This window comes from Roseobacter weihaiensis (assembly GCF_020622345.1).
GTDB lineage: Bacteria > Pseudomonadota > Alphaproteobacteria > Rhodobacterales > Rhodobacteraceae > Roseobacter > Roseobacter weihaiensis.
Genome location: NZ_JACNMO010000007.1, coordinates 1 through 56514 on the forward strand (window position 1 = coordinate 1; position 56514 = coordinate 56514).

The window sequence follows — 56514 nt, forward strand, 5'->3', positions numbered from 1 at the left end:
CCCTCGAAGCTTGTGCCGCACTGACACCACGCTTCGTCACCAATTCCACCGCTTCCTGCTTGAACTCACTGCGGAACATGCTTCTCGTCATGTAAATGCTCCAGTTGCATAAACACCTTAGCTCGGTCCCCACAAAACCGGCAGCAGGCCATCACCAGGTGAAGGAGCCGTGGCTCCAGCGAGATTACGTCAGCCCCGGAGACGCTTTACAACGGCTGGACGCGATAGAGCGATAAGGGTGGCTTCGCCGATATTGCGGCTGGGCTTGCCTCCGAACATGGCGAAGCGAAGACACTCCTGATCGATGCGGCTTACCTCAAAGCATGCCAACAGCGATCAATCTAGGTGCTAAAGTGGTGGCATGCATCACTATGGATTGCTGCTACCATATCTCTGTTTCCCCCTCTTTTTGATTTCTTGTGCTGTTCATCGGTTTTTCCACATTGAACCACTGCCCGCCTTACGACGCTGGCCGGGGGCAAAGAGCCCGAGTTCATCGCGGTATTTGCTGACCGTCCGACGTGAAATCGACAATCCCGTTTCCCGGAGCCGCTCAACGATCTCTTGGTCCTTTAAGGGAAACCTCTTGTCCTCTTTCGTGATCCACTGCCGGATCTTATGCATCGCAGCGTGTTTTGTCTGCGGAGCGTCGCCATAGGGCACCGCGTTGCAGAACAATGCTCGCGCGGGAACGTACCTCTGGCCGCAAAATATCGTCAGCCCATTTAAAATCCGGCTTACCGTGGACTCGCTTACGCCGATATCATCCGCAATCTCATGCATCCGCATCGGGCGCAGCGCGGGAAAACCGGCCTCTAGGAACGCATGCTGGCGCATGAACATCGCCGACACCAAAGACAGTGTTGTGGTGTTTCTAAGCTCGCACGCCCTTTTCAGCGAGCGCGCTTCCTCTATCAGGTGCCGCAACTCTCGGTGATGGCGATCATGGCTCTGTTTGAGCGTGTCGAGGTGTAGCACTCTGATCTCCGGGAAGCTGGACGTGTTCAGCTCGACGGTCAGTTCTCCATCGACCATGGATACAGTCGCGTCATCGCTCTTGCTCGGCGCTTCGTGAAAGTCGAACCTTGCGCCGGGTTTTGGATCCATATGTCGAATGTATTGGACACGTTTGAGGAGGCCGGCTCTATCGCAGCCAACGCGCTGCGCCATCTGGTCCGGATCGAGGCGCCGCAAGGCATCGAGATGCAGGATGATGGTGCGCATGGTATCATCCAGCTGGCCCCGTTCAGCGGCCTGCAAGGTGATGCATTCCCTGAGGTTTCGTGCAAAAAGGCCTGCGGGGTCCAAGGTTTGCAGCCGACCCAGCATGTCCTCGCAGTCGCGCAAGTCGAAACCTGATGTGGCGGCGACCTCTTCCACCGACGCACCGAGCCAGCCGCTGAGTTCGAGTTCCTGCACGAAGGCCAGAGCAATGTCATAATCCCTTGCACAGTAGCAGATGTAAGGCAGCTGTTTGAAAACATGTCGGAAAATGCCGCGATCATCTGCCTCCGGCACGTCCGTCAAAAAGTCGGAACTGTTTTGGGGTATCGGACCGAGTGCTGCGCTTTCACCGTCTTTGAGTTCGACAAAGGGATTTCTCTCGAGAGCACCCGCCAGAAATTCCTGCATTTCCGCTCGGTTCATCCGCAGGATCGCCATTGTTTGGATCATCGCTTTGCTGACGACCTTGCCTTGGCGCTGGACCTGTGAAAAATTCACCGACATGGATTGCCCCTGATATGCCAGTATACCCTGCAAACTGCGCAGATGCAGCGATTTGCCGCTGCGGACCATTGCCCGGAGGGTGCGCTCTGATAGGCTGTCGATGACCGGGCTTGGATAACGGAACGATGCCGCAGCTTTCTGGACATAGCACGCCGGTGTCGCTGGAGCGATACTATGCGGGAATGTCGCCGCAGCTGCTGGCGCGCACCCGTCAGATGTGGTCTGCGCGCGGTCTGGATCTGGACGCGGCATGGCAAGAGACGATCTGCCGTCTGCGGGGATACTGTACGGTCGACCACTGCACCGATGAGATTGACAGCATCCCGATGGATGGCGTCTTCATGTTCGACCAGGCGGTGATCTGGATCGCATCGCTGCGCGAGAGTGCCGGAATTGCAATGCAGATGCAGGGGACGCGGTTGATCCGCCAGCAATGGGAGGCACTCCACGCGCTGACGTTTCGCATGATCGAACAGCTGGATGCGGTGCGGCTCTTGTCTCTGACACAATTGCCCTCGCCATCGATGCAGATTGCCCGGTCGATATCCGAAGATGTGGATATGGCCCTCGCATTTCTCTCCCGCCCTAAACTCGCGCGGCGCTTCGTGGCCTGTGCGACCGTTGACGAGGCAAACGAATTCTGGCGACGCCACATTGCCGGCGGCAGGGCGTTCAGAGCGGTGACCGAGCAGCTTTACAGGGCAGGTTTGGAATTCGACCAAAGCGGTGAATACGAAACCTGGCGCAAAAGCGTCAAAGCCACCCTGGGGACAGCAGTGCACACCTCGTTTCGCCCGCCATCTCAGCCAACGCTCAACGGCACGCCGGGCAGCTTTCGCGAGAGCAGTGATTGCCATTTTTTCGTGACATTCCGATTGCACGAGATGTGTGCCTATTCTCATGTGCTTCAAAAAGATCTGCGCGAAGATCTGGACTCCATCTCGGAGCATCTTGGCGCTGAGGACGGTCTGAATTTGGGGGCGTGGACCTCGCGCATCTCCGAGATCACGGTGGATCAGCTGCGGTGGAGCCTTGCCGGCGGGGCGACGGAAGATGCCGCGGCTGTTGCACGACACCCCTAGTGGCGTGGGTCTGTCTGCGGCGGACCGCTTTCACCCTTTGCAATCCACTGTGCGGCGAGGACGAGGGCCCCCATGGCAAAATCCTTGCCATGATCCTCGATCATCTCCTCTGAGAGTTCGGCAAGTTTTGCAAACAGCCTGTCCTTGTTGATTTCTTCTTTCGACAACTTCTCTTCCATTGGTGTCTCCAGTCTGGACTACGGTGTTATTTGAACAGTTGCGCGGGGAAGGTCACGATGGCCGCCTTGCCGGAGGCAAAGCCCATGGCGAGATGCTCGCCCGTTCTTGACCACCCCAAAGCGCTCACACTCGTCCCCGTTTCGTGATGCAGCATCATTTCCTCGGGCGTTCCCACACGCGCGATCGTTGCAAGACCGTTGGCATAGCCGGTCGCGATCAGATCGAAGGTGGGGTGGGCGGCAATGGTATCGATGACGACAAGCCCCGGCTTGCCGGTCGACAAAGGCGTCCCCGGCAGATCGTCATGCGGCAGATCCGTGCTGGACCAGCCGGCCAGACGATAGGCGCCGGAGGTGACCAGAGCGTTTCCCTTTTCACTGAAGGCGACGGTGCGCACAGGGGCGGGATACCCTTCGACACGTTGGACGTGCTGCGAGGCCAGATCGATGATGTGAAAATGCCTGTTGCTTGACCCGCAGGCGAGATGGCCGCTTGTGTCGTTCCAGACGATATCGGTCACCGGGCCGTCGCAACGGATGTGGCAGTCGGTGCCTGATGTGTCCTTCAGATTGATGAGGCTCAGCCGACCCTTGCCCCAGGCCGCGAGTTTCGTACCATCAGAGGAAATTGATTGGCAGGTCACGGGGTGACCCGGATCGACCTGGGCAAGTACTTCCATATCCGGCGGATTGTGCAGGGACAATGTCGCGCCCCGGGCAATAGATATCAGTTCCCCTGACGGGCTGCTGCATATCGAGGTAACGGTGGTATCGCCGGGCGTGGCTTTGGGGACCACCTGACCGCCCGCGGTGATTTGCACCAGGCTGCCCTGCGTGTCTACACCCGCAAAGCCCTGGCTGCCGAAGCGCGTGACCGGCAAGCTGCGATCCAAAAGCAGTTGAGGCGAGATGACGGGTGCAACGGGGTTCTCGCGCGGTCTGATCGTGGTTCGTCCGGTCTCGAGCTCCATACGTGTACGTATTTTCGGGCTCTCGGCGTCCTTCAGCGCAGCAAGCGAGATCTCTCCCGAAGCCAGCCTGAAAAGCACCGCGGTATCCTCGTGATTGAACGCCACCTGAACCACGGCCTCCTGCAAAGTCCACTGCCGTGCGAGCAGGTCAAACAGCTTCAATCCGGATGTGTCGTGTTCACCCATGCTCAGCCCTCTTCTTGTGCCGCTTGTTCGATCTTTCGGTCCAACTGCAATAGCTCCTCTTCGAGCGTGTCGATCCGTTTGCGACAGGCATCGACGTCGTCGTCTGTCTGGTCCTGTGCAGCAGCAGTCGAGGGACACGGGTATTCCATCATCAACAAAACGCTGTTGCCGCTCTGCATCTGCAGGGCGCGCAAACAGTCGGCATTGGCCTGGGATAGGGCGCTGATCAACGACATCCGCTTCTGGAACAGGCTGTCGAGGGTGTTGGATTGACCGGTCATTCAGCTGTCCTCTATGAAGTGGGAGGTGAGAGGTGAAAAATGTGGCAGGGGGAGGCCGCGCTGTGGAAAGGGACGCGACACTGCGGTTCTTCGTCGCGTTGGGCAAGGTCAGCACACGACTTGCCGGCGCAGAGAGTGGCATTGCACGAGCCGATGCGAATACTGTGGCCGATCCCCAGCCGGCAAAATTCGTCGCCGCACAAGATGAGCTTGCAGGTCTTGATGATGATCTGCGGGATCAGATATTGCACGAGGTCCACCAGCAGATGAGCCGCGATGTCTCTGCCATCTGGGACAATATGATGGCGGCAAAACCGGTCGGCCGGCCCAACTGAACTGACAGCGTTCAGGGCGCATCCCCCTAGAGTGAAACCTGTTTTTGCCGCCTGCGTCACGCCTGACCCTTTCGCAGATATCAAGACAGCGGAGCCGCGCGCTCAGGGCCCCCGGCATTGGCGTTGATGCGCCTTGTCCGATCAGTACGGATAGATCTGAATCGGGCGCCGCCTGGGCTTCTCCGCCGTCCGAAGGATAACACTTCGCGCGCCCGTGACGAAGAAGGCGCGGTGCAAGTAAGGTCGTTTATTGCGCGTTTTTTCGGCTCGGCGATTCAGGTTCGTATCGCTTCGTTACGCAGTGTAACGCCAATGGTTTCATAAGTTCACATTGCCCTTGATACGGTGCAATCGCCGCCCTGATTTGACCCGAATCACTTGGCCGAAACTGCGAGGCTTGTTGGGGCGGCGCATGGTCCAAATCTTGGTGGATTTGGTCCGAAGGTGCCGGGAGCAATCCGGACCGATCAAAGGCGGTCTCCTCGCCAAGTGTTCCTATGACAGCCCTCCGACCGCACCGGCCGCCAACTTGATGTGTAAAGCCGAGGATGAGGAGAACGCCCCTGCGGTGTAACGACCTGTAAAGTTTCAAAACACATCGGCGGTTTGCGAAGACCGAAGCGCAGAGTGTTGTTTCGCGCAGTTCAAAAAGAGCCAATTTTTAAAGCCCTTGAAAACAACGGGTTGAGCGGAATTTTAAAATTTTCTCAAATTTTTTGAAGCGCCATCCCAATTTTGGCACGGAACTTGCAGCTCCCCCTGCATAACGCCGCGTTTCCAGCACATGGAAGCCGTCAAGAACGAAGGAATGGGGAGAAGGTTCCAGACAGTGCGCGCATCCACCTCGCGAATGGGTGGCCGGGTCATTGCCGGGATACTGCTCCCTCCAACCTTTGCCGTGATGTGAATGACGAGCTCTTTCGGCCGCGCATGTTTGCGCCTCGCCGAGGAGCTGGTCAGGCAACCGGCAGCATTTGCTGCCTCCAAAAGACCGATCCTGTCGGTCAAACCACAAGGAGACTCATGGCATGGCGATAACGCTAAACAAGATCACCTCCCAACGGGGGATCTCGGTGGGGGAAGCCACCAAGAAGATTTCTGATCTGGGCTGGAACCCCACCTATGTTCAGGAAGCCAATACCTTCCCGACAGACTACAAGATCACCAAAGCTCCACGCGATCCGATGAAACAGGTGCTTCGGTCCTACTTCCCGATGGAAGAAGAAAAGGACAACCGGGTTTACGGTGCGCTGGATGCAGCATTGCGCGGTGACATGTTCAGCAATGTCGAGCCGCGCTGGATCGAATGGATGAAGCTGTTCCTCGCGATCATCCCCTTCCCGGAAATCTCTGCGGCCCGGTCTATGGCGATGGTCGCGCGTCTGGCACCGGGTGAAGACCTGCGGACGGGGTTCACCATGCAGATGGTCGATGAATTCCGGCACTCCACGATTCAGATGAACCTGAAGAAGTGGTACATGGAGAACTACATCGACCCTGCCGGGTTCGACATCACCGAAGAAGCCTTTGGTAAGTGCTATGCGACCACGATCGGTCGTCAGTTCGGCGAAGGCTTCATCACCGGTGACACGATGACCGCGGCCTGCATGTATCTGACGGTTGTGGCGGAAACGGCCTTTACCAACACTCTGTTTGTGGCCATGCCGTCGGAAGCCGCGCGCAACGGGGACTATGCGCTGCCAACTGTGTTCCTGTCGGTTCAGTCGGACGAAAGCCGCCATATCGGCAACGGCCACTCGCTGCTGATGGCTGCTCTAAAAGAGCCAGAGAACCATCTGCTCCTGGAGCGGGACCTGCGGTATGCCTTCTGGCAAAACCACGCCATCGTCGATGCGGCCATCGGCACGTTCATCGAATATGGCACCACGAACCGCGACAAGGAAAAGGAATCCTACGCGGAGATGTGGCATCGCTGGATCTTCGAAGACTACTACCGGACGTACATGCTGCCACTTGAGAAGTATGGCGTGAAGATCCACCACGACGATGTTCAGGAAGCCTGGAAGCGGATCACCGAAAAGAACTATGTCCATAAGGTCGCGCAGTTCTTCGCCGTGGGCTGGCCGGTCAACTTCTGGCGGATCGAGGCCCAGACCGACAAGGACTTCGAGTGGTTCGAGCACAAGTACCCGGGCTGGTACGCGGAGTTCGGCGACTTCTGGAAGTGGTACGAAAAACTCAGTGTGCCCGGCCAGAAGGTCCTGACCTTCAACGAAGAGGTGGGCTACGTCTACCCGCATCGCTGCTGGTCGTGCCTGGTGCCCTGCCTGATCCGCGAAGATACCGTTGTCGATGAAATCGACGGCAAGCTTCACACCTTCGCGCATGAACTGGACCGCTGGACGGCGGTGGAAGCCTTCGCGAATGAGTATCAAGGGCGTCCAACCCCGGCCATGGGCAAGTTCTCCGGCAAGCGGGAATGGGAAACCGTCTACGATGGCTGGGATCTGGCGGATGCGATCGTCGATCTCAACTTTGTCCGGGACGATGGCAAGACGCTGGTGCCGCAACCGCATCTGCGCTTTGACAACAAGGACATGTGGACGCTCGATGACGTGCGCGGACATACCCTGGCCTCACCGCTCAAAGCGCTGCGTGCCATGTCCGAAAGCGACCGCGAGGCCCATCTCGCGGAATATCGCGCGGGCTTCACCATCAACCCCTGCAACTGAAAACACCTGTCGAGGCCGTTCGCGGCCTCGACACCCCCAGCACTGAACCGAGATCCGGCACTCCGGTCCGGATCGCAGGAGACTTGAAAATGAGTGAGACCTACAACGTCCGACTTGAGCCGGTTGGTGTGGAATTCGAGGTCGAGGAAGACGAGACGATCCTGGACGCGGCGTTCCGTCAGGGCATCGCGCTGCCGCATGGGTGCAAGGAAGGGCAATGCTCGGCCTGCAAATGCGTCCAGAACGCGGGCGACACCGAAATGCTGAAATATTCGACCTTCGCCCTCAGCGATTACGAAAAGGAATCGGGGCATATCCTGATGTGCCGGACCGTTGCCTATAGCGACGTGGAAATCGACCTTCTGAATTACGACGAGGAGCTTCTGTCGAAATCCATCCCGGTAAAGAGCTTTGACGGGCGTATCGTTGATTTCCGGAAACTCACCCATGACATCCGCGGCGTGGACATCGAAATCGACGGGCCGCTCAAATTCTGGGCAGGCCAATATGTCGACATCACGGTCACCACCGAAGCGGGGGAGGCGATTACACGCTCGTTCTCCATGGCAAATCCGCCGAGCGAAGCCCAAAAACTCTCCTTCATCATCAAAAAATACCCCGAAGGGAAATTCTCGGGCGAGCTCGACGCCGGCGGCATCAAAAAAGGCGCCTCCGTCTCGATCAGCGGACCCTTCGGAATGTGCTTCCGACGCGAAGACCGAGAAGGACCGGTAATTCTTGTAGGCGCCGGGTCGGGCATGTCGCCGGTCTGGTCCATCCTGCACGATCATATGGCCAGCGGCGAAGACCGACCCGTGCTGTTCTTCTACGGTGCACGTACGCAGGATGATCTGTTCAAACTGGATGAGATCGCGGAACTGACCAAGACGCACCCGCAGGTCACCTTCATCCCCGTGTTGAGCCATGCCGAGGAGGATGAAACTTGGCAGGGGGAGCGCGGTTTTGTACATGAGTGTGTCGATCGTCGCCTGAAAGAGCTGGACGTCGATAGCGAAGGCGATGTCTACGCCTGTGGTCCTCCCCCGATGATCGACGCGCTCACCCCGGTGCTCTTCATGAACGGTTTCGAAACCGAACGGATTTTCTTCGACAAGTTTACGCCAACTTCCGGTTCATCGGCCCTGCACTGACATTTGGGCTGATCGCTAGTCGCGTAGATTTAACCAACCAAGGGAGGCTATCATGGTAGCAACATCAAGTTCCGTCGGCTCCGGCGCCGCAGGTTCGGCCACATTCGTGGGATCAACCAGCCGCAAGTACAATTACTTCGAACCCAGAGGCAAACGCGCCACACATTACGAAGACGTCACCGTCGACGTGCAGCCCGATCCGGAACGGTACCTGATCCAGGATTGGATCATCGACTTCGGCGGCGCCAAAGGGGGTGGGGCCTATCAGAAAGACTACACGGCGGCGTTAAGCTCGAACTGGCATGCTTTCCGAGCCCCTGATCAGGAGTGGGAACGCACCCATTACCAGCGCCAGTCCAAGATCTGCACCATGGTTCAGTCGGTGATCAGCAATGCGCGCAAGGCTGGCGCGCCGGCCGCTTTTGACAAGGCTTGGAACCGCATTCTGCAAGCGCATCTGGGCGCCTGGAAACACGCGGAATTCGGGCTGGGCACCTCGCTCATGCAGGCGCAGCGCTACGGCTACACGCAGATGATCAACAATGCGACGCTGACCAATTCTTCCTACAAGATGCGTCTGTCGCAGGACATCACGCTTTATCTTGCCGAGATCGGCATGGACATCGACGGCTGGGATGACGAGTTGGGCAAAAAGGCCTGGCTTGAAGATCCGATCTGGCAGCCCACCCGCGAAGCGGTCGAGACCATCATGGGCAGCGAGGATTACCTCGAGCAGTACTTCGCCATCAATCTGGTCTTCGAGCCTCTGGTTGGTGAATTGTTCCGCTCCGGGTTCCTGATGCAGGCGGCCGCTGCGAACAACGATTTCATTACGCCCCCGGTGATTTCGGCCGCCGAGGCCGATTATGAACGGAATTTGGCCAATGCCATCGACCTGATGTACCTGCTGGTCAACGACGAAGAACATGGGTCACACAACAGGGCGCTGTTGCAGTCCTGGGTGAAAAAGCACGGCGATCTGGCGGACAAGGCCGCCGCGGCCTTGCAGCCGATCTGGTCGCAGCCCCATTCCAAACCGGTCTCATTCGAAGATGTCAAAGCCGTGTCGCACGAGCGGCTTGGCCAGATCTTGAATGAACTCGGCCTGACCCGCTGATTGAAGGGAGACTTAGCAATGTCAACAACAGCTCGTGACGCAACAAAGCAGAACATCTTCAAATCCATGAAGGATATCACCTTTGATCAGACGATTTCGCATCAATGCGGGGTGACCATGAACGATTCCGTCGAGGCCCGTGCCATCGCGGAATTCATGGATGAAGATCCAAACGTCACCGTGACCCATAACCCCGCAACGATCCGTGTGGATGGTGAGGGAAAACTGGTCTTCAAGATGGATGAGATCGGCGAATACCTGGGCCGCGAAATGACGGCCGAGACATTCGAGGTCAACACATCGACCCACTACGGACGCATGGTGCGGGTGGACGATAACACCGTGGTTCTGCTCGGCAATATGGACGATGTGATGGAGTATATTGAATAGCGCGAAACACACCGCAAACCCGGTCTCGTGCCGGGTTTGTCGCCCAAATCTTCAAGATCACCATTCGAAAATTCCCAGGAGGTACAAATGTTTGTCACCAAGGACGGCAAGGAAATCTTCATTGTGGACGGCCACACCCATTTCTGGGACGGCAGCCCTGAAAACCAAAGCAATGTACACGGCAAACAGTTCATCGACTGTTTTTACGCCTATCATACCAACCTGAGCCCGCCCGAGGAGTTGTGGGAGAAGGAGCGGTTCGAAAAATACTCAGAGGATGACATTTACCGCGACCTCTTTATCGACGGCCCGGATGATGTCGCCATCATCCAGTCCACCTATCTGAAAGACTTCTACAAGAACGGTTTTTCCAGCATCGAGCGCAGCACCACGATGGCCGAGCGGCACCCCGAGCGGTTCATCATCAACGGATCGTTCGATCCGCGAGATGGGGAAAAGGCGCTAGAATATATTCACTACATGAAAGAGACCTTCGATATTCAGGGGGTGAAGATGTACACCGCCGAATGGAACGGCGAGAGCAAGGGCTGGGCGCTGAACGATCCCGCCGCTTACCGGTGTTTCGAGCTCTGCGACAAGCTCGGCATCAGGAATATCCATGTCCACAAGGGCCCGACAATCATCCCGCTGAGCAAGGATGCCTTCGATGTGCACGACGTGGACCATGCCGCAACAGATTTTCAAAACCTCAACTGGATCATTGAACACTGCGGATTGCCACGGCTGGATGATTTCTGCTGGATCGCGACACAGGAAACCAATGTCTACGCCGGTCTCGCGGTGGCCTTGCCCTTCATCCATTCCCGACCGCGTTATTTCGGCGAGGTGATCGCCGAGCTTTTGTGGTGGATCGGCGAGGACAAGATCCTCTTCGGATCGGACTACGCGATCTGGACGCCGAAGTGGCAGGTTGAAAAGCTCTGGGACTACCAGATCCCGGAGGATATTTCAGCTGAACGTGGCGGCGTGCAGCTGACCGATGAGATCAAGGAGAAGATCCTCGGTCTGAATGCGGCGAAGCTCTACGACATCGACGTATCTGCCAAGAAAAAGCAGCTGAGCGCCGCACCGGTGCAGATTGCGGCGGAGTAACGCGATGTTTTCCGAGATACACAGAACGGAGCTCGAAGCAGAGGTCTGGGACTGTCTGCACCGGGTGACCGACCCCGAGCTCGATGAACCCATCACCGATATGGGATTTGTCGAGCGGATCGGGGTGGATCAGGACAGCGGACGGGTGGAAGTCGATTTTCGGCTTCCCACCTATTGGTGCTCGCCCAATTTTGCCTTCCTGATGGGCTTCGATGTGCGCATCGCCGTCAGCAGGTTGCCCTGGGTCAAGACCACCCGCATCACGCTGAACGATCACTGTTTCGCTGATCGCGTCAATGAAGGCGTCAACGGTTCGAGGAGATTCGCGGAAGTCTTCGCGGAATACTGTGATGGCGGCGATCTGGAGAGCGTGCGCCTGACATTCCAGGAGAAGGCCTTTATTCGGCGTCAGGAAGTGGTGCTGCTTGGGCTTGAGGCACGTGGCTTCACGGGTGACGACATTGTTGGAATGACGTTGGAGATCTTCGATGGCGTCACATTCCAGGGACAGGAGGAAGCCCGGCAAAAGCCAAGGTATCGCGAACTGCTTGTCGCACGCGGATTGGCACTAAGGCCCGATGATCCGGCCTTTGTCACCTGGGAAGGTGCGCGTCTGGAGACCCAGGGGTTGCGCGATTATCTGGCGCGGTTGCGTGGCGTTCGGATCAATATGGAATTCAACGGCGCCCTCTGCCGTGGTCTGCAATCGACCCGCTACAAGGAAGTCAGGATCGGTGCGGACGGTCCGACGCTGGTCGATTTCATTCAGAACCGGGTGCCGCCCCGAGAATCCACTCCGGCAGAAGCCGGGGGCGCGCGCTGAGCCGCTTTCGGCTCGGCGGCGAACACTTAACACCAGAACATGACCGGAGGACCATGCTCCGGCAGGGAGAGACAGATGGCTAAGTTATTGACACATAATGGGGCCGCCCGGGCTGCACTGGCGCGCGGCGTTGGCAAACTGGCGGCAGCCGTGGAGCCGACGCTTGGCCCCAAGGGGCTGAACGCGATGATCGACCGCCCGGTCGGCACACCGCTGATCACCAGAGACGGCGTGACCATTGCCTCCGAGATCGAACTGCCGGACCGGTTCGAGAACATGGGCGCGCAGGTGGTGCGGGAGGTGTCGATGCAGACCAATGAGGTGGCCGGCGACGGCACCACGACGGCGATCGTTCTGGCCAACGCCCTGATCCAGGAAGGCGTGAAGATAACTGAGCAGGGGGTCAAGCCGGTCGATCTGTGCAAGGGCATAGAGCTGGCGGTGGAACGCATCATTGAAGGGCTGGATACCTCCTCGCGGTCCTGCGACGACCATCCTGAATATCTGAATGCGGTTGCACGCGTATCCGCCACCGATACGGAACTGGGGTCTCTGGTGGCCGAGGCCTTCAATCGCGTCGGCAAGGACGGTGTGATCACCGCGGATTTCTCTGTGACCATCGACACGACGCTGGAGGTTGTCGAAGGCATGTCCTTTGAGCGCGGCTATATCTCGCATCATATGGTGACCGATCAGGAAAACATGGAAGCGGTGCTCGACAACCCTCTGATCCTCTTGACCGACCAGAAAATCCTCAACCCCGACATCTTGAAGAATGCGAGGCGGATTGCGGAGGAAGAGGCCCGGCCCCTGCTTATTGTGGCCGAGGAGATCGCGCCGGAGGTGGTGATTTCACTGATGGATGGCGGCGGTGCCGGCAAGTATCTGATCGTTCACCCGCCGGAATACGGGCACTGGCGGGCGGCGATGATGGATGATCTGGCGATCCTGACAAATGGCGAGGTTCTGGCCCGCGACTTGGGCAAGAAAATCGAGAACGTCACGCTGGCCCAGCTGGGTGGCGCGCAGCAGGTCAAGGTAAGCGCTTCGTTTACCGCGATCATTCGCGGCGAAGGCAATGCGGATGCGATCCGGGCGCGGCGCGATCAGGTGCAGCGCCAGCATGACGTGGCCCCGCCGAATATCGAACAGGACAAGCTGCGCGAGCGGGTTTCGAAACTGTCGGGCGGCACGGCCGTGATCTATGCGGGCGGTTTCACACCGGTGGAGCAGAAACGCAAGATACAGCTCATCGAAGACTCGCTCTGTGCGGTCAAGGCCGCGGCGGAGGACGGCGTCGTGGCCGGCGGAGGCACGGCGCTGGCCCAAATCGGATCCACGCTGGAGGACCTCGTATCGGGCAACGAAGGCGACATCTGCGCGGGGGTCAATCTGGTGCGGTCGGTGCTGACGCGCCCCGCCGAACGGATTGCCAGCAACGCGGGTGCGGACCCCAATGCGGTGATCGCCTCGGTCGCCGATGGCCAGTCGGGGTACGGCTATGACGCCAACAGCGGCGCCTTTGTCGATATGTTCGAAACCGGCATCATCGACCCCGTCAGGGTCACCGCCAGCGCGCTGGTGAATGCAGCCTCCGTCGCCACGTTGATCCTGACCACCGAGACGCTGGTCGGTGATCTTGAGGAGGGGGAGGCCGACCCCACGGAGGGGCCGGCCCTGGGCGGCGGTGCCGAGCTACTGGGCCGTCCCTGACCTCACCTTGAGCGCAGCAAAGATGCTGCCGTCCAGTCCAGCGCAGAAAAGGAACACGATATGAGAGCTGCCAGGCTATACGACTACGACCCCGAGATGAACGTTCAGCTCAAGATCGAGGATGTCCCGGCCCCGACGGTCAACGGGCCGGATGACGTCATCGTCAAGGTGGGCGCGGCGGGGCTCTGCCGCACCGATCTGCACATCATCGAAGGGGTCTGGAAAGACGTGATGGACGCCGATGGTGGATTGCTGCCCTATGTCATGGGGCACGAGAACGCCGGTTGGATCGAGGATGTCGGATCCAACGTGACCTCGGTCAAACCGGGCGATGCGGTCATCTGTCATCCGCATCGCAGTTGCGGGATCTGCCTCAATTGCCGCTATGGCCACGACATGTACTGCGACCACGGGCTCTTTCCAGGGTTGGGGCTGGATGGCGGTTTTGCCGAGTATTTCGTGACCAACGAAAGCTCTGTCATCAAGCTGAACACCAACATCACGCCGCTTGAGGTGGCGCCGATGGCGGATGCGGGCATCACCGCCTACCGCGCCGCCAAAAGAGCGGCGGGGCTGGTCAATCCGGGAGGGTATGTGACGGTCCTGGGTGTCGGCGGTCTGGGTCATATCGCGATCCAATGCCTGAAGAACCTCTGCGGCGCGCGGGTCATCGCCATTGACCGGGAGCCAGGCGCCCAAGCCCTGGCCAAGGATTTGGGCGCGGATATCGTGCTGGACGGCGGGGCGGATCTGATCGAGCAGGTCAAGGAGGCAACCGGCGGCGGCAGTGATGTGGTCATCGACTTCGTCGGTGAATTGGGTGTTGAAAACATTTGCTGGAAACTGCTGCGCCAGGGCGGCGAGTTGATCGTCGTCGGCTATGGCGGCACGATTGAGGTGCCGACGTTGGAACTGGTCATTAACGAGATCAAGATCGGCGGCAGCCTGGTGGGCGATTACACCGAACTGGTCGAGTTGATGGAGCTGAATGCCGACGGTTTGGTCAAGATGCACTACACCGAATACAAGCTGGACGATATCAACAAGGGCATCGATGACTTCAAGAACCGTCGCTTCACCGGTCGGGGTGTCATCGTCCCCTAACGCGGGTTGCGACGCCCGTCGCGGTGGCTGGAGGACGTCTCCGGCCGAGCCGGGTGTGCACTAGGCGGGGTCTACTTGCATCGCTCCAACCCGTATTGCTTTATCTTCCGATAGAGGGTCGGGCGCGAGATACCCAAGGAGGCAGCGACTTTGGTCAGATTGCCATCGGACATCTTGATGGCGCGCTGGATCGCGTGCGATTCAATCTGATCGAGATCCATGTCGTCCGTGGTCACGTAGCTCTTGGACCCGGTCGCAAGAAGACTCGTATCCGGTTCGGTGATGTCTCTCGGCAGATCCGCCAGCGTGACGACCGTGTCATTGTGCAAAAGACAAATCCTTTCAATGACATTGCGCAATTCGCGCACATTTCCCGGCCACTGGTAATCGCGCAAGGCAGCGACAGCCTCCGGCTCAAAAACAAGGGGCGCGCGATCGAACTTTTTTGAAAGCTTCTGGTTGAAATGACTCAGCAGCAGATCGATATCCCGGCCGCGGTCGCGCAAGGGCGGGACGTCGATGATGATGGTGCCGATGCGGTAGAACAGATCGCGACGGAAGCGGCCTTCCTCGATGTCCTGCCGCAAGTCGCGGTTGGTGATGGCCACAAGCTGCACGTCGATCGCCCGACGCTTGTGGCAACCGACCCGGTAAACCGCACGCTGTTCCAGCGTGCGCAACAGATAGCTCTGAAGCTCCAGCGGCATGTCGCCAATTTCGTCAAGGCAAAGCACACCGCCGTCGGCCTGCTCAAATTTGCCCGGCTTGCCCTCGCGAAGGGCGCCGGTGAAAGCTCCGGCAACATGCCCGAAAAGCTCGCCCCCGATCAGCTCGCCGGAAATAGCGGCACAGTTCACCGCCACATAAGGCGCGTTTTGGCGGCTATGATGGCTGTGGATCAAACGCGCAAAGAGCTCTTTGCCGACCCCGGTTTCGCCCTGCACCAGAACCGTGACCTTGGCCTGAGCGGCACGGCGCGCAAACTCAAGTGTCTCCAGCATCTTGGGGCACTCGCCGATGATCTGTATCTCCTGTTCTTCCACACCTCGACGCGGCGAAATCTTGATGCCACCCGGGTTTGCGGGCATTTTGGCAGCAGAGGTTTTTCGCGGCAGGATCAGCGCTGCCCCCTGCACACCCGCGCCGGCCTTCAGGATATCGATGGCCTTGGTCGTCAGTCCCGCAGGTAAGGCTGCAGCGACTTCGCCGTCGGACATGCCAGGGTCAAGGCTCAGCAATTGTCGGCCCACAAGCAGATCGCCGCTGCGACCATTACCTGCAGCTTCCGTGTTCTTGCTGTAGACAATCCGGCCGGACTCGTTGAGCAGAATGATAGCGTCGTCCTTGTCGCGCGGGTTCGGCAGGTCGATAAACGCCTCCAGGAGCGAGGTGCGTTCGTCGCGTTGATGCTCCGCCAGTGCGATTTCGATCTCGCGCGCTGCGGCAACGACAAGCGCCACGTTGTGGCGGCGAAAGATATCGGGCGGCCCGGACAAATCCACGACCCCGATCACCGTCCTGTCGAGCGGGTCGAAAATGGGCACGCCGGCGCAGGTCCATGCCTTTATACCCTGGCAAAAATGTTCGGAGGCATGAACGTACGTGGGCATGCCGGTTCTGAGGGCCGTGCCGATCCCATTGGTGCCGATGACGGCTTCATCCCAGACCCCGCCGACTTCGAGGCCGATCTCTCGCCCAGTATCAAGCGTTTTGGAATCGCCGGTTGCCTCGATCACCGTTCCTTTCTGATCGGTCAGCAGAAGGATCGCCCGTGATTCATTCAGATGTGGCGCCAAGCGTTGGAACGCATACTTTGCAGCACGACACAAAGCGCGGTTTTTGCGCCGCAACTCCTGCACGCTGTCCTGAGACATTTTCTGAGGGGTCGAACGGCAAAGGGCATTGATACCATGATCCGTACAGCGTGCCCAGGATTCCAGGATTTCAGCTCTTACGGAATTTTCGATGTCCGCGCTTGCCACGCCGCGATCGACAAAGCTCTCCCAGGCGCGCATCGTATCGCGTTGTATGGTGTCACCGGCCCAGGGTGTCTGGGTGGATGTTTTGCGGCTTCTGGGACGGAAGTAGGTTGATCGCATCAAATCTCATCCACAAGGTTCAGCCATTGCATGGCATGCCTGCTCAGGAGAAAGCAGCGAACGATTAAGGTTGTTCTACAAACCCAGTCGATCTTTCATAACGTCGGAAAACTTATCCTCGATATCACGCGTCTCGATGATCACGCCGTCAAACTCTGTGAGGCGATCATGCGTTTCCTCATCCAGCGGCGAGAAAAAACCGTTCTTCTTGGTCGCAAGTGCAAAGTATTTCTGACCGTTCTTGCGGCGCATCTCACCCAGGAACACAAGTTGCTTTCCGGAATTTGCATCCATGATCACAACTCGGCCATTCAGACTGATCTTGAGAACGGGTTCGGGCTCCGCCGGTCTGCTGGTACGCTCAAGCAGATGGATGCTGAGCCCATCGGATTTGGGCGCCTCTTTCGCTTGCGTCATGGCCGCACGTGATCTGGAAAACCCTCCACCGCTGATCTGATCCGCGAGACGGTGAATTGTTTGCCTGTTTTCGCTTATGATGCGCTTGGCCACTACATCTTCACGTCGTGGGCCTTCTTTTTTGGAAAATATATCAACCATTTGTCTGTCTTCCTCCCCAGATGCCGCTCCGCAGCGTCGCGTGAACATAGGCCAATGTCATTGCTGGACGTCCAAGCCTCCTCCTCAAGAGCTCAGACAGCGAATGCGTTACTGTGACCAATTGCGACCGACTTCACAACTACATCTGTGCTGGTCAGCTTACGTGGATAGGCCGCAAAGATCAACAAAATAAGGCGAACCTGAAACCGTGAAGCAGGAATTTGCATTGCGTGGGCCGGTCTGTTCGTTCAGACTGGCGGCAGATTTTCACATTGCGCGTGGCGTTTTTTCGAATGGTTTTCGGTGCGGGCGTAGCTGGGGTCCAGACCAGTTCGGGCGCTGCCTCTAACGCCTGTCAAAGATAAGTCTGCAAATCGCCCCGCTTCGGTTTCAAAGGTGGTTTTTCTGTATGATCCGGGCCTTTGCATTCCAAGATACAGAGGCGATTGTATCTATCTGGCGTCTTGCAAGTCAGACATCTCACCCCTTTCTAAGCGGCGCCTATCTGGACAGCCTGCAGAATGTGATACGGAAGCGTTTCATAGATCTGGCCGAGACATGGGTCTGGCAGGACGAAGATTTGCCGGTCGGGTTCGTTTCGGTTTTGCAGGGCGAAATAGCTGGCCTTTATGTCCTGCCCGAACATCAGAGCCGCGGGATAGGGCGTGCGCTGTTGAGCCACGTCTTGTCTAGCCTGGGTACCGTCAAATTGGATGTTTTTGCCCGCAATCGAGCCGGTCACGCGTTCTATCGGAAAATTGGCTTTTTTGAAATTGGCAGGCGATTTGACGACACGTCGGGCCATGAAGTCATTCGCATGTGTTATGCACCATGACAGAAGGTCGCCACTTGATTTTTTAACCTGCATGATTGGATAAGTGAGGCTGACTCTTGGGGGGGGCGGTGTAAAGGCAAATACCCCGCGGAACTGATCGGTTTGTCGGAGCTTTTGTGAAAGATATTGACCATTTGATGCTGGCGATAGGCTCTTTTGCACAAATCGGGTTATGGGCGAGGTTACCCCTTCCCCGGACAGGCTTATCCTACAGCTTCCGTGACGGGAATGCCGAGAGCCGTATAGCCGTTTAGGACGGCGATGCGGACCTGAAGCTCCGCGACCTGGCGGTCGCAGTCCCTTGCCATGAGCCTCTGGCCCAGCAGTTTCACGCAATGCATTTTCGTCTCGACGCGGCTCCGGCGGTGACTGCCTTCCATGGCTTCGCATTCTTTCGGGGCGGGATGACAGCGTGGGCACCGTGGTCGGCAATGGCGTCGTGGCATTTGCGTGTGTCATAGGCACCATCGGCAGTGACGCTGCCGATCTGCTCGTCCTCTGGGGTCTGGCTGAGCAAGTCGGGTCGCACCGGTGCGTCACCGATATGGCTCCCTGTGATCTCGCCGGCGCGGACCTCCTGTTTCCTTGTCGATCCCGAGATGGATGTTGCGCCAGACCTGTCGTTTGGGGCCACCATGCTTGCGGGCGTGCCACTCGCCTTCGCCCTCGACCTTGATACCGGTGCTGTCCACTGCCCGGCAGTGGTTTGCTTGCAAACCATGAGAGGGGATCAGCAGGTGCAGCGGTCCCTTTGATCCGCGATACGGGATGTTGACGGCCAGGGTCTTTTGACGGCGGCTGAGTGTGCTGAAGTCAGGCACGGCCCAGTCAAGGCCGACCAGCCGCAAAAGGCTTTCTACAAAGCCCGTCGTCTGCCGCAAAGCCATGCCAAATAGGACCTTCATCGTCAAACACGTCTGGATCGCGGTATCACCGTAGGTCTGCTGACGCCCGCGCCTGCCTGTCGGCACGGCATCCCAGTTCACGGTGGGATCGAACCAGATCGTCAGCGAGCCCCGGCGCTTGAGCGCTTCGTTATAGGCTGGCCAGTTATTCGTCTTGTAGGTAGGGGGTGTGGGTCTGCTCATGCAAATCAGCTACCACGCTGGATTCACAACATGAATCCCTCATCCGATTTGTGCAACAAAGCCTGCTGACGGCATGAAGGTCGGGTATTGGCCATTGATCTCGATTCGAACGCTCCGCGACCGATGGAGGAATGGATCGATACTGCACCTGCACCAATATGTTACCAGTTTCTCTGCAAGCTACGTACAAACGAACAAGAGCGTTTTCTGATGCCTTTCCCAAAGTTTATCTCCGACTGGGTCGAGCGATAGAAGACGTGCCCAGAATGGAAACCTACCTAATTGCCGCCGTTGGCCTGTCGCCGCTCGCGAGGGGCTAGACCGGCCCAATCCGTGTGCGGTATGTGTGCAACATGGTCCCGAAAACCGGATCGCGGACCATAGGAGAACCAAGAATGCCCAACAACGCAGCCACTGCGGCAGCGAGATTGTCTTGTGCGCCTATGATGGATTGGACAGACCGTCACTGTCGTGTCTTGCATCGGCAACTCAGTCGCGAGGTGCTTCTTTACACCGAAATGGTTACCTCGGCGGCGCTCGTGCGGGGGGGGGCGGTGCACCTGCTCGCGTTCTCACCGCAAGAACATCCGGTCGCGTTGCAGCTCGGCGGGTCGGATCCGCGGGAACTGGCGGCAGCCGCCCGGTTGGGGCAGGAGGCGGGCTACGCGGAGATCAATCTGAACGTGGGCTGCCCGTCGGATCGGGTTCAGTCGGGCAGCTTCGGGGCTGTTTTGATGCAGGAACCGGCCCTTGTGGCCGATTGCGTGGCCGCCATGCGCGCCTCGGTTGACGTGCCAGTGACCGTGAAGTGCCGGATCGGTGTGGATGATCAGGTCCCTCAGGACGTGCTGCCGGATTTCCTGGCACGCATTGTTGCGGTTGGCTGCGAACGGGTTACCATACACGCCCGTATGGCGTGGTTGCAGGGGCTGAGCCCCAAGCAGAACCGCGAGGTCCCGCCGCTTGACTATCCGCTGGTGATGAAGATGAAGGAGTATTTCCCCAATCTGCATATCTCCCTCAACGGGGGTGTGACGACGCTGAAAGAGGCGGCAGGTTTTCTGGAGATGGGGCTTGACGGTGTGATGATCGGGCGCGCGGCCTATCACACTCCCGCAGATATCCTGTGTGACGCGGACCGGGTGATTTTTGGCAAAGACCAGGGCACGACCGCCGAAGAGGCCGCCCGCGCGATGCTGCCCTATATCGAGGCGCATGTCAGCGCGGGCGGTAAACTGGCGCAGGTCACGCGCCATATGCTGGGGCTGTTCACCGGCCGACCCGGGGCAAGGGCCTGGCGACGGCTGCTCTCGGAAGGGGCGCATCGGCCCGGGGCCGGACCCGATCTGGTAGAGCAGGCACTGGCACAGATCGTGCCGCAGGCGCGCCATGCAAGCTAGGCGGGCGTCAGGACGGCAAACGGAATGACGGCCACACCGCATGATCCGGCGCTGCTGATCGAGATGGCCGCGCTTCTGCTGGGCGTGGGCGCTTTCGCCGGGGTGCTGGCGGGTCTGCTGGGGGTGGGCGGTGGCATCGTGCTCGTGCCGGCTTTCTTCTTTGTCTTTTCGGCCCTTGGGTATGACAGCCCGCAACTGATGCAAATGTGTGTTGCGACCTCTCTGGCGACAATCATCGTGACCTCCGCGCGTTCCGTCGCCAGCCATCACCGTGCCGGGGCGGTGGATTGGGCGATCCTGCGCGGCTGGGCCACCGGCATTGTGCTGGGAGCCTGCATCGGGGTGCTGGTTGTGGCGCAGCTGCGGACCGCGACCTTGCAGATCATCTTTGGCGGGCTGGCCTTTGGTGTCGGGCTCTACATGGCCTTGGGCAAAGCGCATTGGCGTCTGGGCACTGAAATGCCTCGGGGGGTAAGCCGCGCCGCGCTGTCGCCGCTGATCGGGTGTCTGTCGGTGCTCATCGGTGTCGGGGGTGGCAGCTTTGGCGTGCCGCTGATGAGCCTGCATGGCCGACCTATGCATGTTGCGGTTGCCACGGCGGCGGGCTTTGGCTTTTTGATTGCGGTGCCGTCCGTGTTGGGCTTTCTGATGGTTCAGATGCCCCCGGCGGAGCGTCCGCCCTTGACCATCGGCGTGGTCAATTTCGCGGCCTTCGGGCTCACCGTTGCCATGACCCTTATCACGGCTCCGCTGGGGGCCAGGCTCGCCCATCGGCTGGATGCGGTGGTGCTGCGCCGCGTCTTTGCGGTGTTCTTGCTGTTGGTCGCGGCGAATATGATCCGAAAGGCTCTGGGGGGATGAGCGATTTCCTTGGCAAGGGCTGGGCGGTTTTCGCCCCGGAGCCTGCGGTCCGCGATTGGGCGACCCATGCGTTGGTCGGGGCGCGACGGGCATTGAAGGACCCCGATCTCGCCCGTTGGTATCAGTGCGAAGAGACGTGGTTTGTCGGTCTGGATGCGATGCAGAACGACGCCTGTGGCGCGGTTGCGGGTTCCGCACCGCTATCTGGGGCAGCGGTTGATTTTATCGCGGCCCATTGCGGCGGCTGGCCTGCCTTGCACAAAGGGCAGCTTTCCGGCGTCTTTCCGGGCTATCCACGCCCGCGCGCAGGCGAAACGGAGGCCGGCTTCCGCTACAGGCGCAACCGGGACGCGGCTCACGTGGATGGTGTCCTCGGCGTTGGCACGCCCAAGCGTCGTTTCGTGCAGGAACCGCATGCCTTTATTCTCGGCCTGCCCCTGACCCAGGCCGCCCCCGATGCCGCGCCCCTCGTGGTCTGGGAGGGGAGCCACCTGGTGATGCAACGCGCTTTTGCGCAAGCCTATTCGGGCTTGGATGCGGGTCATCTGGCCGAGGTCGATGTCACCGACGCCTATCAGGCCGCCCGGCGCGAGGTTTTTGAGACCTGCACACGGACTCAAGTGCATGGGCCTCCCGGTTCGGCCTATGTGGTGCACCGGCTGGCTCTGCACGGGGTTGCGCCCTGGTCCCGGACCGCCGAGGCCGCCCCCGAAGGCCGCCTGATTGTCTATTTCAGACCACCCATGCCGGGCGGGGTGCGGGCCTGGATCGACGCAGCCTAACGACCGGCGCGTTAGCCCCTTGGCAAGGCGCGTAACTGCAACTATACGCGCAGCCTGATCCATCAGAGGAACCGGGCATATGGTTGGCAGCGCAAATCTCAACATCATGATAAAAGCCGCGCGCCGGGCAGGCCGGTCGCTGGTCAAGGATTTCCGCGAGGTCGAGAACCTGCAGGTCTCTATGAAGGGGGCCGGTGATTTTGTCAGCCGCGCGGATCTGAATGCCGAAAAGATCCTCAAGGAGGACCTGATGGGCGCGCGTCCCACCTATGGCTGGCTGGCAGAGGAAGGCGGCGAGGAAGAGGGGCAGGACCCTACGCGTCGTTGGATCGTCGACCCGCTGGATGGCACCACCAACTACCTTCACGGGCTGCCGCATTGGGCGGTCTCCATCGCGCTTGAGCACAAGGGCCAGATCGTGGCCGGCGTCGTCTTTGACCCCGCCAAGGACGAGATGTTCTTTGCCGAAAAAGGCGCGGGCGCCTGGCTGAACGAGAGCCGTCTGCGGGTGTCGGGCCGCAACCAGATGATCGAAAGCGTCTTTGCCACCGGCCTGCCTTTTGGGGGCCGGGCCGATCTGCCGGATACCCTGCGCGAATTGGGCCGGGTGCTGCCGGGCTGTGCCGGGGTGCGCCGCTGGGGGGCGGCGGCGCTCGATCTGGCCTATGTGGCTGCGGGCCGCTACGATGGTTATTGGGAACGGCGGCTCAACGCCTGGGATGTCGCGGCGGGTGTCGTGATCGTGCGCGAGGCGGGCGGGTTGGCCGAACCGCTGGACCCAAGGGGCAACATTGTGGCTGACGGGACGGTTGTCTGCGCCAATGAGCCGCTTTTCACCTCCTTTGCAAAGCTCGTGCGGGGCTAGCTGCGCGTCGGACGGTCCTTGGGGTGATTGATCCCATCCGTGGTCGGCAGGGGCTCAAATTCCTGCGGCAGGACGCCGTCGAAACAGCCCAGGTTGATGCCGGTCTCCGCCGGGTCACTGCGGCGCTGGTGATGGGTATAAATCCCGCAGGTCTTGCAAAAATAGTGCTGCGCGGTGTTTGTACCCCAGGTGTAGAGCGTCAGGTTGTCCGCGCCCTGCATCACCCGCACGCGGGCTGTCAGGGCGGTGACCGCAGCAGCACCGCGCCGGCGGCAGAACGAGCAGTTGCACCGGCCTGCCGTGGCGAGCCCACCGGGCAGAAACGCCTCGAGCACCACCGCGCCGCAGTGGCATCTCGCGGTCCGGGTTTCGCCATCGCGGCTCATCTGCGGGGGACTTTCGGAATGCGGCTTTCAACCAGCCTGTAGCGGGCTTCGGGATGGGGCGGATGCCCGTGGGTGCGCCGCCAAAAGGCCGGCCCGCCGCGCCGCAACCAGAACGGCAGTGCCAGAACCAGCCCGGCCACAAACCCGCCTGCGTGGGCCCAATAGGCGACGCCGCCTTCATCCGCGCTGGCGCCGATGCCGCCAATGAATTGCATCCCGAACCAGACCGCCAGAATGATCCAGGCCGGGATCGGCAAAATCTTGAAGATCACCACAATGATGATGAGGATATCGACCTTTGCTTTTGGAAAGAGCAGCAGATAGGCCCCCATGACGCCTGCAATGGCCCCGGAGGCGCCAACCGTGGGGATCGTGGTCAACGGCTCGATCGCATATTGCGACAGGGCGGCGATGATCCCGCAGGCCAAATAGAACATCAGATATCGCCAGTGGCCAAAGGCGTCCTCGATGTTATCGCCGAAAATCCACAGAAACAGCATGTTACCGGCCAGGTGCAAGACACCGCCATGCAGAAACATCGATGTCACGAGCGTATAAAAGCCGTCACCGGCGGACAGGCGCGCAGGGATCATTGCCCAGTCGATCCAGAAGGTGTTCATTGCGCGCACATCGTTCATGATCCCCAGATAGCTGAGGAAGATGCCGATGTTGGCCGCCATCAGCATATAGGTCACATAGGGTGTGCGGCCCGAAGGATTGTGGTCACGGATCGGAAACATGGCGTCAAGCTGAGCGATTGACCGGGGCAGGTCAAGCCACCCCGGCGCGATATCCTCAGGCCGCTACCTTAAGACACAGCACCCAGCAACGCCGCGTTCCCGCCAGAGGCAGTGGTGTCGACGCAGAGGTGACGCTCGGCCAAGGCGCGCGCTGCGTCGGGACGGCCTGCCAGCAACGGGATGATTGGTCCCTGACGCTTTGCCAGTGCTGCTTCGATGGCTTGTCCGGTTTCGCGGTCCCCCCACCACAGGATGCCGCCATAGGCCGGGCCTTCGGTCAGGGCATCCGGGGAAATGCGCCCGTTGGCCTGTACCGCGATGCCACCCAGGGCCTCAATGGCTTTGGCTTGGGTGGCGGCGGTTGCCGGGCCCGGACCGAGGCACAACAGGGCGGGCCGCGCGAGGGTGCTGAGCCGGTTTGTCTCGCCGGTGGGGCCCGGCAGGCTCAGCGTGGTGCGCAGACGCTGACGCTCCTGGACCGGCAGCGTGGGCAGGTCGGTCTGATCCCGGTCCCAGCGCTCCTCGGAACGTTGCCGATCGGGGGTGCCGAAGCGGGGCAGGTAATGCGGCCCGCCCGCCTTGGGTCCGGTGCCTGAAAGACCCTCTCCGCCAAAGGGTTGGCTGCCGACGATGGCCCCGATCTGGTTGCGGTTGACATAGATGTTGCCCGCCTCGATCCGCTCCGCCACATGCTGGACGCGGTCGTCGATCCTTGTGTGCAGCCCAAAGGTGAGCCCGTAGCCGGTGGCGTTGATCTCCGCGATCACCCGGTCGAGGTCACGCGCCTTGAAGGTGGCCAGATGCAGCACCGGGCCAAAAATCTCGCGCTCAAGCTCCGCGATCCCCGAAACAGCGATGAGCGTCGGGGGGATGAAGGTGCCCTGCGACGGTGCTGACAGCTCCGCCAGCACCCGACCTTTCGAACGAGCGGCGTCGACATGGGCGGCGATGCCTGCGCGGGCGGTCTCGTCAATGACAGGTCCCACATCGGTCGACAGGTGCCAGGGATCGCCCAGCCGCAAGACCTGCATCGCGCCGATCAGCATTTCGGTGAAACCTTCCGCAATGTCTTCCTGCACGTAGAGACACCGCAGTGCCGAACAGCGTTGTCCGGCGGATTGAAACGCGCTTTCGATGATGGATTGCACGGCCTGTTCGGGCAGGGCGGTGCTGTCGACGATCATAGCGTTCAGACCGCCGGTTTCCGCAATCAGCGGCGTGCCGGGCGCGCAATGGGCCGCCATGGCGCTGCGAATGCGCCAGGCGGTTGCGGTCGACCCGGTGAAGGCCACACCATTCACACGCGCATCCGAGGTGAGCAGGGCGCCGACTGCGCCATCGCCGGGCAGAAGCTGCAAGGCGCTGCGCGGCACACCGGCCTCATGCAGCAGAGAGACCGCGCGATAGGCGATCAGCGGTGTCTGCTCGGCGGGTTTGGCCAAAACCGCGTTGCCGGCCGCCAGTGCTGCACTGATCTGGCCCGTAAAGATCGCCAGTGGAAAGTTCCAGGGCGAGATGCAGGTAAAGACCCCGGCGGGCGGCGTCTCGGTGGCTTGCATCGCATAATAGCGCAGGAAATCAACCGCTTCGCGCAGTTCCGCCACGCAATCCGGCAGGCTCTTTCCAGCTTCGCGGGCCAAGAGCGCAAAGAGCTCGCCGAACTGGGCTTCCATCAGCTCCGCCGCCCGCAACAGCGCTGTGCGGCGGGTACTGAGCGGGGCGCTCCAAGGCTCGGCGGCAGCAAAGGCGTGATCCACATCGCGCCGCGCCGCCGGTTGCACCGTGCCCGGTGAGCCCTCCGGATCCGAGGGGTTTCCAACCGGCACGGCAGCGGCAGACGGCGTGTCAGGGTCGCCGGCCAAGAGCGGTCGGGCATGCCAGCGATGTGCGGCAAAGACCGCGCGCGCGGCATAGACCTTGTCGAGCGTCTGGCTATGGGTCAGGTCAAACCCCACGGCGTTCGCGCGGGTGGGTTCAAAAAGGTCCGGGCCTTTCGCAATCGGGGGCGGGTTTTCGCGCTGCAGGGTCTCAAACGGATCAGCGGCAACGACCTCGGGCGGGACGGCCTGGTCCACGATCTGATTGACGAAACTGGAATTTGCCCCGTTTTCCAACAGCCGTCGCACCAGATAGGCCAGAAGATCACGATGGGCCCCCACAGGGGCATAGATCCGGCAGCGGGTCTGGTGCCGGTCGAGGACAAGCTTGTGCAAGGTCTCGCCCATGCCGTGCAGGCGTTGAAATTCAAAGGCCTCGGGGTCCTTGGCCATATGCAGAATGGCTGCGACCGTATGGGCGTTATGGGTGGCAAACTGGGGATAAATCCGGTCCGTCATCCCCAAAAGTTTTTTGGCGTTGCAGATGTAGGAGACATCAGTGGCCGCTTTCTGGGTAAACACCGGGAAGCCGTCGACCCCCTGGACCTGCGCGCGTTTGATCTCCGTGTCCCAATAGGCGCCCTTGACCAGCCGAACCATGATCTTGCGATCATAGCGCACCGCCATCTGGTAAAGCGTGTCGATCACGGTGCCCGCGCGCGGGCCGAAAGCCTGGACCACGATGCCAAACCCGTCCCATCCCGCCAGAGCAGGCTCGGCCATCACCCGGTCGATCACCTCCAGCGAGAGCGCCAGCCGGTCTGCTTCTTCAGCGTCGACATTCAGCCCCATGCCGGCGGATTTTGCCAGCAAAGCCAGCGACCGAAGGCGGGGCACAAGATCGGCCATTACTGCCTCTTCCTGGGCGATCTCATAGCGCGGGTGCAGGGCGGAAAGCTTTACCGAAATGCCCGGATTCTTGCGGATATCGCCCTGCGTGCAGGCCGCAGCAATGGCGGAAATCGCCCGGCTGTAACTGAGGTGGTAGCGCTTTGCGTCCGCCTGGGTGCGCGCGGCTTCGCCCAGCATGTCATAGGAGTATGTAAAGCGTTTTTTCTCCATCGCTTCAGCGCGTTCCATGGCGCTGCTGATGTTTTCCCCAAGAACGAACTGACGCCCCATCTCTTTCATGGCGCGGCTCACGGCGGTGCGGATCACCGGCTCGCCTAACCTCTTGATGGCGGCCCGCAGGTGACGCACCGGGCCGGGCTGCTCATCGTCCAGCACGCGGCCCGTCAGCATCAGCGCCCATGTGGAGGCATTCACAAGACTGGAGCTGGAATGACCCAGATGGCGGCCCCAGTCGGACGGGGCGATCTTGTCTTCGATCAGGGCATCGATGGTCTCGGCATCGGGCACCCGCAACAACGCTTCGGCCAGACACATCAGCGCGACGCCCTCGTCGGTCGAGAGACCATATTCCGCCAGAAAAACCTCCATCAGGCCGGGCGCTGTGGTGTTGCGGATATCGCGCACCATTTCGGCGGCGTTCTTGCCGATCACTCGCCTGTCGTCGGCGCTGAGGGCGGCCTCCCGCATCAGGCCTGCCAGGACATCCTCTGGCGCCGCATAGGTCTCGGCGTCGATCCTGTGTCGCAAAGAAGGTGTCATATTACATACCATGGTCAGCCCTGGACTTATTTTGACTGGTTTAACACGAAAATGTCAGTCATATTTCCTGATAGGCGGGGCAAGAAGGATAAAATGATGGATTTTATGAGGTTTGGCAGGTCAAGTGAGCAGCCTGATTTTGACCGCTTCGATCGCGCGATTCTGGCCGTCTTGGCCGAAGATGGCCGGATCAGTATCACGGATTTGTCCAAGCGCATCGGGTTGTCGAAATCACCGACGCAGGCGCGGTTGCGCCGTTTGGAGCAAAGCGGCGTTATCATCGGGTATCGTGCGCTGCTGGATCCGATCCAACTTGGTCTTGATCACGTGGCCTTTGTCGAAGTTCGGCTGAGCGACACCCGCGAGGCTGCGCTGACCGCCTTCAATCTTGCGGTGGCGCGTGTGCCTGAAATAGAACAGGCCCATATGATTGCTGGGAATTTCGACTATCTCTTGAAGGTACGCACGCGTGATATGTCCGACTACCGCCGCTTTCTGGGCGAAAAGATTTCGGAACTCCCCTACGTTGCAAATACATCCACCTATGTTGCCATGCAGGCGGTGAAAGAGACGATGTTGGCGGATACGGCTTGACGCATGGCCTCGCCGTGCCATCCTCTTGGGGATGAAATTGAAAGCTTTTGCATTTGTTGTACTGGCGTCTCCCGGTCTTGCCGATTGCCCGCCGGTGCCGGATATTTCAGGGCCGCTGACCAGCCTTATTGAGCAGGCGCGCGCGGCCCCCAATGATGCCGCAGGCCGGGCGCTTTCCGATGAGATGTGGAAATTGTGGTTACGGCCCCCGGATGAGGCGGCGCAGGCCGTTCTGGACAGGGGTCTGCGCGCGCGGGCAAGTTACGACTTTTTGGGGGCGATTGAGGCCTACACGGACCTGATCGAATATTGCCCGTTCTATGCGGAAGGGTTCAATCAACGGGCCTTTATCCATTTTCTGCGCGATGACTACGGCAAAGCGCTCGTTGATCTTGACAAGACACTGGCGCTTTTGCCCGACCACGTGGGGGCCCAGTCCGGTCGCGCGTTAACCTTGATGAACCTCGGCCGGTTGAGCGAAGCACGCGTGCAACTGCTTGAAGCGCTTGAAAATAATCCATGGCTGTCAGAGCGCTTTCTACTGAACGAAGGCGGCCCGCTGGCATCAGAGGGAAAAGATATCTGACACCGTTTACACTGCTTCACGCTCGTTTATGGTGCGCCTCGTGCCCGCGTGGTGGAATGGTAGACACAGGGGACTTAAAATCCCCAGGCAGGAATGCCGTGCCGGTTCGAGTCCGGCCGCGGGTACCACGGAAGAAAGAGCCGCTTGGCGGTTTGCGTTAAGGTGCCACGGGGCACGCCGCCGTCCGGAACACTCTGTTCTGCGCAGCCCTTGTATCAGGGAAACGGCGGTCTTTTTTGAAAATCCCGGCAGCCTCCTGCGCAAGACAGATGCCGTGAGATCCTACGCTGGATCTAGCTAAAAGTTTACATTGTCAGCCGGTCGGAAGGGAGCGTGGGCCGACCCTTGTTAAGCGCTCGGTAAGACCTGCGCCTTAGGTGTGAGGATGAAAAGACAGCTCTGCAAACCAGATGTGGGGCTGCAGTCGATCTACTTGCGCGTAAGGGAAACATGCAATGAGTTTACGGAAACGGTCCGCGGCGCGGGGCAACCCGCTCAATACGTTGTTTTTCAAATGTACCTTCATGGTAATGATCTGCGTTGTCGTGGTTGTGGCGGCCATTGCGATCAACGAACGCGGCAGTAAAGTAGAAATGACGGAAGCGGCGCTCGCTGAACGGGCAGCGGAAGTGACAGGCCTTCTTGCCATGCAATTGGGCGGTGCAATCAAATTTGGAAATTCTCAGGCGATCGACGAGATCGTCACCGATGTGATCGCTGGTGCGAAACCGGATGCTGCCGGGGCATATATCGTCGGCGCCAGTGGCGAAGTCTTGTATTCCTTGACAGGCGAAACCTTTGATCTGGCCACGGCCGAAGAGCTTGCCGCGAGAGCCATGGAAACAGGCGAACGTGTCACCTCGGAAAGTGGCCTTATTGCTGCTTTCCCAGCCATTTTCGGAGAGGGATCGGACGTTGCTGGGGTTGTGGTGACAGGGTGGGATGACACGAACCAACTGGCGCTGCTTCAGGCAGTGCAGAAACGCAACCTGATGCTCGGTGCTGGCGTGATGCTCGTGGGCTTGCTGTTGTCCGCCTTGTTCTTGCGCTCGCAGATGTCGCGCCCACTTGTGCGGCTAGAGGAGACGATGAGCCGTGTCGCACAGGCTGATTATGATCTGGAAGTGCCGTTCACAGGGCGGGGCGATGAAATTGGCAAAATGGCTCTGCGGCTGGACGATTTTCGCGTTTCCTTGGCCGAGGCAAAGGAGGCAGAAGTTGAAAGCGCGTTCAAGAGTGCCGCCTTCAACGGGTCAAGCGCGCCAATGATGATGGTAGATGAAGACTTGCGGATCATTTTCGTAAATCCGAGCTGTGAAGCGCTCTTGAAGTCTATGGGCGGCGATTTTGGAAGTAGCTGGCCCGGGTTGGATCCCCAAAAACCGCTGGGGGCGGATCTGGCCAGTTTCGTGCCACTGAAGTCTCAGACAGACAAGATGAAGACCGTGGGCCACGGTGCCTTCCCCTTGTCCGAGACAGTCAAGGTGGGTGAGTTTTTGATCGAAATCGCTATGAATGCTGCGGAAAATGATCAGGGCGACATGATTGGCGCAGTTATACAGTGGAGCGATAAAACACGGGCCAATCACAATGCGGCGTTGTTGGGCGCGCTTGATGAAAACCAGCTGCGCATCGAATTTGATGCAAGCGGGAAGGTTGTGGAGATCAACAAAAAGGCTTGCGAACTCGTTGCCGTATCGCCCGATGAAGCGCACTCCAAAACTCTGGTTGACCTTTTTGCCGGCACTGCGGATGAGAAAATGACGGCCTCGGACATGCAGACCTCGATCCTGAGTGGCGCTGCCATGTTTGGCCAGTTCAGAATGAAATCCGGTCAGCCTGATGAGATGAAATATGTTGATGGCAGTTTTGCAGCCGTTCTTGATCTGACCGGAAACGTGGAACGTGCCATCTTTCTGGGCGCAGATGTCACTGAAAATGCCATTGCGATCCGGACCGCGGAAACCGAGCGGCTGCGTGTGGCGCAAGAGCAGATGAATATCGTCGAGGCTTTGGGTGTTGCTCTGAAAAGCCTGTCTGGCGGCGATCTGACCAATGAAATCGCAGAGAAATTCCCGGATGATTACGAGAAACTTCGCGAGGATTTCAACGATGCGATCACATCATTGAGAGAGGCTGTCAGCGCCGTTGTGCATAATGCGGACTCCATCCGAAATGAGACCAAGGAGATTACGTCCGCGGCGGACGATCTGTCCCGGCGTACGGAAAAGCAGGCGGCCACGCTGGAGGAAACCGCTGCAGCGCTGGATGAGTTGACCAGTTCCGTCAGATCTGCCGCTGAGGGCGCTGATGAAGCATCCAGGATTTCGGCAGAAGCGCAGGCGAACGCCGAGCAAGGAGGCGATATCGCCAAACAGGCGGTTTTGGCGATGGATGGGATCAAGAATTCGTCACAGGAAATCTCCAAGATTACTTCGGTCATTGATGACATCGCCTTTCAAACCAATTTGCTGGCGTTGAACGCAGGTGTTGAGGCTGCAAGAGCTGGTGAGGCAGGACGTGGTTTTGCTGTCGTCGCGACCGAGGTGCGCGCCCTTGCGCAACGATCCTCAGACGCTGCAAGAGAGATCAACGGGCTGATTTCAAGTTCCGGTGAGCAAGTGAATCAGGGCGTTGAACTCGTAGATAAAACGGGCACGGCACTATCAGCCATTGTCACCTCTGTTTCGGAAATCTCCAAACGTGTTGCTGGTATTGCCGCCTCTGCGCGGGAGCAATCGGTCGGGCTGAACGAGATTAATTCCGCCGTCAATGATCTGGACCATGTCACGCAGCAAAACGCCGCGATGTTTGAAGAGACAACTGCTGCCAGTCACGCTCTTACTGCGGAAGCCGATGCGTTGGCTGCTGCCGTATCCCGCTTTGACTTAGGTGAGGGCAGAACACCTGCTGCTACAAAGCCGCGAACGGCAGCATCGGCCACCAGCCGGAACACTGTGGCGGCAACGGCTACACATGGCAATCTTGCCCTGAAGCCACAAGGAGAAGCTGAAGCTGGATGGGAAGAGTTTTGACACGGCAAACCTAAGGCCCGGCGAGCCCTGGAACTGCTCGCCGATTGAATAAGTCGGCGCGGCTTCAGCGTCAAGGTATCTGCCGGTGACAGTAAGAAATCAGGCCTTTGAGCAGGCAAAAAGATTGCTCCAGGATCTTTCTTAGGTCCCCGAAAAATCACTTTGCCATTTTTCTCGCTGTTCATCGGTGATTTTGGCGAATAGCACGTCCGGCACGGTAAAAGCGTGACCCGCCTTCAACTGATCTACCGCAGTATTGGCGCTCTCAGGCCAACCTGCTGCAGGCGTGCCAAAGCTTTCCAAAATGACTTCCGAGGCATCCGGTACGAAAGGGGAGGAAATCACACCGAAGAAATGCGCGAGGTTGAGCCCCAGTCTCGTTTGCATCGCGGCCTTCTCGGGGTCTGTCTTGAATGTGCTCCAAGGCGCAACGGTTTGAAGATACTCATTCCCACTTGCCCAGATCGCGCGCAATTCCTGAGCTGATTTCCGGACCTCTATCGCCTGCATCAATGCCTCATAGCGGCCGAGGCGCTCTTGAATCGCGTGCAGAAGATCCATTTCGTCAGGGCCAAATGCGCCACCATCAGGCACTCGCTCTCCGAATTTCGAGCGGCAAAACTTGGTGATACGGCTTACAAAATTCCCCAACACATCAGCGAGATCTTTATTCACCGATACTTGGAAATTCTCCCAAGTGAATTCAGCATCACTGCTTTCTGGTGCGTGGCTGAGCAGCCACCAACGCCAGTAGTCTGCCGGCAAAATCTCCAAAGCCTGATCCATAAAAATACCGCGGCCCTGCGAGGTTGAGAACTGACCACCATCATACGTCAGGTAGTTAAAGGATTTCAGATGATCCACCAGCTTCCAAGGCTCGGCGGATCCCAGAATCGTTGCCGGAAAGCTCAGGGTATGGAACGGAACGTTGTCCTTGCCCATGAATTGCGTGTACCGCACGTCATCGGCCCCCTTGTCTGTGCGCCACCACCGTTCCCAGGCGGATGCATCCAAACCCTGCGCTTCGCTCCATTCAGAGGCACAGGCAATGTATTCGATGGGGGCATCAAACCAGACATAAAACACCTTTCCTTCCATGCCGGGCCATTCCTCTTTGCCCCTGCGGACCGGAATGCCCCAATCCAGGTCACGGGTAATGCCGCGGTCTTTAAGGCCGTCCCCGTCATGCAGCCACTTTTTGGCAATTGACGTGGTCAAAACGGGCCAGTCGGTCTTGCTGTCGATCCAGGCGTCGAGCGTGTCTTTCAGCACGGACTGCCGCAAATAAAGGTGCTTGGTCTGACGCACTTCCAGATCATTCGAGCCGGAAATGGCCGAGCGCGGCGCGATCAGGTCCGTGGGGTCAAGCTGCTTGGTACAGTTTTCACATTGATCGCCCCGCGCCTTGTCATACCCGCAATTCGGGCATGTCCCCTCGATGTAACGGTCCGGTAAAAAGCGTTTGTCGGCGTTTGAATAGACCTGCTGTTCTTGAACCTCTTCGATCAGCCCGGCCGCGTCCAGCTTGCCGGCAAAGTGTTGGGTCAACGCGTGGTTCTGGCGACTGGAGGACCGGCCAAAATGATCAAAGGAAAGCCGGAAGCCTCTCGCGAGCTCTGCTTGCACCGCGTGCATTTCGGCGCAGTAGTCCGCGACCGGTTTGCCAGCTTTTGCGGCCGCGAGCTCCGCAGGAGTGCCATGTTCATCCGTGGCGCAGAGAAACAGGACCTCGTGCCCTCGCGCGCGGAGGTATCGGGCATATAGGTCGGCGGGCAGCTGGCTGCCGACGAGATTGCCAAGGTGCTTGATCCCATTGATGTAGGGAATTGCAGATGTGATAAGATGGCGTGCCATAACCGGGGCCCCGTGGTCAGAGAATTTCAGTCCCCTCTACCTCAGCTGGGCGGGGAGGGCCACGGCCAAAAAACTCACCGACATGCTCTGCGGGCGTGCTTTTGCCGCAGAACCACCCGTCTCGGAAAGCGCGGCGTGACGCAGAGGCAAAGCCTGCCTGACCTGGCGGTGACCGCCGGCGCAGGGCCAAAGTGGGACTTCTTCAGGTCTGCGCGCGCAATTCCGCCCTTATGTCGATTGCGACACTATCATCGGCCAGGCCCGCATAGCCGGTTGCCCCGTAGGCTGATCGGCTCAGCCTGCCATTGAGCTGGATATAGAGCACCGAAAGGTCATCCACAGCCGTGCCAGCCGGGCGGCTGAGCATCGCATCGAGCGTAACGGGTTGCGTCACACCGCGCAGGGTCAGCTGCCCATCGATCTGCGCCCCTTCAGAGATCCGCCCGCGCGCGCCAAGCCGGATGCGGGTTGATGTGAAGCGGACGATGGGGTGGTTTGCCGCATCCAGCAGGTCCGCGCTCTTGATCGCTTGGGTGATGAAGACCAGGTTTGAGCGCACCTTGCGAATGTCTGCTGATACCGCGGCACTGGATCTGGTGAGGTTTTGCGTATCGATCCGAATATCCGTCGTCTCGATCGGGACGGTGCCGGACTGTTCCGTGCCGTTCGACGTAAAGGTGAAGGAAACACGCGAGCCTTCAGGGATCAGCAGGTAGGGACGGCCCGCTGCCAGACCTGCACTGGCCCAGCTTGCCAACCCGCCGGCGATAAAGAAGCGGCGTGTCAGATGTCTTTGCATGATCCGGTTCTCCTAATCCTTTATTCATATAGAATGTTTTCGGTGACCGTCCTATCACATATCACACAGAACTGATCTTGATTGCGTCGGCTGGTCATCGCGGCGCTGCTCCAGCAGGCGACAGACCAAAGGGCGATGAGAAACAAATGTTTCCGACAGACTTCTGACGACGTTTTAATCTCAACTATTTCTTAACGATGTCTACAGAAAAGCCGAACGATTTCGAGGAGTTGTAAACCTGCTTGCAGTAGCCGCAGTGCGGACTAAGGTAAGCTGCGAAAAAAAGGATTATGCCATGAAGATGAAACCGCTCGGGCGAACGGGGATAGAGGTTTCGGAGCTTTGTCTTGGATCAATGACATGGGGTACGCAGAACACCGTGGAAGAGGCGCATGATCAGATCGACAGGGCGCTACAGGCGGGTATCAACTTTATCGACACGGCGGAGATGTATCCGGTCAACCCGGTCTCGGCTGAAACCATCGGACGCACAGAGCGCATCATCGGATTGTGGTTTGAGCGGGTCGAGCGGCGCGAGGATGTGATCCTCGCCACCAAGCATTCAGGCGAAGGGCTTGCGGTGGTGCGCGAGGGTGCCCCCATCAGTGCCGAAACGATCCGCGAAGCGGTCGAGGGATCGCTGCGCAGGCTCAAGACCGACTATATTGATCTTTACCAGTTTCATTGGCCCAACCGTGGCAGCTATATGTTCCGCAAAAACTGGACCTTCGATCCCTCCAGCCAGGTGATGCTCGATACCCAGGGCCATATGGAAGAGGCGCTGGAGGCGTTGCAGAAGGAGGTCAAGCGCGGCACGATCCGTGCCTTCGGGCTCAGCAACGAAAGCGCCTGGGGGACGACAAAATGGCTCGAAGCTGCCGAGCGGGTCGGGGGGCCGCGCGTGGCGTCGGTTCAAAACGAATACTCCTTGCTCTGCCGTCTTTACGACACCGACATGGCCGAGATGAGCATTCAGGAAGATGTGCCATTACTCGCGTTTTCGCCGCTTGCTGCGGGGCTGTTGACGGGCAAGTATCAAAACGGAGCGATCCCCAAGGCGTCCCGGATGTCGATCAATGGCGACTTGGGGGGGCGCAAAAATGCGCGGGCTTTTGAGGCTGTCGATGCGTATCTGGCGATTGCCGGGAAACACGCGCTTGACCCGGCACAGATGGCCCTGGCCTGGTGCAAGACACGGCCTTTCATGGGGTCGATCATCTTTGGCGCGACCACGATGGTACAGTTGGAAACCTGTCTCGGGGCCGGTGATCTGGAATTGTCGGATGAAATCTTGACCGAGATCGACGCGGCGCATCGCGCGCATCCCATGCCGTATTAGACCACCCGGGCGGCGGATTTCGGCAGTATCCTTTGCGCAAGAATCAAAGTATCTGGGACTTTCAGGGGGCCTTGGCCCCGGCGAGTGCTTGATTGGGAGAGGGACCGGCATGCCGCTGACCATGAATAAAGAGGTCTTCATCACCTGCGCCGTGACGGGATCTGGCAGCACGCAAGACCGCAGCCCCCATGTGCCCCGGGCCCCCAAAGAGATCGCGGAGAGTGCAATTGCGGCGGCCAGGGCGGGCGCGGCGATTGTGCATTGTCATGTCCGCGATCCGCAAACCGGCACCCCCAGTCGCGACCTGGCGCTTTACCGCGAGGTGACGGAACGCATTCGCGACGCGGAGACGGATGTCGTGCTGAACCTGACGGCCGGGATGGGCGGTGACATGGTTTTTGGCACAACCGACGCACCCCTGCCGCTGAACGCGGCGGGCACCGACATGATCGGGGCTGCCGACCGCGTTGCGCATATTGCAGAATGTCTGCCGGAGATTTGCACGCTGGATTGCGGCACCATGAACTTTGCCGAAGCCGATTACGTGATGACCAACACAACCGGTATGCTCACGGCGATGGGCCGCATGATGACAGAGCTTGGCGTCAAACCCGAGATCGAGGCCTTTGACACGGGGCATCTGTGGTATGCCAAGCAGTTGGTGGCAGAGGGCGTGCTGGACGCACCGGCTCTTGTGCAGCTTTGCATGGGGGTGCCCTGGGGCGCGCCGGATGACCTCAACACCTTCATGGCGATGGTGAACAATGTGCCCGATGACTGGACCTTTTCCGCCTTTGGATTGGGTCGGCACCAGATGGCCTATGTTGCCGCCGCGGTTCTGGCAGGCGGGAATGTGCGCGTGGGGTTGGAGGATAACCTCTGGCTGGAGAAAGGCGTTCTGGCCGAGAACTGGCAGTTGGTGGAGCGGGCCGGCACCATCATTGAAAACATGGGCGCGCGGGTCATCGGAGCATCCGAGGTACGTGCGAGGCTGGGCCTCGAAAAGCGGGCGCCGCGGGCGTGAAAGCCATGCGGCGAGCTATTGCGCTGATCTGTCTGGGTGCCGGAGGGCTGGTTGCTTGTGCGCCGCATCCGCCAGAGCGTTTTCGGGACCCGCAGGCCCCCATCGGGGCCACCACGCGCTTTGATGCCCAGTCCTTTTCCGGACGCTGGCAGCTTGTGGCAAGTTTCGAGCCCCTGCCATTGGGCACGGTCGAGGTCTCCTATGCGCCCGAAGCGGCGCAGTTTGAGATCACCAGCGCCGCTGCGCCGGGTATCGCGGGCCGCTACCGCCAAGGCGCTGTGGGAGAGCTGATTGCTCTTGATCCGCGGCAGGACGGCTTGATCGTGCTGTGGGTGGATGAGGATTTCGAAACCGCCGCCATCGGAACGGTTTCGGGCCGCTTTGGGGCCGTGTTTGACCGGGATGGCAGGCTGCCAGCGGATCGGTCCGCCGCTGTGCGCGAAATATTCGACTTTTACGGGTGGGATGCCGATGCGTTGAAAAGGACAGCTCCATGACAAAGACAGCTGCAATCATCGGCGGCGGGGTCATCGGGGGTGGCTGGGCTGCGCGGTTTTTGCTGAACGGCTGGGATGTGCAGGTCTTTGATCCTGACCCGCAGGCGGAGCGCAAGATTGGTGAAGTGCTCACCAATGCTCGGCGCAGTTTGCCCGGGCTCACCGATATTGCCTTGCCCGCCGAGGGGCAGATCCGGTTTTGTGCCTGCATCACAGAGGCGGTCGAGGGGGCAAAGTGGATACAGGAAAGCGTGCCGGAGCGGTTGGAGGTCAAGCACAAGACCTTTGCGGCGGTGCAGGCAACCTGCGCGCCGCAGGCTATCATCGGATCATCGACATCGGGGTTTAAACCGTCTGAGTTGCAGCAGGGGATGTCGTGGCCCGATCAGATCATGGTCTGCCACCCGTTCAACCCGGTGTATCTTTTGCCGCTTGTGGAACTTGTCACCACACCGGCAAACGGGCGCGTGCGGATCGAGGCGGCCAAGGATCTCATCCGTGGCCTGGGCATGTATCCGTTGCATCTGAAAAAGGAAATTGACGCACATGTGGCGGACCGTTTTCTTGAAGCCGTTTGGCGCGAGGCTTTGTGGCTGGTCAAGGACGGAATTGCCACCACGGAAGAGATCGACAACGCGATCCGTTACGGTTTTGGGATACGCTGGGCGCAGATGGGGCTTTTTGAGACCTACCGTGTGGCGGGGGGTGAGGCGGGTATGAAGCATTTCATGGCGCAATTCGGCCCCGCGCTGAAATGGCCCTGGACCAAGCTGATGGATGTGCCCGAATTTAATGAGGCGCTGGTTGATCTGATTGCGGGGCAGTCTGATGCGCAGTCAGGAACCTACTCGATCCGGCAGCTGGAACAGATCCGGGATACCAATCTGGTCGCCATGATGCGCGCGCTCAAAGCGCAAGACTGGGGGGCGGGGACCTTGCTGGTGGCGCATGACCGGGCGCTCAAGGCGGGCACGTCCCTGGCCGTGCGGGCCGAAGAGATCGGCGATCCATCGCAACCCGTCCTATGCGTCCGCCGTGCTGTCCCGCTGGACTGGACCGATTACAACGTTCACATGAACGAGGCGCGATATCTGACCGCCTTTGCGGATGCTACGGATCGTTTCATGGAGATCATCGGCTGCGATGCCGCCTATATTGCGTCCGGGGGCAGTTACTTCACCGCAGAGACACATATCCGGCACCTTGACGAAGTGCATGCGGGCGCCGTCATCGAGATTTACACGCGTGTCCTGGCCGGTGGAGGCAAGAAGATGCATCTGTGGCATGAAATGCGGGAGGGTGCGCGCCTGCTGGCGACCGGGGAGCATTTTTTGCTGCACGTTGATCTGGAGACGCGCAAACCGGTGGAGGCCAGCCCGGCCATTGATGCAGCCCTGCGCCGGTTCGCAGAGGCGCAGGCACACCTGCCGAGGCCCACTGGGGCGGGTCGTTGGGTCGGAGCACCCCGCTGAGCGCCGTGCAAGAACACCGCCCCCTGATCCAGCGGCGCGCGCTGACGCGCGCACGACATGTTTTATCGGGCGTTTGGCTGGCGTCGCCTCACCTGACCTTGCGGGGTGTTGCATGAGCTTGCCGCACCCTGATCTCTGGGTTTTCTTGTCCTGTGCTGCCGCCGGTTTCCAGACTTTGCGGTTCATGCTGCAAAAAGTGCTGTCGACAGCGACCCTGACGCCGACAGGGGCCACTTTTGCGCGGTTTGTCTATTCCGCCCCCGTCATCTGCTGCGCAATCAGCCTGTATCTTTTGAGCACCGACCAGCGTGCCGACCAACCGGGCACCGTTTTCTGGGCTTACTCTGTCGCAGGGGGGGCAGCACAGGTGCTGGCAACCATCTGCGTGGTCACGCTTTTCAAGTCGCGCAGCTTTGCAGTGGGTGTGACCTTGATGAAGACAGAGGTGATACTCTCTGTTGTTGTGGGGCTGATCCTCTTGGGTGAAGGCGTTGGGACACTCGCGCTCGGGGCGATCGCGGTCGGGCTGGTTGGTGTGCTTTTGCTCTCGACACCGCCGGAGGTTACCGGCTGGGGTTGGCGCGAGATGTGGAACCGGAGTGTTGGCCTTGGTCTTGCATCAGGCATATTGTTTGCGGTGTCGGCGGTCAGTTACCGGGGGGCCTCTTTGGAAATTGCTGCCGAGGATCCGATCGTGCGCGCCGGGCTGACGCTGGCGGCAGTGACCACGATGCAGATGATCGGCATGGCGCTCTGGCTGCGGTTTCGTGATCGGGCGCAGCTCCGTGCTGTCTGGCAGGCGCGGCGCACGGCCCTCTGGATCGGGATCATGTCGCTGGCCGGGTCGTTTTGCTGGTTTTTCGCCTTTACCCTGCAGACGGCAGCTTACGTGAAGGCGGTTGGGCAGGTGGAGCTGGTGTTCAGCCTGCTTGTGTCCGTTTTGTTTTTTGGTGAGCGCAGCAGTTGGCGCGAACTCATGGGCATGGTGGTTTTGTGTTTTTCCATCGCCATACTGGTGATCCTGGCATGACCGCGCCCGGATCAATCTGCTTGCGGATGCCCTCTGAGGCGCAAAAACAGGCTTTCTTCATCATCGTTTTTGAAAAACGGAACGCTGTCCGGGGGCTCACGGTCTCTGACCCGTGCCTGAATTTCCGCAAGCACAACTTCGGTGATGAAGGGCAGATCGAAACGGCGGACCTCTGCCAATCGCACCCATTGAAGATGCGAGAGCTCATCTGATGCGGCCGAAAAGTCATCAAGATCGGAGGCGATCCGGCTGGCATCGGCGAGAAAGAACCGGGCGTCAAAGCGGCGGGGCCGGCCCGTTGGCGTGATGGCGCGAAACACAAATTGCAGCCCCGAGGCGTCGGGTAAGTGCCCTGTCTGTGCAAAGCTCTGCCAATCCTCCGGGGCTGTTCGCGGCCAGGGCCCAGGGGTGCCCAGAACAAGGCCCGTCTCTTCCCAGAGCTCTCGAATGGCTGCAACTGCAAGCGCATGCGCGCTGATCTGGGCGGTATTTTCTGCCAGACGCTTGCTGCACAGGGCGGGCAGGGGGCTCTGCAGGGCAATCCGGGCATCGCCTGTGTCAACCGCACCCCCGGGAAAGACGAACTTGTTGGGCATGAAGGCGGCCTTCGCGCCGCGCTGCCCCATCAGGATCTGCGGATCGTCATCTCTGTTTCGCAGCACGATGACCGTTGCCGCATCGCGAATGGCTGTCTTGTCTGACGGATTTTCTCGTGTCACCGCGTCCTGCCCAAATGCGAGGCGTGGGGCTGGCTCAGGCTTGCCTGCTAAAACCTCCCATGCCGCGGGCCCATTGGTAACCCACCATGGCCCCTTTCAATCTGGGCAAAAGATAGAGTGACAGGCCCACGCAGCCAACCGCAAAAACGGTAAAGAGCGTCAGCGGCTCCGGGCGCCATGTGACGAAGGCAAAATGAAGTAGTGGTGCCATCAGGTGGCCCACAAACAAAATGGTCAGATAGGCGGGCCCGTCGTCCGCCCGGTGGTGAAACAACTCTTCCCGGCAGACCGAGCATGTGTCATTCACCTTGAGATAGGACTTCAGCAGCGGGCCGCTGCCACAATGCGGGCATTTGCGACGCCAGCCGCGCAACATGGATCGCTTGGTGTCACGCTCGGTGATGCCCGTTTCGATGTCGGGTGTATTCTGCATATTTTCTGTCTGTACACTGCTCATGTCGTTCACTGAGGTGACCCTTTTGCGTTTCCCTTAGATCAATGCGCCTTTGAAATCACGATTGAAAGGGCGCGCGCCGTCGCTGCGGCGGGATGTCGCTAGAAAGTGCAGTTTTTTGCGACGGAAAAAGGCGCAGCTCGCGTTTGAGTAGATAAGGGGCGCTGAAAACAGGCGTAACGGATCGAAAACGAAGGAGAACAAGAATGAAACGACTCACATTTACGGCAGGTGTCACTCTTTGCGCGATCGCATTGGCCTCGGGTGCTGCGCTGGCGCGCTCCGGTGACCGTCCGGCCCCGGCGAGCTTTGAGCAGCTCGATACCAATGGTGATGGCCAGATCACCCGTGAAGAGATGTCCGTCCTGCGCGGCGCAAGGCTGGCGCGGGCGGATACCGACAGTGATGGTCTCATCAGTCTGAGCGAGCTGGAGATCCATTCGGTTGAAAGGTCAAGGGAGCGGGCTCAAGCGATGATGGACCGTCTTGACGCCGATGCGGACGGTATGTTGTCGTCGGAGGAGCTTGGCGGCGGTGAGCGGGCCAACCGCATGTTTGAGCGCGTTGATCAGGATGGGGATGGTGCGATCAATCAGGCGGAATTCGACGCCGCGCGCGACCGGATGCCAAAGCGCGGTCCTCAGGTGGACTGAGGTGACAGGATGCGGGCCAGGTGGTGTGCCTAGGTGCAGCAGCATGCGCCTTTCCGAATAAGGCCTGATAAAACACTTATGCACATCTCACTTGGCCCGGAAGCAGACCTGCCAGACGAAACCCTGCTGCAGCACTATGCAGCAGGGGATGGCCGGGCGGCGACAACCCTGACCGCGCGTCTCTTGCCCCGTGTCTATCGCCATGCGCGCCGATTGCTCGGGGAGGACAGTGAAGCCGAAGATGTGGCGCAAGACGCAATGATGCGGCTTTGGCGGATTGCGCCGGACTGGCGGTGTGGTGAGGCGCAGGTCACCACATGGCTTTACCGGGTGACCGCCAACCTTTGTGTGGACCGGCTGCGCAGACGTCGCGGTGTGACGCTGGACGATATTGCGGAGCCTTTGGATGATGGCCCCAGCGTCCTTGAGCAAATTCAGGACCGGACCCGGATCGATGCACTGCAGGATGCGCTGGATCAGTTGCCGGTCCGGCAGCGCGCAGCGGTTGTTTTACGGCATATTGAGGGGCTTTCGAACCCTCAGATTGCCGAGGCGATGGACATTAGCCCCCGCGCGGTCGAAAGCTTGACCGCGCGGGGCAAACGAGCGTTGGCTGAAGTGTTGCACAGCCGCCGCGCAGACCTTGGATATGAAAATGACGCAGAATGACAAACCAGATCCAGTCTCTGTAGATGTTCTCCTGGCGCGCGCCAGAGACACGGAGGTGCAGCTGCCGCCCGGTTTGGCGCAGCGGGTGGTCGCCGATGCGCTGAACGTCCAACCGCAGCCCCGGGCAACCCCGCGCCGGCGAGGGGGGGGGCAACGGCTTCTGGCGGCCCTTGGCGGATGGCCCGCTCTGGGGGGGCTGGTGGCGGCAAGTTGCACCGGTTTCTGGATCGGTATCAGCCCGCCGGAGGGGGTGATCGATGCCGGTGCCTTGCTGGTGAACGCTTCCTCACCAACTATCTACGACGAGGCGGCAGAGCTGACGGCCTTTGGCTGGGATGTGGAAGAAGGATAAGCCATGCAAGATGCTGAACAACCCCCCCCCGCGGGCACCGGACGCTGGATAAAGATCCTGCTGGCGGCATCCCTGGCGCTGAACCTCGCTGTGGCCGGGCTGATTTTGGGGGCTGTGATCCGCCATGACGGACCGATGGACCGGATGAAACGCAGCCCGACCCTGGGGGCATTTGGCGCGCCCTATATGCTTGCCCTCCCCCGTGAGGACAGGCGCGCGGTCCTGCGCGTCATGCGGTTCTCGCAGGATGGTGGTGTTCCCAGCCGCGAGATGCGCCGTGCGGTTTTCCAGGAAGTGCTGACAAGCCTGCGCGCCACGCCGTTTGACAGCGCGCAGCTTCAGGCGGTGGTGGTCCGTCAGGCGGCGATCACGATTGATGTGCAAAAACGGGCGCAATCGGCCTGGCTGGAGCTTGTCGAGGGCATGACCGATGCGGAACGGGCAGACTATGCCGATGCGGTCGAAGAGGTCCTGAACCGAGGACCAAAGCGGCGCTAACCTGCGCCGAAGGGCGCCGCCCTAGGCCGCCGGGCGTGCCAGGTTCACCTGATTGCGGCCCTGCAGCTTGGCCTCGTAGAGCGCCTTGTCTGCTGCATCAAGCAGCCTGTTGGCGTCGGCCGGCGTGCTCTGCACTCCTCGGATACTGCGGGTGCCGCCCATCGTCACGCCAATGGAGATGGTGACATCGATGGGATCGCTCGACCCTGGGATCACAAATCCTTTCCCCCCGATCTTGCGGCACAAACGGCTCGCCGTGACGCGCGCTTCGGTAAAGGGGGTCGCGGGCATGACGATGAGGAATTCCTCGCCGCCGATCCGCGCCAGCAGATCCACCCCGCGCAGGTTTTCGCGCAGTCGCCGCGCGGCCTCCACCAGCACCGCATCGCCCGAGGCGTGACCGTAGACATCATTGACCCGTTTGAAGTGATCCAGATCCGCTACCATAACGGCAAAGCTGCGACCGGTTGCGGCGGAATGCTCGGCCACGCGGGCCAGGTGGGGCATCGCGTAGCGGCGGTTGTGCAAGCCGGTCAGCGGATCGCAGACGGCGGCTTTCAGCCCGGTGCGCACCGTGGCGCGCAATTGATCCGCAATGCGCTTGCGCCGCATCAGCGCCTTGATCCGCAGCACCAGCTCGTTTTGCTCAAATCCGTCCATCATCAGGTCATCCGCACCCAGATCGAGCGCATAGGCCCCCAACCCCGGATCCGGTCTGGGCTGCACAACCAGGATACCCGCGTGACGCGTGATCGCGGTGGCGCGCACGGCCGCCAGCAGGCGCAGGATCTCGCCGCTGTGTTTATCGCCTTCTTCGAGCACCAGAATAAACACATCCGGAACGCGGCCGGGAGCGAGATCGCGCAGGGCGGTCTCGGGCGAGGTGTGGGTGAGCGATGACCGAAGATGCGGGCGCACACGCTGAATAATGGACTGTGCGGTCTTGCTGTCGGCGCTGACAATGACCGACCGTCCGGGGGGGCCGAAATCTGCCGTATCTTCGGCAAAACCCAAGGCCCTGGATGTGTCATCACGCATTTGCCATTCCGCCGCTGTGTTATGGGCCCGGATGAGACTGCGGACCCGGGCCAGAAGAAGGGTGTCGTCAATCGGTTTCAACATCACGTCATGTACCCCAGCCTCCAGCGCCTCGAGGCGACTGTCCGCGTTCGGGCGGCAGCCGACCACCATCATGGGGATCGCGCGTGTCTGGGGATTGCGATGCAATCTGCGGCACAGCTCGGCTGCATCCGCATCAGGCAGGGCCATGGCCGATATAATCAGGTCAGGGGCATGGCGCAGGGCAGCAACGCAGGCCTCATCGGCGGTCGCCGCCTGTATGACTTCGTAGAATGCCGACGCCAGCTTTACCTTTAAAACAATGCGATTGGTCGAGATCGCATCAACAATGAGAATTTTGCCCTGCACGCCGATTGCGTCCTTTTCTGGGGGGTTAACTGAGTATCGACTCTGACTGCAGATTGGTTAACAAAGCGTTTCAATTGGGATTAAAATTCGAGGTGTCGCATGTCGTCTACGCAAGAATCCGCCGAAGTTCTGGCGCTTCAGGTGCTTGGGTGGCTTGCGGGGAATGACGCGCTACTGCCCGTATTTCAAGGCTCTACAGGTGTGTCAGAGGCGGATATCCGGGCGGGGGCCGGTGATGCCGCTTTTCTGGGATCGGTGTTGGATTTCGTCATGATGGACGACGCTTGGGTTGTGCAGTGCTGCGACGCCGTGGGGCTGCCCTATGACAGCCTGATGCGGGCGCGGCAGACCCTGCCAGGCGGCGGTGAGGTGAATTGGACATGAGCCTGATCAAGGGCATTCTTTTTGACAAGGACGGGACACTGTTTGATTTTTCAAGCACGTGGGAAGCCTGGGCTGCGGCCTTTCTGCGCCGTGCTGCGGCGGATGAGGCGCAGGCAGACCGCATGGGGCGGGCCATTGGCTTTGACCTCGCGCTGAAACGTTTCGCGCCTGACAGTGTTGTGATCGCGGGCACCCCCGGCGAAGTTGCCGAGATGCTGGCACCGCATCTGCCTCACCTGTCGCTTGCCGGTGTTCTCAATCTTCTGAATGAGGAGGCAGAAATCGCGCCGCAGGTTGAAGCCGTCCCGTTGCAGGCTTTCCTGACGGATCTGCGTGGCAAGGGCTATGCCTTGGGCGTGGTGACCAATGATGCCGAAGCCCCGGCGCGGATGCATCTCACGGCCGCTGGTGTCACCCAGGCCTTTGATTTCATTGCAGGCTTTGACAGCGGGTTTGGTGCCAAGCCTGCACCGGGCCCGTTGCTTGCCTTTGCGCAGGCCTGCGATCTGGCACCTGAACATGTCCTGATGGTTGGGGACAGCACACATGATCTGATCGCGGCAGCCCGGGCTGGCATGCGGGGCGTCGGTGTTCTGACGGGGCTGGCAGACAGTGCAACGCTCGCGCCCTATGCCGATGTTGTCTTACCCGACATCGGTCATCTGCCAGACTGGCTGCAGGCGCAGAACAGAACGCCCAACTGACAAAAACGACCGTTCGCGTCGCGAACAAGACGGCCATATTCCTGCGGCTCTGGCCTTTTTAGGGCTGAGGGCATCATGGAAGGATCCGTTTAATGGCCGACACGCCGACAAAACGCAGGTCTCGTACCGGGGGCCGTGCAGGGGCTGCCCATCGTCGGGGCAGTGCCGTCATCGAGCAGATGCCCTGGAAGCCGCCAATCAACCTCGACAGGCCGACAGAGCCGCTTGGGCCCGAAGGGGTCGCTGCAATCCACGACGGGGCGATGCGTATCCTTGAGGAGATCGGCATTGAGTTTCTCAATCATGAAGCTTTGGGGATTCTCAGGAAAGCAGGCTGCATCGTTGACGGTGAGAACGTCCGCATGGGGCGTGAATTCGTCATGGAATGGATCGCGAAGGCACCGTCCGACTTTACTATCACACCGCGCAACCCTGCGCGCAGGATCACGATCGGAGGCAAAAATCTGGTCTTTGGCAACGTGTCGTCGCCGCCGAATTACTGGGACATGTCGCTGGGGACCAAGGTTCCGGGGACCCGGGAAATGTGCCGCAACCTGCTGAAGCTGACACAATACTTCAACTGCATCCACTTTGCCGGGGGCTACCCTGTCGAGCCCGTGGACCTGCACCCTTCAGTGCGCCACCTGGATGTACTATTTGACAAGCTGACGCTGACAGACAAGGTCATGCACGCGTACTCCCTGGGCAAAGAACGTGTCGAGGATGTGATGGAAATGGTGCGCATCTCGCAGGGTATTTCACATGAAGAATTCGATGCAACCCCTAGAATGTACACGAATATCAACTCAACCTCACCATTAAAACACGACATTCCGATGCTCGATGGCTGGATGCGGCTCGCGCGGCGCGGCCAAGGCCTTGTGGTCACCCCCTTTACGCTCGCGGGGGCCATGGCGCCCGTCACGATGGCAGGCGCCGTTGCTCAGTCTCTGGCAGAAGCACTCTGTGCGGTTGTGCTGGCCCAGATCATCAGACCGGGGGCGCCGGTGGCGATTGGTACCTTTACGTCGAATGTGGACATGAAGTCAGGCGCGCCCGCCTTTGGCACGCCCGAGTATATGCGCGCGACCCAAATGACCGGGCAGCTTTGTCGCTTTTATGGTCTGCCGATGCGGTCTTCTGGCGTTTGCGCGGCCAATGTGCCAGACGGGCAGGCCATGTGGGAGACCTCCAACAGCCTGTGGGCAGCCGTCCAGTCGGGTACGCATATGGTTTATCATGCGGCAGGCTGGCTGGAAGGTGGGCTGATCGCCAGCCCCGAAAAGTTCATCATGGACTGCGAAGTTTTGCAGCAGATCCAGCGCTATATGGACCCGCAGATCACCGAGGCAGGCCCTGACGAGATTGCGTTGGATGCGGTGAAATCTGTCGGGAATGCGGGCCACTTCTTTGGCATTCAGCACACTCAGGATCGGTATGCCAAGGCGTTTTACCAGCCTTTCCTGAGTGATTGGAAAAACTATGAAGGTTGGGAGGCTGCCGGCGGGATTTGGACACCCGAGCGCGCCCATCTGATGTTCAAAGAGATCGTCGCCCGTTTTGATGCGCCACCGATGGACCCCGCCATCCGGGAGGAATTATCCGCTTTCGTCGATCGCCGGAAAGCAGAAGGCGGCGCGCCTACGGATTTCTGATCAGATCAGGCCACTTTGATCCTCTTGCAATTGGTCATGTTGGGCAAATCTTAACACCTTGGCGCGATGATACCGCGAGGTAATGAGAGTTGAGCCGATGCATGGCCTGATTAATCGCGGGATTCAAAAGTTTGTCACGGACAGCTACGGTACAGCCAAGTGGCGTGTGGTGATGGATCGTACCGGTTTGGGCTTCACGAATTTCGAAGCCATGCTGACCTATGATGATGAGGTCACACCAAAGGTTCTGGCGGCGGTCTGTGATGTTCTGGACAGGCCTTATGACGACCTTCTCGAAGATATTGGCACCTATCTTGTGTCCCACAACAACCTTGAGCCTCTGCGCCGGTTGTTGCGGTTTGGGGGCGTAACCTTTGTCGATTTCTTGCATTCGCTCGACGATCTTCGCGATCGCGCACGGCTTGCCGTGCCGGACCTGGATTTGCCACGCATCGAATTGACGGAAGAGAGCGCGGAGCGCTACAGTCTGCGCTGCTATGCGCCGATCAGAGGTTGGGGCCATTCCTTCATGGGCTTGTTGCGGGCGATGGCTGACGATTACGGCGCGCTCGTTTATCTTGAGCATACCGGGTTCGAGGCAGGGTGCGAGACGCTTGCGATCTCTTTGTTGGAGCCCAGATTCTCTGTTGGGCGTGATTTCAACCTGGGGGCGCGATCCGCATGAGCCAGACCCCATGCCGTGAAATGCTGGATGTGTTGTGCCCCATGCACATGACACTTGACGAAAGCGGGTACATCACGGCCGCCGGTCCAACGGCTCGAAAGATTTGCCCGGAGGGCCTGGTCGGTCAGAGCTTTCTGGAGATGTTCGAGATCAAAAGGCCGCGTGAGATCAAGACGATCACAATGCTTTGCGACAATATGGGCACTAAGCTTACCCTGCGGTTCCGCGCCGCGCCGCGCCGGCAGCTCAAAGGGGTCGTGATGGCTGGACCGGGAGTTGGCGAGATGGTCGTGAACCTGTCTTTTGGAATATCCATCCTGGAAGCAGTTCAGGAATACGACCTGACAGCAACTGATTTTGCAGCCACCGATCTGACCGTTGAAATGCTCTACCTCATGGAAGCGAAATCTGCGGCGATGGACGCTTCCCGCCAACTGAACCAGCGGTTGCAAACAGCCCGTGTGCAGGCTGAAGAACTGGCACTGACCGACACGCTGACGGGCTTGCGCAATCGTCGTGCAATCGATCATGCCCTTGCCTCTCTTCTGTCCATTCAGGAACCCTTTGCTTTAATGCACGCGGATCTGGATTACTTTAAAAAGGTCAATGACACGCTGGGGCATGCTATGGGCGACTATGTCTTGCAGCGGGTGGCAAAGATCATGCTGGAAGCTGTGCGCAAGGATGACGTGGTGGGCAGGATTGGCGGTGACGAATTTCTCATTCTGATCCGGGGAAGCGAAAACCGAGCAATCCTCGACCGCATTGCGCAGCGTATCATCGAGCGGCTTCAAGTTCCGATCCATTTGGGTGACAAAGTCTGCGAGATTTCTGGCAGCATCGGGATCGTTTTGGCTGGCAGCTACTCTAAACCGACGGCCGATCAGATGCTGGGCGATGCTGATGTGGCCCTTTATGCCGCCAAAAACGCAGGTCGGGGGCGCCATATCCTCTTTGCGCCCGAAATGCGCCGAGCGCCCAAGATTGCCTGATACGTGGGGCAGCGCGAAACTGCGGAAATGCCTCACAAAAGCGGGTTTTTCCCGGTTCAGGGCATTGAGAGTTTGTTTCTAAAGGGGCGCGCTACCGTCGACGATCGGTTGAAACCTGTAAGCAATCAGGCTACACTTTCCAAGATAAAAACATTTACCAACAAGTAACTCAAGGCCATTTGGGAAGCGGGTAAGTCGAAGATCGATGCAAGGTTTCAAGCTCATACTCCGCGGAGATTGGAGGCCTCGGATTCAGTCGCGCGACCAGCGGATGGGAGCCTCCCCGGCTTTGATTTCTACGCTCTGAAAGATACACCCCGACGGACCGCGCTCTTCATGCGGAGGGCCGCTGGTATGGCCCTTTATCGTTTGAGCTTGGTACGCTTGGGTGCTTGATTTGAGCAATGCCAATGAGAACTGACAATGAGCCGCAATTCATCCCGCTGCCCGAGACATCCTGGCGAACTGCTGCGTGAAGACGTGCTGCCTGCGGTAAACAGGCCGAAAGCTGAGATAGCACGCCTGCTCGGGATCTCGCGCCAGCACCTTCATGATATTCTGGCGGAGCGAAAGCCCGTCAGCCCGGAGGTTGCAGTCCGCCTCGGCAAGCTTTTCGGCAACGGGGCTGGCCTGTGGATCAGGATGCAGGGAACCTACGATGCGTGGCAGGCGTCCCGGAGGGTCGATGTTTCCAAGATACCGACATTGGTTGCGGTCGAATGAAGCTGAGCCAAGCGACCTGGGACGCGATGCGCGGTATCGCGGCAGAGCGCAATGACCAGGACATCGCCTTGATGTTCAGGGAGCGTAACGGAGAAGAGGTTGCGCATCTGTCCGACGCAACAGCTCCACTCTGCCATTCGCGAGGCACGCGAGGCCGCTTTTTCCTTCGGTATTCGCAAACAAGAGCTCCGCATGCGCTTCATCATGCTCGGTGTACTCAGGCTCCCGCGGTTCTGGCTGGACCCAACGATCGCCGGGCTTTTGAAGGCGCCGACGGGGACAGCCGATACCCGCTTTGGTGATGTCTGCGCGATGTTCAAACTGTCTGCCGAACGTGCTGGCAAACCGACCGGGGTCTGGTGGTCATGAGCGGGCGCGGAAAAGCCATCAGAGAATTCCTGGAGGCCATTGGTCGCGCTTTCAGAGGACCGGCTCCCGCTCCTCGCCCCGTACCTGCACCGCCTCGTCCGGCGCCGACCCCGACACCGCCCAGACCAGATCCGACACCGCCACGGGACCCGCAGCCAACACCACCCTGGCGGCCGATCCCGCCTCCTCAGCAAGGCGAAACAGAAACGGATCCATGGCCAGAGACGCAAACAGAACCAGAGACCACGCCGGATGGCCAAACCTAGACGGAAGGGGCAACGGATCTCGAAGACGACCCAAGTTGCCGCAACTGTCCCGAGTGCGCGGCACGGGATATGGGAGCGGCGGCGGATCGACCTGCACCTCAGGCGCCACCGGCCTCAAAACGAGGATACGATTACCAGCACTTCGTCTGCCCCTGGCATTGGTACACGCCCGCGGCCGCGCGGATTGAGGAATGGAACTTTTCCGGTGTGTATTTCGACGGGCTGCACCCGGCGGACTGCCACCTCTACGAGGCCAAACATGGGTATGACGGTTTTTTGGAAACAAGGGATTGGTCCGCGACCGGCGGACCGGAATTGCGGCCATGGGCGGTGCAGGCAGATATTCAGGAAACTGTTTTCGAACCAATGCTCCGGCAAGGTCGCAATCAGCATCGCGCCGTTCTTCCGCACTTTGGGGAGGTGCAATTGACATGGGTTTTCAGCCACATCGACACGCGCCTCTATGTGGGGAGACTGTTTCTTGATGGGATTGACGGCTGGTATCACGATATGGAGGTGCGGCAGTGGACGAGTGGTTGAAGGCGAATAAACCCATTGATCTGAGGCTCAAACTGCGGCTGACGCCGCATCGCTACGGCGCCGAGTATGCGGATTATGATGAGGGCGGGCGGGATTTCTTTCGCCTGCTGCGGATGATCGAGCACCTGCCCCTTTGCAATCTGGGCTGGAGCAAGCGCGGGTTCCGTTTATGGGAGCAGGAGGCCGAATATCTAGCCGACTCCAGAAGGCTTTCTGATGCTGCCGGATATGCGGACGACGAGGGTTCAATCTACATGGTTGATGACGGAGAAACTCTCTATGGGTCCAACGAGGTCTACTACACTTTCAAATACAACTGGGGTATTTACGCGACCCAGTTGCATGCAGAATTCAAGCGCTTCCGCCCCGAGTACAACTTCACCGCCGACCACATGATCGCCCTCATCGAGGCCATCACGCGCTGGAAACGCCCGCAGCATCTGGAATTCGGACCGTCCGACTATTTCCAACTGCACCACCCGCTCGACCGCGCCCGGCGGGGCATTCGCTGGATCGGCTGGGTGCCCTTTGCCCTGACACCGTCCGATGTGCCCGAAGCGGCGCTGGTGCAGGAAATGAACGGGGGCAGCCTGATCGCGACCCAGATGGAGTTCTGGCAGGTCTTCGAACATCATCCGCTTTACTCCAAGCAAGCCATCGAACGTGCCCAGGAGGTCGAAATACGTCTCAATCTGCTGGGTGTTCTGCCAACGGCCGTCGAACTCGACCGCGGCGATTGGGGGCAATAGCCGGTTCTGCTGGATCTTGCCGTGGTGTTCCCCGATGGCATGGGAAAATCGCACTCAGCGGCCTGTCGATGAGACTGCTGCAAACCAGAGATTTTTGAGAAACTGACATCGCCATGCCAGTCATTCAAAAAAAAGGCCGAGCATGAAGCTCGGCCAAGTCCAACAGGGAGGTATGAAGAGCGCATACGGGCCGCGCCGCCTTCATAAAGATCAAATAAGGTGCGCATTGCCACCGATCAAGGCAATTTGTTAACGTAGTTTTACATGGCCGCTATGCATTGCGTGCATGGCCCCCGGCTCGCTGTGCACGCAGTTTTTTGCGGTAACTGATAATCTCGTCCTGCACGAAGTCCTTGAAGGCGGAAACCCTCTGAGAATGCCTAAGCTCTTCTGGATAGGCCAGAAAGACAGGCACATCGGCAGAAGTCAGGTCCGGCAGAACCCGTACAAGATCCGGAAAGTCCTGTGTCACATAGTCGGGCAAGACACCGATGCCAAGGTTTTGCAGCACGCCCTGCAGCACGCCGTAGTAGTTGTTGACGGTCAGCAGCGACCGAATGTCATATGTCATAAGATGCTGCACAAGACTGCGCCCCGCCCCCACCTGGTCACTATCCGTGTTCTGGCAGATCAGACGATGGTCCCTGATGTCTCCGATCTCTTGGGGGGCCGCGAATTCGGCCAGATAGTCCGGCGTTGCATAAAGGCACATGCGGATCATCATCAGCTTCTTGCGGATCAGATCTGCCTGGCTTGGCTCTTTCATCCGGATCGCCACGTCTGCTTCGCGCATCGGCAGGTCCAGCACGCGCTCTTCGAGCATCAGATCGACCTTGAGATCTGGGTATTTTTCGTAAAGCTTGGATAGTCGCGGCGCGAGCCAGAGTGTGCCGAACCCAATGGTTGTGGTCACACGCAATTCGCCAAAGACTTCCTCTTCACTATCGCGGATGCGTGCCGAGGCCGTGTCAAGCCGCCGTGTCATGGCGGAGGTCGCATCAAAGAGCAGCTCGCCTTGTTCTGTCAGGATCAGCCCGCGCGCATGGCGATGAAAGAGCGTCGCGTTCAGCGAGTCCTCCAACCCCCTGATCTGCCGGCTGACGGCTGACTGCGACAAATTCAGTTTGTCACCCGCATGGGTCAGCGATCCGGCATCGGCCACCGCGTGAAAGATTCTCAGCTTGTCCCAGTCCATCTCGCGTCTCACGTTGCTCGCCCTTCTGGTAGCGCTATCTGCCGCCGGAATATAGAGGCAGCAGCCCCAGATTTCGCTCATCGGCAAAAATACTTGTATACAGGTCAGCTTTTGTGACCTAATATCGTAAAAGATATGTGCAACATTGAAGAACCGCTTGGGAGGCGCGTCATGGGCACAGAGAGTATTTCGTTAAATGATCGCTATGATCTGGAAAAGTCGCCCGTGCTGTTGAACGGTACACAGGCGCTTGTTCGCCTGATGCTGATGCAAAAGGCGCTGGATCGTGCGGCGGGGCTGAATACGGCCGGGCTTGTGACGGGCTATCGCGGCTCGCCTTTGGGGGCCGTGGACATACAGATGACCCGTGCGCTCAAACCTTTGTCAGAGCACGATGTCACCTTTCAGCCGGGCCTGAATGAGGATCTTGCGGCCACAGCGCTTTGGGGCAGTCAGCAAGCCGAACTGCGCGGGGAAGGCCGGTTCGATGGCGTTTTCGGACTTTGGTACGGCAAGGGGCCGGGGGTCGACCGGTCAGGCGATGTGATGCGGCATGCCAATATGGCCGGGAGTTCGCGCTATGGCGGCGTGCTGATGGCCATGGGCGATGACCACACCGGCGAAAGCTCTACCGTGCTGCATCAGTCCGAGATGGCGATGGTCGATGCCTACATGCCCGTGGTAAGCCCGGCGGGTGTGCAAGAGGTGCTGGATTACGGTATCTATGCTTTTGCGCTCAGCCGGTTCAGCGGTCTTTGGGTCGGCATCAAGACGATGAAAGACACCGTGGAAGTCACGAGTGTCGTCGAGACCGATTTGGGGCGCTATCGCTTTATGACGCCTGCGTTTGACCTGCCCGAGGGGGGCTTGAACATTCGCCTCGTTGACGAGCGTATCGCGCAGGAAGCACGCCTCATAGATTACAAGAGGTTCGCGGCGGAAGCTTTTGCAAATGCTAATAAAATGGACAAGCGCGTTTGGGGAAATCCGGGGGCAAAGATCGGCTTTGTTGCGGCTGGCAAGAACTGGCTGGATCTGGAGCACGCGCTGAGCCTGCTCAATATTGACGCCTCTGAGGCCGAGCGGCTGGGGCTGACCACCTACAAGATCGGTCAGACCTGGCCTCTTGATATGAAGGGGTTTGAGGCCTGGGCCGAAGGGCTCGATCTGATTGTCGTGGTGGAGGAAAAGCGCAAATTGATCGAAGTGCAGATCAAGGAGGCACTCTTTGACAACCGGGCGGGCCGCCGGGTGTATGGCGGGACGCGGGATGGGGTGCCGTTCTTTTCAGCGAAATGGGCGCTTGATCCGGTCGAGATTGCGATGAAACTGGGGCAGGTGTTGATAGATGAGGGGCGCAACACGGACGGCATCAGCGCCGGGTTGGCGCTGTTGGAAGAGGCACAACGCTCTGACAACGCAGAAGATATCGCGGCACGTCTGCCGTATTTCTGTTCTGGCTGCCCGCACAACTCCTCCACCAAGGTGCCAGAGGGGTCGCGCGCCTATGCTGGCATCGGCTGTCACTTCATGGCGCAGTGGATGGACCGCGAAACGCTGGGCTTCACCCATATGGGCGGTGAAGGGGCCAACTGGATTGGCGAGGCGCCCTTTTCGACACGCGATCATGTGTTCCAGAATCTCGGAGATGGCACCTATAACCATTCGGGCGTTCAGGCCATCCGTGCGGCGCTGAGCGCTGGCACGAATATCACCTACAAGATCCTTTATAACGATGCGGTGGCCATGACCGGTGGCCAAAGCAATGAGGGCGACTTGTCGGCCCCCCGGATCGTTCGTGAACTTCAGGCGATGGGGCTCCAGACTCTGGCAGTTGTTTACGATGAGAAAGAAGATGTTGATTTTGGAGCATTTTCCGGCGTCGAAATACATGAGCGGGCGTCTTTGCAAACGGTTCAGGAGAAGTTTGCAAAGACCCCAGGTGTGTCGGCTATAGTCTATATTCAGACCTGTGCGGCCGAAAAGCGCCGGCGCCGCAAGAGGGGCCTTTTCCCCGATCCGGACAAACGGCTGTTTATCAATACGGACGTCTGTGAGGGATGTGGCGATTGTGGGGTACAGTCAAACTGCGTGTCGCTTGTTCCGGTCGACACCGAATTCGGACGTAAACGCGCCATCGATCAGTCATCTTGCAACAAGGACTATAGCTGTCTCAAAGGCTTCTGCCCCTCCTTCGTGACCCTTGAGGGTGCGCAGCTGCGCAAAGAGCCGACAACCAGACTGGATTTGCCTGACCTGCCGCTGCCTGCGCTGCCTGCCATCTCGGGGACCTGGAATGTCGTCATCACCGGCGTCGGCGGTACAGGCGTGGTGACAATCGGTGCCATTCTTGCGCAGGCCGCCCATATCGATGGAAAGGGAGCGGGCATGATGGAGATGGCCGGCCTGGCGCAAAAGGGAGGCGCGGTTCATATTCATTGCCGACTGGCAAACAAGCCCAGCGATATCAATGCAATAAGGGTTTCAACCGGTGAGGCACATGTGCTCATCGGTGGTGATCTGGTGGTCTCTGCGGGCGCAAAAACCCTCGGGCTGACGCGCAGCGGTCAGACCGGTGCGGTCGTCAATAGCCATGAGATCATGACCGGGGAGTTCACCCGCGACACTGAATTTCGTCTGCCAAGTGAGCGGCTGTCGCTCGCGCTCGAGGCTCGGCTCAAGGATCGTGTCGACCTCTTTGACGCCTCCGAACTGGCCCGCACAACTCTGGGCGATTCTATTTACTCCAACATGATGATCTTTGGCGCTGCCTGGCAGCGGGGGTGGGTGCCCGTCAGCCATGAGGCGATCGCTCAGGCGATCCGGTTGAATGGGGCTTCCGTGGATCGCAATCTGCGCGCCTTTGCAATCGGTCGCTGGGCAGTGCTGTATCCCGCTGAGGCGGAAGCGCTGCTGGCACCAGGCGTTGTCGCCTTTCCAAAGACGGAGCAGGAGCAGATCGACTACCGCGCCGAGCATCTGGTGGCCTATCAGAGCAAAAGGCTCGCCCGCCGTTACCGCAGATTTCTGGAGGGTATTGAAGATAAGTCCATCCGGAAGGCTGCTTTAAAGTCGTACCATAAGCTTCTGTCTTACAAGGATGAATACGAAGTAGCCCGGCTTTTGCTGACAAGCCGCGACAAGGCAAAATCTGAATTTGAGGGGGACTTCAAAATCAGCTTTAATCTCGCCCCCCCGATGCTGTCAAAGACAGGGCCCGACGGACGTCCGCTAAAGCGCAGTTTTGGCCCCTGGCTGGAGCGACCTCTGCGGATATTGGC

General features: G+C 59.4%; 53 protein-coding genes, 1 tRNA gene and 2 pseudogenes (1 of these 56 only partly in view). 39 read left to right on the forward strand and 17 right to left on the reverse strand.

Annotation, left to right across the window (positions count from 1 at the left end):
* Nucleotides 1–195: 195 nt before the first annotated feature.
* Nucleotides 196–324, forward strand: a pseudogene (locus tag H7847_RS09620) (IS5/IS1182 family transposase); the annotation flags it as partial.
* Nucleotides 325–426: 102 nt separating this feature from the next.
* Here H7847_RS09620 and H7847_RS09625 read toward each other — a convergent pair.
* Nucleotides 427–1728 carry an RNA polymerase factor sigma-54 gene (locus H7847_RS09625; protein WP_227269272.1) on the reverse strand — a complete coding sequence of 434 codons (1302 nt, stop codon included), beginning with the start codon at nt 1726–1728 and terminating at the stop codon, nt 427–429.
* Nucleotides 1729–1853: 125 nt separating this feature from the next.
* Here H7847_RS09625 and H7847_RS09630 point away from each other — a divergent pair, with 125 nt between their 5' ends.
* Entirely contained in the window at nt 1854–2810 is a 957-nt protein-coding gene (locus H7847_RS09630) for a hypothetical protein (protein WP_227269273.1), read from the forward strand.
* On the opposite strand, the gene H7847_RS09635 is transcribed toward H7847_RS09630, so the two are convergent.
* The 3 genes from H7847_RS09635 to H7847_RS09645 are packed head-to-tail and all read right to left on the reverse strand — an operon-like array spanning nt 2807 to nt 4427.
* Complete coding sequence (locus tag H7847_RS09635; protein WP_227269274.1) at nt 2807–2989, reverse strand: hypothetical protein; 183 nt, start codon at nt 2987–2989, stop codon at nt 2807–2809. The genes H7847_RS09630 and H7847_RS09635 overlap by 4 nt on opposite strands.
* A gap of 26 nt (nt 2990–3015) precedes the next feature.
* Nucleotides 3016–4146, reverse strand: coding sequence for a WD40 repeat domain-containing protein (locus tag H7847_RS09640; RefSeq protein ID WP_227269275.1), 1131 nt, complete (start codon nt 4144–4146; stop codon nt 3016–3018).
* Between the two features lie 2 nt (nt 4147–4148).
* Nucleotides 4149–4427, reverse strand: a complete 279-nt coding sequence (locus tag H7847_RS09645) for a hypothetical protein (RefSeq protein ID WP_227269276.1) — start codon at nt 4425–4427, stop codon at nt 4149–4151.
* Between the two features lie 32 nt (nt 4428–4459).
* Here H7847_RS09645 and H7847_RS09650 point away from each other — a divergent pair, with 32 nt between their 5' ends.
* The 9 genes from H7847_RS09650 to H7847_RS09690 all read left to right on the forward strand — a co-directional run bounded on the left by H7847_RS09650 (nt 4460) and on the right by H7847_RS09690 (nt 14866).
* Entirely contained in the window at nt 4460–4762 is a 303-nt protein-coding gene (locus tag H7847_RS09650) for a hypothetical protein (protein WP_227269277.1), read from the forward strand.
* 1028 nt (nt 4763–5790) lie between these two features.
* Nucleotides 5791–7455, forward strand: a complete 1665-nt coding sequence (locus tag H7847_RS09655) for an aromatic/alkene/methane monooxygenase hydroxylase/oxygenase subunit alpha (protein WP_227269278.1) — start codon at nt 5791–5793, stop codon at nt 7453–7455.
* An 89-nt stretch (nt 7456–7544) separates the two neighbouring features.
* On the forward strand, nt 7545–8606 hold the full coding sequence (locus H7847_RS09660; RefSeq protein WP_227269279.1) for an NADH:ubiquinone reductase (Na(+)-transporting) subunit F: 1062 nt from the start codon (nt 7545–7547) through the stop codon (nt 8604–8606).
* Nucleotides 8607–8658: 52 nt separating this feature from the next.
* Complete coding sequence (locus tag H7847_RS09665; protein ID WP_227269280.1) at nt 8659–9723, forward strand: aromatic/alkene monooxygenase hydroxylase subunit beta; 1065 nt, start codon at nt 8659–8661, stop codon at nt 9721–9723.
* An 18-nt stretch (nt 9724–9741) separates the two neighbouring features.
* Nucleotides 9742–10113 carry an MmoB/DmpM family protein gene (locus H7847_RS09670; RefSeq protein WP_227269281.1) on the forward strand — a complete coding sequence of 124 codons (372 nt, stop codon included), beginning with the start codon at nt 9742–9744 and terminating at the stop codon, nt 10111–10113.
* 87 nt (nt 10114–10200) lie between these two features.
* Nucleotides 10201–11226, forward strand: coding sequence for an amidohydrolase family protein (locus H7847_RS09675; protein ID WP_227269282.1), 1026 nt, complete (start codon nt 10201–10203; stop codon nt 11224–11226).
* Between the two features lie 4 nt (nt 11227–11230).
* Complete coding sequence (locus H7847_RS09680; RefSeq protein WP_227269283.1) at nt 11231–12049, forward strand: iron-sulfur cluster assembly protein; 819 nt, start codon at nt 11231–11233, stop codon at nt 12047–12049.
* A gap of 75 nt (nt 12050–12124) precedes the next feature.
* Nucleotides 12125–13762 carry a molecular chaperone GroEL gene (gene groEL, locus H7847_RS09685; RefSeq protein WP_227269284.1) on the forward strand — a complete coding sequence of 546 codons (1638 nt, stop codon included), beginning with the start codon at nt 12125–12127 and terminating at the stop codon, nt 13760–13762.
* Between the two features lie 60 nt (nt 13763–13822).
* Nucleotides 13823–14866, forward strand: coding sequence for an NAD(P)-dependent alcohol dehydrogenase (locus tag H7847_RS09690; protein WP_227269285.1), 1044 nt, complete (start codon nt 13823–13825; stop codon nt 14864–14866).
* A gap of 71 nt (nt 14867–14937) precedes the next feature.
* Here H7847_RS09690 and H7847_RS09695 read toward each other — a convergent pair whose 3' ends face one another.
* The gene (locus H7847_RS09695) at nt 14938–16965 is read right to left on the reverse strand and encodes a sigma-54-dependent Fis family transcriptional regulator (protein WP_227269286.1); all 2028 of its coding nucleotides are present in this window, start codon (nt 16963–16965) and stop codon (nt 14938–14940) included.
* A gap of 75 nt (nt 16966–17040) precedes the next feature.
* On the reverse strand, nt 17041–17523 hold the full coding sequence (locus H7847_RS09700; RefSeq protein ID WP_227269287.1) for a hypothetical protein: 483 nt from the start codon (nt 17521–17523) through the stop codon (nt 17041–17043).
* 409 nt (nt 17524–17932) lie between these two features.
* Between H7847_RS09700 and H7847_RS09705 the strand changes: the two genes are divergently transcribed.
* The gene (locus H7847_RS09705) at nt 17933–18358 is read left to right on the forward strand and encodes a GNAT family N-acetyltransferase (protein WP_227269288.1); all 426 of its coding nucleotides are present in this window, start codon (nt 17933–17935) and stop codon (nt 18356–18358) included.
* A gap of 203 nt (nt 18359–18561) precedes the next feature.
* Here H7847_RS09705 and H7847_RS09710 read toward each other — a convergent pair.
* Nucleotides 18562–19446 (reverse strand): annotated as a pseudogene (locus tag H7847_RS09710) (IS5 family transposase).
* Nucleotides 19447–19841: 395 nt separating this feature from the next.
* On the opposite strand from H7847_RS09710, the gene dusA reads away from it, so the two are divergent.
* The 4 genes from dusA to H7847_RS09730 all read left to right on the forward strand — a co-directional run bounded on the left by dusA (nt 19842) and on the right by H7847_RS09730 (nt 23354).
* Entirely contained in the window at nt 19842–20846 is a 1005-nt protein-coding gene (gene dusA / locus H7847_RS09715) for a tRNA dihydrouridine(20/20a) synthase DusA (protein ID WP_227269289.1), read from the forward strand.
* 24 nt (nt 20847–20870) lie between these two features.
* The gene (locus H7847_RS09720; RefSeq protein ID WP_227269290.1) at nt 20871–21707 is read left to right on the forward strand and encodes a sulfite exporter TauE/SafE family protein; all 837 of its coding nucleotides are present in this window, start codon (nt 20871–20873) and stop codon (nt 21705–21707) included.
* Nucleotides 21704–22489: a hypothetical protein gene (locus H7847_RS09725; RefSeq protein WP_227269291.1), complete on the forward strand. Its 786-nt coding sequence runs from the start codon at nt 21704–21706 to the stop codon at nt 22487–22489. The genes H7847_RS09720 and H7847_RS09725 overlap by 4 nt, the downstream gene beginning before the upstream one ends.
* 79 nt (nt 22490–22568) lie before the next feature.
* On the forward strand, nt 22569–23354 hold the full coding sequence (locus tag H7847_RS09730) for an inositol monophosphatase family protein (RefSeq protein WP_227269292.1): 786 nt from the start codon (nt 22569–22571) through the stop codon (nt 23352–23354).
* Here the strand turns inward: H7847_RS09730 and H7847_RS09735 are convergent.
* From H7847_RS09735 to putA, 3 genes are all read right to left on the reverse strand, one after another.
* Nucleotides 23351–23740, reverse strand: coding sequence for a GFA family protein (locus tag H7847_RS09735; protein ID WP_227269293.1), 390 nt, complete (start codon nt 23738–23740; stop codon nt 23351–23353). The two genes, H7847_RS09730 and H7847_RS09735, sit on opposite strands and share 4 nt — an antisense overlap.
* A complete protein-coding gene (locus H7847_RS09740) occupies nt 23737–24480 on the reverse strand; it encodes a rhomboid family intramembrane serine protease (RefSeq protein WP_227269294.1) in 744 nt (247 codons plus the stop codon). Before H7847_RS09740 ends, H7847_RS09735 begins: the two co-directional genes overlap by 4 nt.
* Nucleotides 24481–24548: 68 nt before the next feature.
* The gene (gene putA / locus H7847_RS09745; protein WP_227269295.1) at nt 24549–27968 is read right to left on the reverse strand and encodes a bifunctional proline dehydrogenase/L-glutamate gamma-semialdehyde dehydrogenase PutA; all 3420 of its coding nucleotides are present in this window, start codon (nt 27966–27968) and stop codon (nt 24549–24551) included.
* A 96-nt stretch (nt 27969–28064) separates the two neighbouring features.
* On the opposite strand from putA, the gene H7847_RS09750 reads away from it, so the two are divergent.
* From H7847_RS09750 to H7847_RS27000, 4 genes are all read left to right on the forward strand, one after another.
* Complete coding sequence (locus H7847_RS09750) at nt 28065–28562, forward strand: Lrp/AsnC family transcriptional regulator (protein ID WP_227269296.1); 498 nt, start codon at nt 28065–28067, stop codon at nt 28560–28562.
* Between the two features lie 31 nt (nt 28563–28593).
* A complete protein-coding gene (locus H7847_RS09755) occupies nt 28594–29148 on the forward strand; it encodes a tetratricopeptide repeat protein (RefSeq protein WP_227269297.1) in 555 nt (184 codons plus the stop codon).
* 42 nt (nt 29149–29190) lie between these two features.
* Nucleotides 29191–29276: transfer RNA gene (locus H7847_RS09760), tRNA-Leu, on the forward strand.
* Between the two features lie 417 nt (nt 29277–29693).
* Nucleotides 29694–32183 carry a methyl-accepting chemotaxis protein gene (locus tag H7847_RS27000; protein ID WP_406675984.1) on the forward strand — a complete coding sequence of 830 codons (2490 nt, stop codon included), beginning with the start codon at nt 29694–29696 and terminating at the stop codon, nt 32181–32183.
* A gap of 141 nt (nt 32184–32324) precedes the next feature.
* Here the strand turns inward: H7847_RS27000 and metG are convergent, their stop codons facing one another.
* Together metG and H7847_RS09780 are read right to left on the reverse strand one after the other, a co-directional pair.
* Nucleotides 32325–34037 (reverse strand): methionine--tRNA ligase, encoded by a 1713-nt coding sequence (gene metG, locus H7847_RS09775; RefSeq protein WP_227269298.1) that lies wholly within the window; start codon nt 34035–34037, stop codon nt 32325–32327.
* Nucleotides 34038–34239: 202 nt separating this feature from the next.
* Nucleotides 34240–34836 carry a YceI family protein gene (locus H7847_RS09780; protein ID WP_227269299.1) on the reverse strand — a complete coding sequence of 199 codons (597 nt, stop codon included), beginning with the start codon at nt 34834–34836 and terminating at the stop codon, nt 34240–34242.
* A 295-nt stretch (nt 34837–35131) separates the two neighbouring features.
* Between H7847_RS09780 and H7847_RS09785 the strand changes: the two genes are divergently transcribed.
* From H7847_RS09785 to H7847_RS09805, 5 genes are all read left to right on the forward strand, one after another.
* Nucleotides 35132–36175: an aldo/keto reductase gene (locus H7847_RS09785; protein WP_227269300.1), complete on the forward strand. Its 1044-nt coding sequence runs from the start codon at nt 35132–35134 to the stop codon at nt 36173–36175.
* Between the two features lie 109 nt (nt 36176–36284).
* Nucleotides 36285–37199: a BKACE family enzyme gene (locus H7847_RS09790; protein ID WP_227269301.1), complete on the forward strand. Its 915-nt coding sequence runs from the start codon at nt 36285–36287 to the stop codon at nt 37197–37199.
* Between the two features lie 5 nt (nt 37200–37204).
* Nucleotides 37205–37696 (forward strand): lipocalin/fatty acid-binding family protein, encoded by a 492-nt coding sequence (locus H7847_RS09795; RefSeq protein WP_227269302.1) that lies wholly within the window; start codon nt 37205–37207, stop codon nt 37694–37696.
* The gene (locus H7847_RS09800) at nt 37693–39168 is read left to right on the forward strand and encodes a carnitine 3-dehydrogenase (RefSeq protein WP_227269303.1); all 1476 of its coding nucleotides are present in this window, start codon (nt 37693–37695) and stop codon (nt 39166–39168) included. The genes H7847_RS09795 and H7847_RS09800 overlap by 4 nt, the downstream gene beginning before the upstream one ends.
* A gap of 112 nt (nt 39169–39280) precedes the next feature.
* Entirely contained in the window at nt 39281–40198 is a 918-nt protein-coding gene (locus H7847_RS09805) for a DMT family transporter (RefSeq protein ID WP_227269304.1), read from the forward strand.
* Between the two features lie 11 nt (nt 40199–40209).
* Here H7847_RS09805 and H7847_RS09810 read toward each other — a convergent pair whose 3' ends face one another.
* Together H7847_RS09810 and H7847_RS09815 are read right to left on the reverse strand one after the other, a co-directional pair.
* On the reverse strand, nt 40210–40917 hold the full coding sequence (locus H7847_RS09810; protein WP_227269305.1) for an NUDIX hydrolase: 708 nt from the start codon (nt 40915–40917) through the stop codon (nt 40210–40212).
* A 34-nt stretch (nt 40918–40951) separates the two neighbouring features.
* Nucleotides 40952–41350: a DUF983 domain-containing protein gene (locus H7847_RS09815; protein ID WP_227269306.1), complete on the reverse strand. Its 399-nt coding sequence runs from the start codon at nt 41348–41350 to the stop codon at nt 40952–40954.
* A gap of 227 nt (nt 41351–41577) precedes the next feature.
* On the opposite strand from H7847_RS09815, the gene H7847_RS09820 reads away from it, so the two are divergent.
* From H7847_RS09820 to H7847_RS09835, 4 genes are all read left to right on the forward strand, one after another.
* Nucleotides 41578–42024: an EF-hand domain-containing protein gene (locus tag H7847_RS09820; RefSeq protein ID WP_227269307.1), complete on the forward strand. Its 447-nt coding sequence runs from the start codon at nt 41578–41580 to the stop codon at nt 42022–42024.
* Between the two features lie 78 nt (nt 42025–42102).
* Nucleotides 42103–42693, forward strand: a complete 591-nt coding sequence (locus H7847_RS09825) for an RNA polymerase sigma factor (RefSeq protein WP_227269308.1) — start codon at nt 42103–42105, stop codon at nt 42691–42693.
* Nucleotides 42680–43045, forward strand: coding sequence for a hypothetical protein (locus H7847_RS09830; protein ID WP_227269309.1), 366 nt, complete (start codon nt 42680–42682; stop codon nt 43043–43045). The genes H7847_RS09825 and H7847_RS09830 overlap by 14 nt, the downstream gene beginning before the upstream one ends.
* Before the next feature lie 3 nt (nt 43046–43048).
* Nucleotides 43049–43543 (forward strand): periplasmic heavy metal sensor, encoded by a 495-nt coding sequence (locus H7847_RS09835; RefSeq protein WP_227269310.1) that lies wholly within the window; start codon nt 43049–43051, stop codon nt 43541–43543.
* A 21-nt stretch (nt 43544–43564) separates the two neighbouring features.
* Here the strand turns inward: H7847_RS09835 and H7847_RS09840 are convergent, their stop codons facing one another.
* On the reverse strand, nt 43565–44971 hold the full coding sequence (locus H7847_RS09840) for a diguanylate cyclase (protein WP_227269311.1): 1407 nt from the start codon (nt 44969–44971) through the stop codon (nt 43565–43567).
* A gap of 99 nt (nt 44972–45070) precedes the next feature.
* On the opposite strand from H7847_RS09840, the gene H7847_RS09845 reads away from it, so the two are divergent.
* The 7 genes from H7847_RS09845 to H7847_RS09875 all read left to right on the forward strand — a co-directional run bounded on the left by H7847_RS09845 (nt 45071) and on the right by H7847_RS09875 (nt 50483).
* Entirely contained in the window at nt 45071–45355 is a 285-nt protein-coding gene (locus H7847_RS09845; RefSeq protein WP_227269312.1) for a DUF3572 domain-containing protein, read from the forward strand.
* Nucleotides 45352–46059, forward strand: coding sequence for an HAD family hydrolase (locus tag H7847_RS09850; RefSeq protein WP_227269313.1), 708 nt, complete (start codon nt 45352–45354; stop codon nt 46057–46059). Before H7847_RS09845 ends, H7847_RS09850 begins: the two co-directional genes overlap by 4 nt.
* Before the next feature lie 92 nt (nt 46060–46151).
* Entirely contained in the window at nt 46152–47714 is a 1563-nt protein-coding gene (locus H7847_RS09855; RefSeq protein ID WP_227269314.1) for a trimethylamine methyltransferase family protein, read from the forward strand.
* A 97-nt stretch (nt 47715–47811) separates the two neighbouring features.
* Nucleotides 47812–48399, forward strand: coding sequence for a heme NO-binding domain-containing protein (locus tag H7847_RS09860; protein ID WP_227269315.1), 588 nt, complete (start codon nt 47812–47814; stop codon nt 48397–48399).
* The gene (locus tag H7847_RS09865; protein ID WP_227269316.1) at nt 48396–49391 is read left to right on the forward strand and encodes a GGDEF domain-containing protein; all 996 of its coding nucleotides are present in this window, start codon (nt 48396–48398) and stop codon (nt 49389–49391) included. Before H7847_RS09860 ends, H7847_RS09865 begins: the two co-directional genes overlap by 4 nt.
* 423 nt (nt 49392–49814) lie before the next feature.
* The gene (locus H7847_RS09870; protein WP_227269317.1) at nt 49815–50114 is read left to right on the forward strand and encodes a HigA family addiction module antitoxin; all 300 of its coding nucleotides are present in this window, start codon (nt 49815–49817) and stop codon (nt 50112–50114) included.
* A 192-nt stretch (nt 50115–50306) separates the two neighbouring features.
* Nucleotides 50307–50483 carry a hypothetical protein gene (locus H7847_RS09875; RefSeq protein ID WP_227269318.1) on the forward strand — a complete coding sequence of 59 codons (177 nt, stop codon included), beginning with the start codon at nt 50307–50309 and terminating at the stop codon, nt 50481–50483.
* Nucleotides 50484–50534: 51 nt separating this feature from the next.
* On the opposite strand, the gene H7847_RS09880 is transcribed toward H7847_RS09875, so the two are convergent.
* Nucleotides 50535–50762: a hypothetical protein gene (locus H7847_RS09880; RefSeq protein WP_227269319.1), complete on the reverse strand. Its 228-nt coding sequence runs from the start codon at nt 50760–50762 to the stop codon at nt 50535–50537.
* 56 nt (nt 50763–50818) lie between these two features.
* Between H7847_RS09880 and H7847_RS09885 the strand changes: the two genes are divergently transcribed.
* Both H7847_RS09885 and H7847_RS09890 read left to right on the forward strand, forming a co-directional pair.
* The gene (locus tag H7847_RS09885; protein ID WP_227269320.1) at nt 50819–51289 is read left to right on the forward strand and encodes a Tox-REase-5 domain-containing protein; all 471 of its coding nucleotides are present in this window, start codon (nt 50819–50821) and stop codon (nt 51287–51289) included.
* On the forward strand, nt 51274–52038 hold the full coding sequence (locus H7847_RS09890) for an immunity 52 family protein (RefSeq protein ID WP_227269321.1): 765 nt from the start codon (nt 51274–51276) through the stop codon (nt 52036–52038). The genes H7847_RS09885 and H7847_RS09890 overlap by 16 nt, the downstream gene beginning before the upstream one ends.
* Before the next feature lie 271 nt (nt 52039–52309).
* Here the strand turns inward: H7847_RS09890 and H7847_RS09895 are convergent, their stop codons facing one another.
* Nucleotides 52310–53233, reverse strand: coding sequence for a LysR family transcriptional regulator (locus H7847_RS09895; RefSeq protein WP_227269480.1), 924 nt, complete (start codon nt 53231–53233; stop codon nt 52310–52312).
* A 171-nt stretch (nt 53234–53404) separates the two neighbouring features.
* Between H7847_RS09895 and H7847_RS09900 the strand changes: the two genes are divergently transcribed.
* Nucleotides 53405–56514, forward strand: the 5' portion of a protein-coding gene (locus tag H7847_RS09900) for an indolepyruvate ferredoxin oxidoreductase family protein (protein ID WP_227269322.1). The gene runs 289 nt beyond the window's last position; 3110 of the gene's 3399 nt are visible here — the first part of the coding sequence; the start codon lies at nt 53405–53407; the stop codon falls past the right edge of the window.

Bases quoted from the DNA above. Each gene is read 5' to 3' on its own strand.
- metG (WP_227269298.1), bottom strand. From the start codon at position 34,037: ATGGCACGCCATCTTATCACATCTGCAATTCCCTACATCAATGGGATC.
- H7847_RS09815 (WP_227269306.1), bottom strand. From the start codon at position 41,350: ATGCAGAATACACCCGACATCGAAACGGGCATCACCGAGCGTGACACC.
- H7847_RS09660 (WP_227269279.1), top strand. From the start codon at position 7,545: ATGAGTGAGACCTACAACGTCCGACTTGAGCCGGTTGGTGTGGAATTC.
- H7847_RS09830 (WP_227269309.1), top strand. From the start codon at position 42,680: ATGACGCAGAATGACAAACCAGATCCAGTCTCTGTAGATGTTCTCCTG.
- H7847_RS09835 (WP_227269310.1), top strand. From the start codon at position 43,049: ATGCAAGATGCTGAACAACCCCCCCCCGCGGGCACCGGACGCTGGATA.
- H7847_RS09865 (WP_227269316.1), top strand. From the start codon at position 48,396: ATGAGCCAGACCCCATGCCGTGAAATGCTGGATGTGTTGTGCCCCATG.
- H7847_RS09805 (WP_227269304.1), top strand. From the start codon at position 39,281: ATGAGCTTGCCGCACCCTGATCTCTGGGTTTTCTTGTCCTGTGCTGCC.
- H7847_RS09735 (WP_227269293.1), bottom strand. From the start codon at position 23,740: ATGAGCCGCGATGGCGAAACCCGGACCGCGAGATGCCACTGCGGCGCG.
- groEL (WP_227269284.1), top strand. From the start codon at position 12,125: ATGGCTAAGTTATTGACACATAATGGGGCCGCCCGGGCTGCACTGGCG.
- H7847_RS09725 (WP_227269291.1), top strand. From the start codon at position 21,704: ATGAGCGATTTCCTTGGCAAGGGCTGGGCGGTTTTCGCCCCGGAGCCT.
- H7847_RS09740 (WP_227269294.1), bottom strand. From the start codon at position 24,480: ATGTTTCCGATCCGTGACCACAATCCTTCGGGCCGCACACCCTATGTG.
- H7847_RS09820 (WP_227269307.1), top strand. From the start codon at position 41,578: ATGAAACGACTCACATTTACGGCAGGTGTCACTCTTTGCGCGATCGCA.
- H7847_RS09630 (WP_227269273.1), top strand. From the start codon at position 1,854: ATGCCGCAGCTTTCTGGACATAGCACGCCGGTGTCGCTGGAGCGATAC.
- H7847_RS09670 (WP_227269281.1), top strand. From the start codon at position 9,742: ATGTCAACAACAGCTCGTGACGCAACAAAGCAGAACATCTTCAAATCC.
- H7847_RS09895 (WP_227269480.1), bottom strand. From the start codon at position 53,233: ATGGACTGGGACAAGCTGAGAATCTTTCACGCGGTGGCCGATGCCGGA.
- H7847_RS09795 (WP_227269302.1), top strand. From the start codon at position 37,205: ATGCGGCGAGCTATTGCGCTGATCTGTCTGGGTGCCGGAGGGCTGGTT.
- H7847_RS09875 (WP_227269318.1), top strand. From the start codon at position 50,307: ATGCGCTTCATCATGCTCGGTGTACTCAGGCTCCCGCGGTTCTGGCTG.
- H7847_RS09680 (WP_227269283.1), top strand. From the start codon at position 11,231: ATGTTTTCCGAGATACACAGAACGGAGCTCGAAGCAGAGGTCTGGGAC.
- dusA (WP_227269289.1), top strand. From the start codon at position 19,842: ATGCCCAACAACGCAGCCACTGCGGCAGCGAGATTGTCTTGTGCGCCT.
- H7847_RS09665 (WP_227269280.1), top strand. From the start codon at position 8,659: ATGGTAGCAACATCAAGTTCCGTCGGCTCCGGCGCCGCAGGTTCGGCC.
- H7847_RS09790 (WP_227269301.1), top strand. From the start codon at position 36,285: ATGCCGCTGACCATGAATAAAGAGGTCTTCATCACCTGCGCCGTGACG.
- H7847_RS09750 (WP_227269296.1), top strand. From the start codon at position 28,065: ATGGATTTTATGAGGTTTGGCAGGTCAAGTGAGCAGCCTGATTTTGAC.
- H7847_RS09870 (WP_227269317.1), top strand. From the start codon at position 49,815: ATGAGCCGCAATTCATCCCGCTGCCCGAGACATCCTGGCGAACTGCTG.
- H7847_RS09855 (WP_227269314.1), top strand. From the start codon at position 46,152: ATGGCCGACACGCCGACAAAACGCAGGTCTCGTACCGGGGGCCGTGCA.
- H7847_RS09825 (WP_227269308.1), top strand. From the start codon at position 42,103: ATGCACATCTCACTTGGCCCGGAAGCAGACCTGCCAGACGAAACCCTG.
- H7847_RS09755 (WP_227269297.1), top strand. From the start codon at position 28,594: ATGAAATTGAAAGCTTTTGCATTTGTTGTACTGGCGTCTCCCGGTCTT.
- H7847_RS09720 (WP_227269290.1), top strand. From the start codon at position 20,871: ATGACGGCCACACCGCATGATCCGGCGCTGCTGATCGAGATGGCCGCG.
- H7847_RS09690 (WP_227269285.1), top strand. From the start codon at position 13,823: ATGAGAGCTGCCAGGCTATACGACTACGACCCCGAGATGAACGTTCAG.
- H7847_RS09645 (WP_227269276.1), bottom strand. From the start codon at position 4,427: ATGACCGGTCAATCCAACACCCTCGACAGCCTGTTCCAGAAGCGGATG.
- H7847_RS09845 (WP_227269312.1), top strand. From the start codon at position 45,071: ATGTCGTCTACGCAAGAATCCGCCGAAGTTCTGGCGCTTCAGGTGCTT.
- H7847_RS09780 (WP_227269299.1), bottom strand. From the start codon at position 34,836: ATGCAAAGACATCTGACACGCCGCTTCTTTATCGCCGGCGGGTTGGCA.
- H7847_RS09885 (WP_227269320.1), top strand. From the start codon at position 50,819: ATGGGAGCGGCGGCGGATCGACCTGCACCTCAGGCGCCACCGGCCTCA.
- H7847_RS09635 (WP_227269274.1), bottom strand. From the start codon at position 2,989: ATGGAAGAGAAGTTGTCGAAAGAAGAAATCAACAAGGACAGGCTGTTT.
- H7847_RS09625 (WP_227269272.1), bottom strand. From the start codon at position 1,728: ATGTCGGTGAATTTTTCACAGGTCCAGCGCCAAGGCAAGGTCGTCAGC.
- H7847_RS09785 (WP_227269300.1), top strand. From the start codon at position 35,132: ATGAAGATGAAACCGCTCGGGCGAACGGGGATAGAGGTTTCGGAGCTT.
- H7847_RS09800 (WP_227269303.1), top strand. From the start codon at position 37,693: ATGACAAAGACAGCTGCAATCATCGGCGGCGGGGTCATCGGGGGTGGC.
- H7847_RS09640 (WP_227269275.1), bottom strand. From the start codon at position 4,146: ATGGGTGAACACGACACATCCGGATTGAAGCTGTTTGACCTGCTCGCA.
- H7847_RS09675 (WP_227269282.1), top strand. From the start codon at position 10,201: ATGTTTGTCACCAAGGACGGCAAGGAAATCTTCATTGTGGACGGCCAC.
- H7847_RS09850 (WP_227269313.1), top strand. From the start codon at position 45,352: ATGAGCCTGATCAAGGGCATTCTTTTTGACAAGGACGGGACACTGTTT.
- H7847_RS09695 (WP_227269286.1), bottom strand. From the start codon at position 16,965: ATGCGATCAACCTACTTCCGTCCCAGAAGCCGCAAAACATCCACCCAG.
- H7847_RS09705 (WP_227269288.1), top strand. From the start codon at position 17,933: ATGATCCGGGCCTTTGCATTCCAAGATACAGAGGCGATTGTATCTATC.
- H7847_RS09730 (WP_227269292.1), top strand. From the start codon at position 22,569: ATGGTTGGCAGCGCAAATCTCAACATCATGATAAAAGCCGCGCGCCGG.
- putA (WP_227269295.1), bottom strand. From the start codon at position 27,968: ATGACACCTTCTTTGCGACACAGGATCGACGCCGAGACCTATGCGGCG.
- H7847_RS09655 (WP_227269278.1), top strand. From the start codon at position 5,791: ATGGCGATAACGCTAAACAAGATCACCTCCCAACGGGGGATCTCGGTG.
- H7847_RS09700 (WP_227269287.1), bottom strand. From the start codon at position 17,523: ATGGTTGATATATTTTCCAAAAAAGAAGGCCCACGACGTGAAGATGTA.
- H7847_RS09860 (WP_227269315.1), top strand. From the start codon at position 47,812: ATGCATGGCCTGATTAATCGCGGGATTCAAAAGTTTGTCACGGACAGC.